Here is a 46,618-nt window from a genome sequence, read left to right on the forward strand (position 1 = left end):
GGCCCCAAAAGATTGAAGCGCATAGCGGGAAAAAGCTCCTGACAAACATTAAAGATGAAATGATAAAATTACAATTACCAAACTTTGAATGCTTCGGCTCCGCTCAGCAAGACAAGCAAGTTTTTTTTCCTTATATATGTACACCAAAAAAACAAACCCGACAGGTTTTGGAAAACTGTCGGGTTGCTATACTATATATATATATGTATAAAATTATTTCTTATTTAATTCTTTAGCTCTTTGCTGCCACTTCTCTGATAAATCTTCATAATTAACAGGATTAGCAGGTTTCTGATTTACCAATCGGCCTGATTCAAAAGCTCTCACTAAGATTGTTTCAATTAGATAGTCTTCGTTTACGTCGTATGGTTTGTATTCTTCTTTCAAACTTATATCAAATAAATTGGCTGTCGTATTAGATACAAAAGCTTTAAATCCGCTTTTGAGCGTTTTTATAAGTTCATAAGTGGTAATTCCTGTTTGACGATGAATTAGTTTTACTAAAATCTGTCCTTGCTTTCTAGATAGCTTTTTTAGTCTTTCTTCAAATTCATTATTCAAATAGTCTTCCACAATTTTAAAATACTTCTTTTTTTCTCGGCTTGTTTTTAAGCGAGCCATTCCGTTATTTAAAGCTGTTAATCTTTCTGAAGCTAATTTTGCATAAGGATATACCTTGTAAACTCTGTTTTGAAGGATTTGAAATTGTTTCATCTCTTCTGCACTCATCTTCTGCCCTTTTGAAATAATTATTTCAGGCAGCTGAATAGTATCACTTAAGATAGAATCTTTTTCGGTTATAATATATCCCATTTGTTCATTCTCTTTTGGAGTAACTTGGGCTTTGGAAGAAAAACAAACTAGTAGTATAAATAAAAAGGTGGTTAGTCTCATTGAATCATAATTTAAATGTAAAATTATATATTTATACACAACTCTAATACCAAATTTATATTTTAGCGAAAAAATATTTTTATGAGCACAAATTCTATCTTAAACAATGCTTCTATAGCTTTTTTAGAAAGCTACCTTAATAATGCTTCCCCTACTGGCTACGAAAGTGAAGGGCAAAAACTTTGGATGAATTATCTAAAACCTTATGTAGATTCATTTATTACAGATACTTATGGAACTGCTGTTGGTGTAATTAATCCCGATGCTCCTTATAAGGTGGTAATTGAAGGGCATGCAGATGAAATTTCATGGTATGTAAACTACATTACAGAAGATGGCTTAATATATGTAATACGAAATGGAGGTTCAGACCATCAGATTGCCCCTTCAAAAAGAGTTAATATTCATACCAAAAACGGAATTGTAAAAGGTGTTTTTGGATGGCCTGCTATTCATACTCGTTTGCGTGACAAAGAAGAGATTCCGAAACTGAGTAACATATTTATTGATTTAGGCTGTGAAAACAAAGAACAAGTCGAAGCGCTAGGTGTTCACGTGGGATGTGTGATTACATATCCTGATGAATTTATGGTTTTGAACGAAAATAAGTTTGTTTGTCGTGCTATTGATAATAGAATGGGCGGTTTTATGATTGCAGAAGTTGCCCGTTTATTACATGAAAATAAAAAGAAACTTCCTTTTGGTTTATATATAGTAAATTCTGTTCAGGAAGAAATTGGTCTGAGAGGTGCTGAAATGATTGCACATCGTATAAAACCAAATGTTGCTATTGTAACTGATGTTTGTCACGACACCACTACTCCAATGATTGATAAAAAGGTAGAAGGTGATCTAAAAATGGGAAAAGGCCCTGTTATTGGCTACTCTCCTGCTATTCAAAATAAATTACGTGATTTGATTGTAGCAACTGCTGAAGAAAATAAAATCCCATTTCAAAGACATGCTACTTCTCGCGCAACGGGTACAGATACCGATGCTTTTGCATATAGCAATGGCGGTGTGCCATCTGCTTTGATTTCTCTTCCGTTACGATACATGCACACGACTGTAGAAATGGTTCATAAAGACGATGTTGAAAATGTAATTCAACTTATTTATGAAGCTTTATTGAAAATTGAGAACAACGAGACTTTTTCTTATTTTAAATAATATACTTTAATGTAAATCCGATTTGAGTTATTGAATCGGATTTGCAAATTATAAACCAAGCATGAAAATATTACTGCTCGAAGACGATTTTACTTTATCAAAAGAAATCTCCGCATTCTTTACTTCAAAAGAATTCGAGTGTGTCCCTTATTATGATGGTTCTTTGCTTTTGAAAAAATACTTTCCGTACGAATATGATTTAATTATTCTAGACATAAACGTTCCGGGAATAAATGGAATTGACGTTTGCAAAGGGATACGGGAAACTGATAAAAAAACGCCTATTATAATGCTTACTGCCTTTAGCGAAATTGAAGATAAATTGTCTTCTTTTGATAATGGTGCCGATGATTATCTTGTAAAACCTTTCCATTTTGAAGAATTATACGCGCGCGTACAATCACTTTTAAGAAGGAAAGAAGTTCCTCAGCAAATAGAAAATAAAATCGTCATTAAAGATTTAGAAATCTTTGAAGAAGATATGAAAGTTTTTAGGGCGGGTGAAGAAATTAAACTTACTCCGAAAGAATTCAAATTAATTCTGATTTTGGCGCATGCCAAAGGAAAAGTACTTTCTAAACAATTTATAGCCGAGAAACTTTGGGATTATCATATTGAAACCAATCAGAATACCATTGAGGTTTATATTAACTTTTTAAGGAAAAAAATTGATAAAGACCACGAAATAAAACTTCTTAGAACCAAAGTAGGCTACGGATATTATCTAAGCGACCAGGAATGACATTAAAAAATCGAATATCACTTTTAGTAAGCTTGCTGTTTACCATTCTTTTTGGATTGGCATCTACGGTGATATTCATTTTATATTCCAATTATCGAAAAGAAGAATTTCGAGATCGATTAGAAATCAAAGCTTTATCTAATATTAAGTTATTAGTTAATGTAAAACAGGTTGATAATCAACTTTTAAAAATAATAGATCAGAATTCAATCAACAAATTGTATGACGAAAAAACTTTGGTATTTGATTCAAATTATAAACTAATTTACAGTAGTATTGACGATGCTAAAATCAACTGGTCTGTTGATGATTTAAAATACCTTAAAAAAAACAAGACCTTTTTTAAGCAGCAGGGTAATTATGAAGTTTATGGTGTTTTCTACGATACGAACGACAAAGATTTTTATGCCTTAATTTCTGCTACTGATGATTACGGAAATCGTAAACTGCTTTTCTTACGTTATACATTAGTCATTTCGTATATCTTTTTTACAACACTTTGCTGGCTGTTAACTTCATTTATGGTAAGAAAAGCTATAAATCCGCTTCATGCTTTTCATCAGAAAATAAAAAATATAAACGAAAATAATCTCGATACCAGAATTGAATCTCAAAGCACTAAAAATGAAATCGATTTAATTGCAGATGAATTTAATTTCATGATGGATCGGATTGAACTTTCGTATCAAAAACAAAAAGAATTTACTGCTCACGCATCGCATGAATTAAGAACACCGCTTTCTAGAATGACTTCTCAGATAGAAAATGCTATGGCCGACCCAGAACTTCAGCCGAAAGACAAGTCATTTTTGAATTTGATTTTAGATGATGTCAATCATTTAAGTGAATTAATCAATTCTCTACTTATCCTTTCTAAAATTGATAACAGAAAAGCAGATTATCGTGAAGTGCAGAGAATAGATGAAATTTTATTTTCTTCTATCGAAAAAATAAATAAAACTTTCCCTGATTTCGTTATTCTTTTTGAAATGGAAGAAAGTGATGATCTTGATACTGCTTTAGAAGTAAAAGGAAATAGAAATCTTTTAGAGATAGCTTTAACCAATATTTTAAAGAATGCTTGTGTTTATTCAGATAATAAGCAGGCAAAAGTAAATATAAGCTCCGATCATCGACATCTTATCATTTCTGTATCCAACACAGGGGAAACCTTAAATGAAGAAGAACAAAAAAATCTTTTTCAGCCTTTTATGCGTGGCCGAAATTCGAAAGGAACTTCTGGTTTTGGACTTGGCTTAAGAATTGTGCAACGCATCCTAATCCTGCACAAAGCAAACATAACTTACTCTGCTTCAAATATTAACACGAATTTATTTCAGTTATTTTTTAATTTGTAAACAATTTTAAGCTATTTTTAAGGTAGATTTTAAGCTCTCTTAAAGCCTGTTGATAGCATATTTGTACAACTTAAAGATGATACAATGAAAAAGTTATTCGCATTGCTGTTATTTGCACTTTTAAATCAAGCTGCAATAGCACAAAAATCACTTACTCTCCAAGACTGTGAAAGTCAATTTTTAAAAAAGAATCTATTTTTACTGGCATCTCAATATAATCTTGATGCCTCAAAAGCACTTACCATTCAGGCTCGTATTTGGGACAATCCCACGCTCTCAGCAGAGTTGAATGCCTACAATCCTGAACGAGACAAATTTTTTGATATTGGCAAAGATGGTCAGAAAGTTTTTGCAATAGAGCAACTAATCTATCTTGGCGGTAAAAAACGCAATGAGGTTAAATTAGCGCAAACTAATGAAAAACTGGCAGAGCTTCAGTTTAACGATTTGCTTAGGACTTTAAAACTGCAATTGCGTAAAAGTTTTTTCACTGTATATTACAACACTAAAAATCTTGACAATACCGATAAGCAACTAGCTCATATCGAAAATTTAATTAATTCTTATTCGATTCAAGCTCAAAAAGGAAATATTCCTCTAAAAGACGTTGTTCGTCTACAATCACTCTATCTTAATTTCAAAAACGAAAGATTGGAGGTAATTAATAACAACATAGAAGAACAGGCTAATTTAAAATTGCTATTAAACGAAACTGAAAATGTAGTTCCAGTTGTAAGCAAAGATGATTCTGATAAATATCTAAAAGTTATAGCTTTTGATCTTAAAAATTTTGAAGAACAAGCCATAGCAAATAGACCTGATTACTTAGCAAAACAAAAAGAAATCGATGCTAATGAGCTGAATGTAAAATTACAAAAATCACTTTCAGTTCCAGATATTACGCTTGGAGCAAATTATGATCAGCGAAGCGGTGCTTTTAATAATGAAGCCAATTTAACTGTTGGAATTCCTTTACCACTTTGGAATCAAAATAAAGGAAATATTAAGTATGCAAAAACAATTTTGGAGCAATCTAAAATTGAAAAACAAAACTTCGAGCTGCAACTCAAAACAGAAATCACGTCAGCATGGACCAAATGGGATGAATCTAGACAAAATTATACCGTTATAAAGCCAACTGTAAATTCAGATTTTGAAGCAGTTTATAACGGAATGCTTACCAACTTTCAAAAACGAAACGTAAGCCTTTTAGAATTTACCGATTTTATGGAAAGTTACAATCAGGCTATAATTCAGTTAAATGAATTAAAGAAAAAAGTAGTGATTGCAGGCGAAGAATTAAACAGCACCATCAACAAAGATTTATTTTAAAAAATTACAGAAATGAAACATATATTATTCATCGGAATCGCACTAGCAGGCTTATCTCTTACGAGCTGCAAAAAAGAAGTTGAAAATCCTGAGACAAATAGCTCTTTTGTTTTGAGTGATGCTATGCTTAAAAGTACTACAACTGCTGAAGCTAAAACTCAGCTATTAAAAAACGAACTTAGTTTTTACGGTAAAATTACTGCTGACAATAATAAAATGATTGATGTTTATCCATTAGTTGGTGGAAACGTAATGAAAGTAAATGTTGAACTTGGTGATTATGTAAAAAAAGGACAAGTATTGGCAACCATAAAAAGTACCGATGTAGCCGATTTTGAAAAACAATCCATTGATGCTAAAAGCGATTTGCTTGTCGCTAAAAATAACTTGAAAGTAGCACAAGAATTATTTGATGGAAAATTGAATTCTGAAAGCGACGTTCTACAGGCAAAATCGGAAGTAAATAAAGCGCAGTCACAATTAAGCAAAATTCAGGAAACCTATAAAATTTATAATATTAAAGCTGGTTCAATTTACGAAGTAACAGCTCCGATAAGCGGTTTTATTATTCAAAAAAGCATCAATCAGGATATGCTTTTGAGAAATGATCGTTCTGAAAATATATTTGACATTGCAGAAATCAGCGAAGTTTGGGCAATGGCGAATATTAATGAAATTGATATCAATAAAGTAAAATTAGGAACCAATGCTGCAGTAACCACTTTGAGTTATCCAGATAAAACGTTTTATGGAAAAGTAGATAAAATTTATAATGTTATTGATCCAGAAACGAAAGCCATGCAGGCTAGAATTAAGCTTAATAATCCAGATTACATGCTTAAACCCGATATGAATGCTAATATCAAACTGTCTTTTAATGAAAATCAATCTATGATAGCCGTGCCTAGTAAAGCGATTGTTTTTGATAGAAGTAAAAACTTCGTTGTGGTATTTAAAGACCGAAATAATATTGAAACCAGACAAGTAGAAGTTTACAGAGTGGTTGGAGATACCACCTATCTTTCAAGTGGTTTAAAGGAAAATGAAAAAGTAATAACAAACAATCAGCTATTTATTTATGGTGCTTTAAATAATTAAGACATGAACAAATTCATAAAAAATATTATTGCTTTTTCGCTAAAGAATAAAGCATTTACCTTCTTTTGGGTTGGATTATTGGCTGTTGCTGGATTTATTTCATTCAAAAATATGCCTATTGATGCATTTCCAGATGTTACCAATACGCAGATTATTATTATTACACAATGGAATGGAAAAAGCGCTGAAGAAGTAGAACGTTTTGTGACGTCTCCAATTGAGATTGCTATGAACTCTGTGCAGAAAAAAACAAGTGTGCGAAGCATTACTATGTTTGGTCTATCTGTTATTAAAATTATTTTTGACGATGGTGTAGACGATACTTTTGCTCGTTTTCAGGTAAATAATTTATTAAAAAATGTTTCTCTTCCTGATGATGTAGAACCAGACGTACAGCCCCCATACGGCCCAACAGGTGAAATTTTCAGATATATTGTAAAAAGCGATAGCAGAGACAGTAGAGAATTATTGACTTACCAAAACTGGGTTATAGACAAACAATTGCGTTCTCTGCCTGGCGTTGCCGATTTAAATGTTTTTGGAGGTCAAACTAAAACTTATGAAGTAGGAGTTGATCCTATCAAATTGGCAAAATACAACATTACCCCTTTACAGGTTTACAATGCCGTAAATGCTGGAAACTTAAACGTTGGTGGTGATGTTATTGAAAAGAACGGGCAAGCATTTGTTGTTCGCGGTGTCGGTTTATTAAAATCAAAAGAAGATATTGGAAATATTATCGTAGATGACGCAGCAGGAAATCCAATCTTGGTTAAAAACTTAGCTGACGTTTACGAAAGTTCAATGCCAAGAGTTGGACAAACAGGTATTGGAAATAATGACGACGCTGTTGAAGGAATTGTAGTAATGCGAAAAGGTGAAAATCCGCAGGAAACACTTGCCTTAATAAAAGCCAAAATCAAAGATCTTAATGATAATGTTTTGCCAAAAGATATTAAAATTGAAACATTTTACGATCGTGATAATTTGATGAATTTTACGACCGAAACAGTAATGCATAACTTGTTCGAAGGTATTATCCTTGTTACTGTTGTAGTATTCCTTTTTATGGCCGATTGGAGAACTACTTTTACCGTTTCTATTGTCATTCCACTTTCTTTATTATTTGCCTTTTTATGTCTTAAAATGATGGGAATGAGCGCCAACTTATTAAGTTTAGGTGCAGTCGATTTCGGAATTATTATTGACGGAGCTGTAGTAATGGTTGAAGGTTTATTTGTTGTTCTAGACCATCGAGCCCATCAGCTGGGAATGGAGAAATTTAATAAAATTGCAAAAGGAAGCTTGATTAAAAAAACGGGAACAGAAATGGGCAAGGCTATTTTTTTCTCAAAACTGATTATTATTACGGCTTTGCTTCCCATTTTCTCTTTCCAGAAAGTAGAAGGAAAAATGTTCTCTCCCCTAGCCTTTACATTAGGTTTTGCTTTGCTGGGAGCACTTATTTTTACCTTGACTTTGGTTCCTGTTCTTTCTCATATTTTACTAAATAAAAATGTGAAGGAAAAACACAATCCGTTTGTGAATTTTTGGGATCGAATAGTAGGCAAAGGTTTTCAATGGACATTCAAGCATAAAGTACAAACTTTAATTGCATCATTAGGATTGTTAGCAGCTGTTTTCTTCTCAGCAGGTTTCTTAGGAACTGAGTTTTTACCGCAATTAAACGAGGGAGCTTTATGGGTAACAGCAGAATTGCCAATGAGTACCTCTCTCCCTGAAAGTGTTAAAACGGCAGCAATGATTAGAAAAGACTTGGAAAGTTTCCCAGAAGTTAAAAAAGTTCTTTCTCAGACTGGAAGAAGTAACGATGGAACCGATCCGAATGGGTTTGGATTTATTCAGCTTCAGGTTGACTTATTGCCAAAAGCAGAATGGAAACGTAAAATTTCGATGGATGATCTGATTAATGAAATGGATAATAAACTCAAAGTTCATCAAGGAATTACCTATAATTATTCGCAACCTGTAATTGATAATGTTGCTGAATCTGTAGCAGGATTCAAGGCTTCTAATGCCGTTAAAATTTATGGGGATGATTTGAACAAACTAGATCAGCTTGCAAATGAAGTTTTAGCACAAATTAAAAATATTCCAGGTATAAAAGATGTTGGTATTCTAAGAAATGTTGGCCAGCCTGAAATCAGCGTAATTCTAGATCGTGAAAAAATGGCTGCTTACGGAGTAACTTTAAGTGACGCTCAAGCAGTTTTAGAATTGGCTTTTGGAGGAAAAACAGCAACTGAAAAATATGAAGATGAAAAGAAATTTGATGTCCGAGTTCGTTTTTCTAAAGAATATAGAAAAGACGAAAAAGATTTGGAAGAAATTAAAGTTCCAACCATCAGCGGAATCAAGATTCCTTTAAAGGAAATTTGTGATATTAAAACTATTACAGGTCCTGCGTTTATTTATAGAGACAATACCAAACGTTTTATTGGAGTAAAATTTTCTGTTCGTGATCGAGATTTAGGAAGCACCATTGCCGAAGCACAACAAAAAGTAAATCAACTTAAGCTTCCTACTGGTTATACAACTGGATGGACAGGAGAATTTGAAAACCAAGTTCGTGCAAGTGCACGTCTGGCGCAAGTTGTACCAATCAGTTTAATTGGAATTTTTGTGCTATTATTTATTCTTTTTGGTAATTTCAAAGATTCCCTACTTGTTTTAGCTAACGTTCCATTTGCGATTATTGGAGGAATTATTGCGTTGCATGTTACAGGAATGAATTTTGGAATTTCTGCTGGAGTTGGATTTATAGCGCTTCTTGGAATTTGTATTCAAAACGGAGTAATTCTAATATCTGAATTTCATCATAATCTGAAAGTCAAATATTCTCTTGAAGAGTCCATTTTTAGGGGAGTAAAAGCTCGAACCAGAGCCGTAGTGATGACAGCATTAATGGCTTCTATTGGATTAATGCCGGCCGCAGTTTCTACAGGAATTGGATCCGAATCGCAAAAACCGCTTGCCATTGTAATTATTGGCGGACTTATGACAGCAACTGTTTTAACACTATTAGTATTTCCAATTTTATTCTGGATATTCAACAGAAAAAAACATGTGCCAATAGAATAAACAATTATAATATTTAGTTTTAAATCAATTTGTTGGGATTTAAAAAAGAAGAAGCATCATTCTCGTAATGATGCTTTTTTGTTTATATTTGAGTTCAATATAAAGCAAAAAAAAGACCTTTTGCTCAGAAAGGTCTTTTAACTAACTCAAAACTCTTAAACTGTTATTTCAAATCTTTCAAAAGCTCAATTGATTCTGAAGCATTTGACGCTTGCGCATATTTTAATGCTGTATAACCTTTTTCATTTTTAATATTAGGTTTTGCTCCATTCGCCAATAAAACCCTAATGATTTCATGTTTATTGTAAAGTGCAGCGATCATTAAAGGTGTAAAATCTTCTGATATTTGGTTTACATCTGAACCGTATTCGATAAATTTTTTAACAGTTTCAAGGTCTCCTTTGCTAATAGCAACATTTAATGGAGTTCCTACATAACTTTTAAGTTCAACTGGATTTTTAGCAGTTGAAATTTCATTTGAAGCCATTGCCACATTTCCAAATGTTACTAAGGCTAGTCCTAAATAAATTACTGATTTTTTCATAATGATTGATGTTTGTTAAATGATTGATGATGATTTTAATTTGATGATGTAAAGGTAAAATATTTTAATGTATTATGCATTACAAAGTACTATGTTTTAACTAATTCTTAACATTCACTTAATAAAGCAATAATTAAAGACCCCAACTGTTATCAAATTATTGATTTTACTATAATAGACTACTAAAAAGAAAAAATGTTACAACAAATCTTATTTTTTTCTGTTTTAAAAATAAAAGTTAGTAGAATACTTGGTTTAATTTTTTTAAATTTATTATAGCCTTTAAAATCAAAAACATAGCGTTATAATTTTATGTGTCAATAAAATCAATACTTCTAAGAGAAAATAATATTTAAAAGAACCATATTAAATCAAGAATCATGATTTTTATCAAAAGAACACTAGTCGTTTTAATTCTATTTATATCTATTGTTTTGATAGTCGCCTATTTTATGCCTAGAGAATACTTAATTGAAAGAGAGGTAATTATAAATAAACCTACTGATAGTATTTTTAAATATATTCGTTCACTAAGAAATCAAAACGAGTTTAGCATATGGGCTAATATAGATCCAAAAATGAAAGTCCATTATAGAGGAATTGATGGAATGGTAGGTTCAGTTTCTTCTTGGGAGAGTAGTGTTAAAGAAGTTGGTGATGGCGAACAGGAAATTACAAAAATAATAGAAAACAGACGTTTAGACTTTGTACTGCGTTTTAACAAACCAGTGCAAGATACTGCTGTCGGTTTTATGTCAACAGAACCTATTTCTGAGAATCAGACAAAAGTAAAATGGGGAATCAGTGGAGCAATTCCGTATCCAACAAATATTATTCTTCCCATTTTGCGAATGGATCAAATGATTGGAAATGATTTGCAGAAAGGTTTAGAAAATTTAAAAGATAAGATGGAATAAATGCTATAGATTAAACAAGGCAATTCAATTGATTGAATTGCCTTGTTTATTATTTACGTCTTTTATTGTTTTTAGCTTTCTTCTCTTTCAAAATAACAATGGACTCAATTGATTTTCCAAATTCTGCAAACTGCAAAGCAGTAAGACCTTTTTCATTTTCAATTGAAAGATCCGCTCCTTTTTCAATCAAAATTTTTATAATTTCAACTTGATTAAATCGCGCCGCCACCATTAAAGGTGTCATATTATTTACAATTTTATTGACATCCGCACCATACATTATAAATTTTTTTACACTTTCAACATCACCTTTACTTATAGCAAGATGAAATGGAGAATTTGAATAAATTAAAAATTCAATTTGATCTTTAATACACAACTGATAGTTTGCCCCTTTTGATTCATTTGTAAAAATGAAAACTGCTCCTAAAATAATTATTGCTTTTTTCATAATGATTGTTCTTTTTTAATGATTGATGATGAAACATTTTATACTTTAGACGACCAAAGAAGAAACTAGGTTTCACATTTTTGAAAAAAAGAAATAAAAAAAGCATCATTCTTCTAAAAGATGACGCTTTCCTTTTTTTTAAAACTATTAAAATTTTACCTAAGCCCTTTCAAAATCTCTGCAGACTCAGTTGATTTTGCGTATCTAGCATAATCCAACGCTCTTAGTCCGTGAGCGTTTTCTATTGACGGTTTAGCCCCATTTGCCAACAAAATTTTTACAATTTCAACATGGTTATAACGAGCAGCGAGCATCAAAGGTGTCATATTACGAACAATTTTATTTACATCTGCGCCGTATTCAATGCTTTTCTTTACGGTTTCAAGATCTCCGTTGCATACCGCCAAATGCAAAGGTGAGGATAAATCAAAAGGAATTTCAATTTGATTTCTATTTTCTAACTTCAAGTTAGAAGCTGTTGCAAAATTTGCAAATAATGCCAAAGCCATTCCTAAAACGATTACTGTTTTTTTCATGATTGATTGCTTGTTTAGTGATTAATGATTGTGATGATTATTTGTTAGACGCACATTAGGTATAAAACGTTGCATCGAAAATGAAAAAAAAATGCATTTTTTTTTAAACAATAAAAAAAGCGTGGTCAAAATAATTGAATCGCGCCTTTTAATAAATTTTAATTTTTGAATTTTTATCAAACAAAAAATGCCTCACTATTACAAGTAAGGCATTTTATATACTTTAAAGCTTAAATGCTCGTTTAAGCGCGAAAATGTTATTTTGAAGAAAGGTATTCTAACACGTTTTTCTCAATACGCTGGTCAATATTATCAATATCCGCTTTTACAAATTTTTCTCCTAAGATATTTTCAAACAATTCGATATATCTTTCAGAAACAGATTCAATATATTCGTCTGTCATATTTGGTATCTGCTGTCCTTCTTGCCCTTGAAAACCATTTTCAATTAACCAACGACGCACAAATTCTTTAGATAATTGTTTTTGCTCCTCTCCTTTTTCTTGTCTTTCAGCATATCCGTCAGCGTAGAAATAACGAGAAGAATCTGGTGTATGAATTTCGTCAATTAAAACAATAACACCATCTTTTGTTTTTCCGAACTCATATTTCGTGTCTACTAAAATCAATCCGCGTTTAGCAGCGATTTCAGTTCCTCTTTGAAATAAAGCTCTAGTATATTTTTCTAAAACTAAATAATCTTCTTCCGAAACAATTCCTTTTGCCAAAATATCCTCGCGAGAAATATCTTCATCATGAGAACCGTTGTCTGCCTTTGTAGTTGGTGTAATAATTGGCTCTGGAAATTTGTCGTTTTCTTTTAAACCTTCAGCCATAGTAACACCACAGATTTGTTTTCTTCCTGCTGCATATTCACGAGCTGCGTGGCCAGACAAATAACCACGTATAACCATTTCTACTTTAAAAGGTTCGCATAAATGTCCAACAGCAACGTTTGGATCTGGAGTAGCAATCAGCCAGTTTGGAACAATATCTTGTGTCAATTCCATAAATTTTGTTGCAATCTGATTCAAGATTTGTCCTTTGTATGGAATTCCTTTTGGCAAAACTACATCAAAAGCCGAAAGCCTATCGGTAGCTACCATTACTAAAAGTTCGTCGTTAATATTATAAACTTCTCTAACTTTTCCGCGGTAAACTGATTTTTGGTTCGGGAAATTAAAATTTGTAGTTGTGATTGTATTACTCATTATCTAGTTGTGTTGTTTTTTATGAAGGCAAATTTAAAACTATTTGGCAGAGCAAACAAAGAAAATATTACTTCAATTTTAGTGAATTATTTAAAACTCAAAATTCCTTTACCAAAAGATTTTATTGATGCATCAAGACTTCCAAGTGTCGTGTCTGAAAGTTTTTTAAAATCGGTCGATTTGACGATTAAAATTTGTCCTTGATCCTTAGCTGGTGCATTTGGAATAAAAATTACAGCTGAACCATTTTCATCTTCTTCAATTAAATGAGCTGGTTGCCAAAAATCTCCATTTTTAAACAAAATAGGCAAATCTGTAACAGGTTTAGGCTCATGATTTCTTTTCAAAAGTTTTTCTTCTGCCTCTTTTTTATTTTTTTCATAACCGGGCAAAAAAATCATCAGCTTCTCGTCTACCCAATTCGTAAATCTTTTTAAAATAGATAAACGCATCAAAAAGCCGCTTAAATAAATTAAAACCACCAAAATCATTCCGCCCACGATATCGGTAGCGTATTTTCCTAATATCAAATCCAAACGCAGGAAGTGCGCAAATTTTTCTCCATAATTCTGAAAAAACTTCCAGACTTTTCCCAATAAAATAAAAAAAACTAAAAGTGGCAATAACACCAATGCTCCCGAAATCAAATTCCGTTCAGCTTGTAGTAAAAAATTTTTCATGGTCAAATAGTTAAATTAAAAAAAAACAAGAGCTAACTCACTGTGAATTAGCTCTTATAAAAATAACTATTATTTAGTATCCAGCAATAGTCTGAATATAAAATACTCGCAATTAAATTGCTGCAAATTCTTTATTCAAAATTTTTCTGGCAATATACCTTGCAACGCCATCTTCGGCATTTGTTTCAATTACTTCTAAATCTGGCAATGTTTCTTTTAAAATTGATGGAGCATTTCCCATAATTAATCCTTTTCCGGATGAAGATAACATTTGCACATCGTTAAATCCATCACCAAAAGAAACCGCTTCTGATAATGTAAATCCTTCCCTTTCTAACACTTGCTCAATTGCAACTGCTTTATCTATAGATTTGTCCATAAATTCTAAACAAGTTGGGAGGCTAAAAGCATGATGCAAATGTTCTGAAGAATTTGCTAAAATGGCATCTTTTAATTTGACTAATTTTTCGTGGTCGCTGCAAGAGAAGAAAATCTTAATTGCTCCAAAATCTTCTAAATTCTTATAATCTACCAGTTCGGGACGATATTTTAATTCTGTTTGAAAAGAATTCAGTTTTTCATTCCATTTATTGGTCTGCCAAACATTTTCTTTAAATAAAACTACCGTGATTTCTGGATCAATTTCAACGTTCAAAGCAGCCTTAACAACATCACTGTCTAAATTAAAAGCAAAAAGCTGTTCTTTGTTTGGTGAATGAATTCTAGCTCCGTTTGAGCTTACCAAATAAACTGGCACTTCTAATTTATCAATAATTGCCATTGCATCTAAGTGATGACGACCTGTAGCTACAACAATAAGATATCCTTGATTATGAAGTTCTTGAAAGATTGATTTAGTGTAATCTGAAATAGTATGTTGTGGGTTAAGTAAAGTTCCGTCAAGGTCACTTACTACAACTTTTATATTTTTAAGTTTTGTCATATTAATTGTAAAATTCGATGATATGCAAAATTACGGTTTTAAGCTCGTTTAGACAAAGAATAGACGCTTTGAAAGCCAAAATTGAGGGAAGTTTATTATTTATTTAACTATTCGGTTAAATATTGCTATATAATCAGTTTAAATCTTAACAATTCCAGTTTTATATAAATTTATAGCCTTTTGAATTATCGCTTCAATCTGTTCCAAGGGCAAATCTTCATGAACATCAAACATCATAATTTTCATTCTTGAGCGATTTTCTTGAATCAAAAAAGCTTCCTCAAAATGTTTTCCTTCTACAATTCCGATATAAGGCTGTTGGAGTTTTTTATGCATCCATAAATAGCAGAACATTTTTCCTTTATAAGAGAAAAACGGCATTCCATATTTAAAACTGTTTGTAATACTTGTGTCTTGCTTAAGAATGATTTCTTTTAATGCCAAAAATATCCCTTTTATGGGTTCTTCTTGGTTTAGGTAGAAATCATCTAGGTGGTTCATTATAATAATAATTTTTTCTAATTTTCTTAGTACGTGCATAAACTCTTTTTAACGTGTCATATCCCGAACAATTAGAACTAGCTTTAAATTCATAAACTAAAGAATCTTTTTTGAGATAGAATCTTTCTTTTGAAAAAATTAAAAAGTCGGCATTTTGTTTAGGATTACAATTTGGAATAGTCAACGTGTCTTTTGTTCTAGTTTCCCCAAATTTTATACATCTTGTATATGGAAACATTCTATAACATGTATCGCTGCTCGTACTGTTTAATTCAATAGAATCCCCTACTATCTTCCATTTTCCTTTGGAAATTACTCTCCAGTCGCACCCTGCTCCTTTATAAGAAAAAGTGCTGTCTTTATTTATTTTTAACAAATGCTTACCTGGGACAATGTATTCTGTATCGTGCCAAATTCCAACAAATTTATTTACAGGTATCTCTGCTTTTTTGCATGAAAAAAAACAAATCAAAATTAAAACGCCTAAAACTCGTACTTTCATTGATTCTTAATTATATAGCAGTCAAAAAAATATTCGTTTTGCATTTTTCTAAAGAAAACATACAAAACGAATATTAATAAATGTTAAAACACAATTCACGTTTTACATTTAACATTTGACTAAATTAAACTTAATCGTGGTTTTCTATTTGCTTGTAGGCATCAATTACCTTTTTAACCAATCTGTGGCGAACAATATCTTTATCATCTAGATAAATAATTCCGATGCCTTCAATGTCTTTTAGAACCAAAAGCGCTTCTTTAAGACCAGAAATTGTTCTTCTCGGCAAATCGACTTGACCTGGATCACCAGTAATCATGAATTTGGCATTTTTCCCCATACGGGTCAAAAACATTTTCATTTGTGAATGTGTGGTATTCTGAGCCTCGTCAAGAATTACAAAAGCATTGTCAAGAGTTCGTCCGCGCATGAAAGCTAGAGGTGCAATCTGGATAATTCCTTTCAGAATATAATCTTCCAACTTTTCGTTTGGAATCATATCTCGCAAGGCATCATAAAGCGGTTGCATGTAAGGATCAAGTTTTTCCTTCATATCTCCAGGCAAGAAACCTAGATTTTCGCCCGCTTCTACTGCTGGACGCGTCAAAATAATTCTTTTTACTTCTTTGTCCTTCAGCATTTTTACCGCCATAGCGACTCCTGTATACGTTTTACCAGTTCCAGCTGGACCAACTGCAAAAACCATATCGTTCTTTTTTACGGTATCAACCAGCAATTGCTGATTTGGTGTCATTGCTTTTACAATTTTACCGCCAACACCGTGAACTAAAATTTTATCATGATCGTAAGCTCTCTTTTCATCCTGACCATCACTCATTATTACGCGCTCAATTACGTTATCGTCAATATTGTTGTAACGTGTAAAGTGAAGCATTAATCTTTGAAATCTTTTTTCGAATTCGTCTAAAACTTCTTTTTCGCCAAATGCTTTTAAAGTTGTCCCTCGCGCTACGATTTTAAGCTTTGGGTAATACTTTTTAATAATTTCTAAATGGCTGTCCTGCGCGCCCCAAAATTCTTTTGGTGCAATATCTACTAGCTCGATTATTCTTTCGTTCAAATGAAGTTGTTTTAAATTAAAATAATTCCTTTTAATATTTAGTGGCTGTCGGGTCTTTTTTATTAGTCGCAGTGTTCAGTCGCAGTCTCAGTTTATCCAAATAATCTTAAAACTTTGTTTCTGAATATTGTAACTTGCAAATACTTTAAAAATCATAATTTGTCTTTTCTTTCTTTCAATTTGTGTTTACTATTATTAGCTTTGCATTTCTCAAATTTAATGAAAATTAGATTTAAATACTATCAATAGTTATAAACAAAAATATGTCAATAATTACCCTTACTACAGACTACGGCTTAAAAGATCACTTTGTGGGGTCGCTGAAGGGTAAAATACTTTCTGAAAATCCAGAGGTTCAAATCATTGACATTTCTCATGACATTGATCCCTTTAATACTGCCGAAGCAAGTTATATTATTGGTGCAGCTTATATGAGTTTCCCAAAAGGAACTGTGCACTTAATTGGTGTCGATATCGAGCGTAATAAAGAAAACCAGCATATCGCCATGCAATGGAACGATCATTACTTTATTTGTGCCGATAATGGAATCTTGAGCATGCTTACACAGAAAATTGTTCCGCAGAAAATTGTGGCAATCAATATTCACGATCGTTTCCCCATTGAAGCGACAGATCTAGATATCTTTATTCAAGTTGCTTCTCACTTATCTAGAGGCGGTTTATTGAATGTTATCGGAAAAGAAATTTCATCTATTAAAGAAGCTACCGAATTGCAGGCTCTTGTTGCTGATGACGGAAATTCTATAAAAGGAAACATCATTTATATTGATCATTTTGGAAACGTTGTAACCAATATTTCTAAAAAACAATTCTTAGAAATTTCACGCGGGCGTCCGTATGAAATTGTGATGAAACCAAAGAGTATCAAAACAATTCTTCCAAATTATTCGGCTATTGCTACTTCTGACAAATATCCGATTAAAACCTATGAAGGAGAAAAACTAGCCATTTTTAATGAAGCGGGATTTCTTGAAATTGCTATTTTTAGAAGTAATCCTTCTAAAGTTGGCTCTGCAAATAGTTTATTGGGATTGAATTATCGTGATGTGATTACGATTAAGTTTTCTTAGTTAAACTACAAATGACTTCGAAAACTAAAAAATACATAATCGAAAATTTAAAATGGCCAATTACAAACTTAGATTACCTTGGCAAATACTTTATTATGTTTTTTCCTTTTATAATGATTTATGCAGGGTTGGGTAAATCTACTGATAATAATGTTGAATTAAATCTAATTGGAGCTGGGATTATTTCATTTATATATATAATCTACAGAATAGAAAGCGAAAGAAAATTCAGAGAATTACTTTTTAAAAAGGACTTATCTACTCTTGAAATAGGAAAACTATTAGAGAAAAATGGTTGGATATTAACAAATTGGAGTGATGGAGTTATTCAACTTAGAACTAATAGTTCTTACAGCTATGAAAGTCAAACCGTGACTATAATAAGAATTACAAAAGAAAAAATACTCGTTAACACTCAGCCAAATGGCAGACCTCCTTTTACTTTTTTTAAAGACAAACTCAATTATAATCAAGTAAAAAGTGTCTTAAATAATTAAAATTTAAATTTTTAGTGGAATTTAGAATTTCAAAATTGGAATTTCATTTTATTACGATCAATTTTGGTACTTTTGCGCACCTGTAAGCAGATTTATAATCTAAAATCTAAAATCAGAAATCTAAAATTACAAACATGTTTGTTCGAATAGTAAAAATGAGTTTTCACGAAGAAAAAATTCCTGATTTTCTAGATAATTTTGAATCGGTGAAAGAAAAAATACGAAATGCAGAAGGAAATCGTTTTTTAGAATTGTATCAGGATAAAAATGACAAATGCATCTTTTTCACTTACAGTTATTGGGAAACTGAAGAAGATTTAGAAAATTACAGAAATTCTGAACTTTTTAATACGGTTTGGGATTTTACAAAAAAACTATTCAATGCAAAACCAGAAGCGTGGAGCGTTGATAAATTGGTGAGCTTAAATTAAAATTTCGTTTCAAGTTTCAGATTTCAAGTTAACCCAACGGACATGAAACTTGAAACTTGAAACTTGAAACCTGAAACAATAAAAACAAAAAACACAAATGAAATCAATTATTTTACGAGAAATAAAATCCTTTTTTGGCTCTCCAATTGGCTATTTGGTCATCGCTGTTTTCTTAATCAGCAACGGACTGTTTTTATGGGTATTCGAAGGAGACTATAATATCCTAAATACAGGTTATGCTGACTTAACTCCGTTTTTCACATTGGCGCCTTGGATTTTAATATTCTTAATTCCAGCCGTAACCATGAGAAGTTTCTCTGACGAAAAAAAACAAGGCACTTTAGAATTGCTTCTAACAAAACCTTTGTCAATCTGGGAAATTGTAAACGGTAAATTTTTCGGCTCATTTTTGCTGATTATTCTAGCGATTATTCCAACGTTAATTTACGTAAAAGTAATTTCAGATTTAGGTTCGCCAGAAGGCAATATCGACATGGGCAACACAATTGGTTCTTATTTCGGGTTGTTGTTTTTAATTGCTTCTTATTCAGCAATCGGAATCTTTACTTCTACCCTTTCAGAAAATCAGATTGTAGCTTTTATTGTGGCCGTTTTTCTTTGCTTTTTCTTTTATTTTGGCTTTGAAGGTCTGAGTTCACTAATTCCAGGTTCAAACAATTTCATTTCGGTTTTAGGAATGCAAAATCATTTTAAAAGTATGAGTCGTGGTGTAATTGATACTCGCGACATTATTTACTTTTTAAGCATTGCCATTGCATTTTTGTCTTTTACTGTTTACCAATTAAAATCTTATAAAGCCTAATGAAACCATCTATAAAGCAAAATTTAAAAACATTAGGTATTACTATTTTTATTTTAGTAGTTTTAAATGTACTTGGAACTCTATTTTTCCATCGTTTTGATTTAACGAAAGACAAACGTTATACATTATCTCCAACTTCGTTGGGCATTATAAAACAAGTTCAAAATCCGCTTTCTATAAAGATTTATATGGCCGGAGATCTTCCAGCCGATTTTAGACGTTTACAGCAGGAAACCAAACAATTATTAGAAGAATTTCAGGCCTATAACAACAATATTGTTTTCGAATTTGTTGATCCGTTAGAAAATGAAGACGAAAGCGAAGAACTGACAAAATCACTTTTCCAGAAAGGATTAACTCCTGTAAATATTACTGTAGATGATAAAGGAAAACAATCTCAAGCAATGGTTTTTCCGTGGGCAGTTGCAGTTTACAATAATAAAGAAGTTAATATTCCATTATTGAAAAATATAATGGGATCTTCTACCACACAAAAAGTAATTGGTTCTATTCAGCATTTGGAATATTCTATTGCTGACGCCATCAATAAAGTAACTAAAAACAAACAGAAAAAAGTTGCCATCATAAAAGGAAATGGTGAATTGAACGAAATTCACATCGCTAAAATGCTGATGCAGATTCGCGAGAGTTATTTTATCGGGCCATTCACTTTAGATTCTGTTGCAAAAGATCCAAACGGAACTTTAAATGCGTTGAAAAAATATGATTTAGCCATTATTTCTAAACCAACAGAAAAATTCTCTGATGAAGAAAAAGAAGTTCTGGATCAGTTTATTATGAATGGCGGAAAAACCATTTGGCTAATTGATCAAGTAGCAGCCGACATGGACAGTTTGTACAATGATGCAGGTGCAACTTTAGCTTATCCGAGAGATTTAAATCTAAACGACATGTTCTTCAAATACGGATTCAGAATTAATCCTGATTTGATAAAAGATGAATATGGAAGCCCAATAAAATTGGCAACTGGCGAACAAGGGAGCGCAACTCAATATCAAGATTTTATTTGGAAATTTGCTCCACAGGTTTACCCAAAAAGCCAGCATCCAATTGTAAAAAATCTAGGTGGAATCAAATTTGATTTTGCGAATCCTATTGACACGTTGAAAAACGGAATCAAGAAAACAGTTTTATTACAGTCTTCTCAATATTCCAAAACTATCGGAACACCAGCAGAAATTAATCTGAATATGGTAACCGAGAAATCTACTCCTCAAGATTATTTGAATAAAGGAAATCAGAATCTTGCCGTTTTATTAGAAGGCTCTTTCCATTCTGCTTTTGAAAATCGAGTTTTGCCATTCAAAGACAATTCCTTTGCAGCAAAAGGAAAGCCGAACAAAATGATTGTTATTGCTGACGGGGATATTGCAAAAAACCAATTGGACAAGAACATGATGCCAGTGGAATTAGGTTACGACCAAAGAACTGGAAATTTATACGACAATAAAGACTTCATCATGAATTGCATCAATTATCTTCTTGATGATACAGGACTTATTAACATTAGAAGCAAAGATGTTGAACTGCCTCTATTGGACAAAGAAAAAGTTTATGAAAGCTATACTCAGACTCAAGTCATAACTATCGGAGTACCAATTCTAATTTTAACAGTTTTTGGACTAGTATTTACTTTTGTAAGAAAAAGAAAATACAACAAATAGATGTTAATAAAAAAATGTAATACTTTGGATAGTTTAAGATATATTTGTAATCCGTATATTTAGCCCTTTATTTGCTAAAGCATCCATCAAAAAATAAAATAAAACAGATGAAATTTATAGTATCGAGTTCGTACTTATTAAAACAATTACAAGTTTTAGGTAGTGTAATCAATAGCAACAATACGTTGCCAATTTTAGACAACTTTTTGTTTGAACTAAACAATAATGAGTTGACCGTTTCGGCTTCTGATCTTGAAACAACAATGTCGGCTACATTATCGATCGATTCTACAAGTAAAGGAAGTGTAGCTGTACCAGCTAAACTTTTACTTGAAATTTTAAAAACTTTCCCAGAACAGCCGTTAACTTTTACTGTTGAAGACAACAATACAGTAGAGATTAGCTCAAATTCAGGTAAGTATGCATTGGCTTACGCAGCAGGAGAAGAATTTCCTAAAGCAGTAAGTCTTGAAGATCCATCTGTAACGCTTGTTCCTGCAGAAGTTTTAGCAACTGCAGTAAGCAAAACTATTTTTGCAGCTGGAAACGATGACTTACGTCCAGTAATGTCTGGAGTTTTCTTCCAGTTCTCGCCAGAAGGATTAATTTTCGTAGCTACAGATGCTCATAAATTGGTAAAATATGCCCGTACAGATGTAAAAGCATCTCAAGTTGCGGATTTTATTATGCCTAAAAAACCTTTAAATATTTTGAAAAGTATTTTAGGAACTTCTGATGCTGAAGTGAAAATTGAATACAACGATTCAAATGCGACTTTCTCATTTGACAACTATATCTTAATGTGTCGTTTAATTGATGGAAAATACCCGAACTACGAAGCGGTAATTCCTAAAGAAAATCCGAACAAATTAATGATTGACCGTTCTTTATTCTTAAGTTCAGTTAAACGTGTTGCGATTTTCTCTAACAAAACTACACACCAAATTCGTTTAAAAATTGCTGGAGCAGAATTGAATGTATCAGCAGAAGACATCGATTACTCAAACAAAGCAGAAGAAAGATTGACTTGTGATTATCAAGGAGATGACTTGCAAATTGGTTTTAACTCACGTTTCCTGACAGAGATGCTGACTAACCTTCAATCTGACATGATTATGCTTGAAATGTCATTACCAAACAGAGCTGGTATTTTAACTCCAGTTGATGGTTTAGAAGAAGGAGAAACAGTTACTATGCTTGTAATGCCTGTAATGTTAAATAGTTAACATTAAAGTTTCTTTCTGTTACAGGGATATTTTTTAGTTTTAAATAAAAGATATATCATTGTAAAAAAAAAGATATCGCTATTAACCAACCATTTTTTATACCTAGAAACCGCAATTCCCATAAAGAGTTGCGGTTTTTTATTTGAGATTAGTTTTTGTTTCAAGTTTCAAGTTGATATACTAGATGTATAGTTTAACCGCACAGGTCGCTAAGATTTGTACTAGGTTCGCTAAGCTTTATGTAAAAACTTTGCGACTCCGCGACTTTGCGAGATTATCTCATTCAGCTTAAAAAAAACTTTGTGACCTTTGCGTAATCTTAGCGCACTTTGCGGTAAAAAAAACACAAATCATCTCAACATGAAACCTAAAACATGAAACAAACAATTTTCCGTATCTTTGCAATATGAAAATAGAAATTTGGTCGGACATCATGTGTCCGTTTTGTTATATCGGAAAAAGACAATTGGAAACTGCACTTGCTGTATTTCCCAATGATAATTTTGAAATTGAATGGAAAAGCTTTCAGCTGGATCCAACAATCACATCTCAGCCTGATGTGGACGTTTATACGTATTTAGCAGAAAGAAAAGGTATGTCGATTGAACAATCTAAAGAAATGCACAATGGCGTTGCAGAACGCGCTAAAAGTGTTGGCTTAGATTATAATTTTGATAAAGCAGTTATTTCAAATTCTTTAAATGCCCACAGAATTATTCAATTGGCAAAAACCAAAAATATAGGCGACAGAATGGAAGAGATTTTCTTTAAAGCTTATTTCACTGACGGAGAGGATTTAAATAACGGTCAAACCCTAATCAAATTAGGAATTGAAGCTGGTTTAGAAGAAAATGAAATTAGGGAAGTTTTAGAGAGTGAAGATTTATTTTTAGAAGAAATTCAATCAGACATTAAAGAAGCAGGTGAAATTGGCGTTCAAGGTGTTCCTTTCTTTGTATTTGATCGAAAATATGCGGTTTCTGGCGCTCAACCTGTAGAAACATTTGTAAAAACAATTCAAGAAGTTTTAAAGTAATTCCCATTCACAATAAAATTTAAAAGCGTGCTGTCTATAAATAAACAGCACGCTTTTATTATTTAGTCATTTAATGAACTAAAAAATTAATGTCCAGCTCTACCTTTTGAATCAGTTGATTTTGTAGTAGTGCTTTTTCCTCTAGAACCAGATGTTGATTTTTGAGTTTTTCCAGAATCTTTCATTCCAGATTTCGAATCTTTTCTTGAAGTTTCCATAATGTATAATTTTTTAAATTATTTATATATACAAAGTTGCAAAACACATAAGCAATTGGTTTACAGAATTATATTTCATTATTACAAAATAAGAATTAAGTTAAATTTATTGCATAATCAAATCATGTAAAAATCAATTTGAATCTTATAATTTTTTCAAGCATCTAATTTTCAAATTTGTATGTACCTTTTAAGAAAAGTATTTACTAATTTAAAATAGCAGCCATGAGAACAGAAACCGACAACAGAAAAACTGCAAGATTAAATGATTTTAAATGCAGTAAACCAGATCATATAGATACAGCACATGAAAACGAAGCAATGGATGAAGAGTTTACTTCGGGACAAAACCACGATACTCATTATCGCAATCAATGTGATCATTCAGAGAATTGCTATGAAATCATAGAAAGCGGACTAAATTTGGCTGAGGACAATACGCCCTATTCTTCTTATGATGATACAAATCCTTATAACAGTTATAATTTAGATAACGAAGATGATAAATATAACTGTCCTCCATACAGAAATTTTGAATACTAAAAAACTCCATAACAACTATGTCGCCAAAGAATGATCAGGAAATTATGAACGAATACTTGTCAAACGAAAGAACTTTGTTGGCATGGCTTCGTACAGGAATTGGAATAATGGTTTTCGGATTTGTCGCAGTAAAATTTTCATTATTTCTAAAACAGCTTCCTGCAAAATATCTTGCCGAAACTATACCGCCAAATAGCAATTTTACTATTTATTTAGGAATCGGTTTATTGATTGCTGGAGCTATGACTATTTTACTGGCCTATCTGCGTTATAGTCACACAGTCAAATTATTAAAAAAGGGAAAGTATCAATATTCAACTGCAATGCTTACCTTTATTACTATGATGCTGTTTGTATTGAGCATATCACTTATTGCCTATCTTATCATTGCAGCAAGTGCATAAAACAATTACATAATTGCCGAATTTTCTAATTATCCAATTAAAAAATGAATCAGCCATTACTTCAATTTAACGATAAAGGAATTTACTGCCAGCAGGCTGATGTCTATTTAGATCCTTGGCGTCCAGTAAAAAATGCCATTATTACACATGGCCATTCTGATCACGCGCGTTGGGGGCATCAAAATTACATCACACATTATTCAAATATTCCGATTATAAAACATCGTTTAGGGGAAATTAATGTTTCAGGAAAAAATTGGAATGAAACTTTTACGATAAATGGAGTGAAATTTTCTTTTCATCCTGCAGGCCATATTATTGGTTCTGCCCAAATAAGGGTTGAATACAAAGGTGAAATTTGGGTTTTCACTGGAGATTACAAAACAGAAGATGACGGAATTTCTGTCCCGTACGAAGTGGTAAAATGCCATTCTTTTATAACAGAATGCACCTTTGGCCTTCCCGCTTTTAAATGGGAACCGCAAGCTGATGTCATGACTGAAATTAATAATTGGTGGGCTGAGAATCATGCAGAAGGAAAAACATCTGTATTATTTGGATATTCTTTAGGAAAAGCACAACGATTACTAAAATATCTTGACCCAAGCATCGGTCAAATTTACACACATGGAGCAATAGAAAACATGACCAACATTGTCCGTTCGATGATTGATCTTCCTCCAACTATAAGAGTAACATCTGAAACTAAAAAAGAAGATTTACTTGGCAATATAGTAATTGCACCTCCAAGCGCGCACGGAAGCACTTGGATTAGAAAAATGACTCCTTTTGTGACCGGAACAGCAAGCGGCTGGATGGCTTTTCGCGGAGCCAGACGCAGACGCGCCGTTGACCGCGGATTTGTTTTAAGCGATCACTGTGATTGGACAGGTTTATTGGAAAGCATAAAAGCCACAGGAGCTGAAAAAGTAATCTGCACTCACGGATATTCAGACATATTTTCGAGATACTTAAGAGAATTAGGTTACGATGCCAGAACCGCAAACACACAATACGAAGGAGAAACGAATGATGTAAATAATGATGAATTGTGAATTGTAAATTATTAATGTCAAACTCATATCTAATAACTCAAAATTCATAATTAAATGAAAAACTTTGCCGAGCTTATAAAAACCTTAGATAGTTCTAATAAAACATCGGTAAAAGTTGATGCGCTGACTAATTATTTTCTAAAAGCAAGCGATGAAGATAAAGTCTGGACAATTGCCATACTTTCGCACCGTCGCCCTCCCCGACCTGTAAATACCACTTTATTACGTTTATGGGCAAACGAATTGGCCAATATTCCGCTTTGGCTTTTTGAAGAAAGTTATCATATTGTGGGCGATTTGGCAGAAACAATTGCGTTGGTTATTCCCACTACAAAAGAACATTCCGATAAAAGCTTGACCGAATTTTTACAGGAAATCATCGCTTTAAAAAAGAAAACTGATTCAGAGAAAAAAGAATACTTACAAACCAATTGGCTGAATTTAAATTATTATGAAAGATTCGTTTTCACTAAATTAATTACAGGCAGTTTTAGAATTGGTTTAAGTCAAAAGTTAATGACTCGAGCACTTTCTAAAGCTGAAAATATTGACGAAGATACGCTCGCTTATAAATTAATGGGCGATTGGAATCCGAATACAATTACATTTCAAGAATTGATTTTGGATGAAAGAAACAGTGATTATTTATCCAAACCTTATCCGTTTTATTTGGCTTATCCAATTGAAGGCGAACCGGAAAGTTTAGGAAATCCAGAAGACTGGAGTGCAGAACATAAATGGGACGGAATTCGGTCGCAGACTATTATTCGTGATAATGAAATCTATGTCTGGAGCCGTGGTGAAGAATTGGTAACCGATAAGTATCCTGAATTTCAATCTTTCATTGGAAATATTCCAGACGGAACTGTTATTGATGGCGAAATTCTTCCTTTCATAGACAATCAAATTGGGGCATTTAATGATTTGCAAACCCGAATTGGCCGTAAAAATGTATCAGCTTCTGTTTTAAAAAATACGCCTGTTATTATTAAAGCTTATGATTTATTGGAATGGCAGGGAAATGACATTCGAAATCTGCCTTACGAAAAACGCCGTACTTTATTAGAAGAATTATTTACGACTTTAATTGGAAAAGAAATTCCATTACAACTTTCAGAAAGATTTACTTTTTCTACTTGGGAAGATGTTATAAATGAAAGAATGAAATCGCGCGAAATGAAAAGTGAAGGTTTAATGCTCAAAAGAAAAGATTCTCCGTATTTGGTGGGAAGAAAGAAAGGCGATTGGTGGAAATGGAAAATCGAACCTTTAACCATAGACGCAGTCCTCACCTACGCCATGCGCGGACACGGAAGAAGATCCAATCTTTTTACCGATTATACTTTTGCACTTTGGCAGGAAAATGAAAATAATGAACGTGAACTAGTAACTTTCGCGAAAGCGTATTCTGGTTTAACCGATGCAGAATTTAGAATGGTAGATGATTTCATCAAAAAAAACACTTTAGAACGTTTTGGTCCAGTGAGAAGCGTGACTCCAAAATTGGTTTTTGAAATTGGTTTTGAAGGCATAGCGCTTTCCAAAAGACACAAAAGCGGAGTTGCAACACGTTTTCCGCGAATTTTAAGATGGCGACACGATAAAAAAATTGAAGACGCCAATTCGATAGAAGATTTAAAAAATATGATTTCATAATGAATAGAGAGCAGTTATTTAATATTGCCAATAATTGGTTTGAAAGTCAGGGATGGAAACCTTTTCCGTTTCAGACACAGACTTGGACTGCTTTTTTGCAGGGAAAAAATGGCTTGCTAAATGCTCCAACTGGAAGCGGAAAAACCTATGCGCTTTGGCTTCCTATCATTTTAAACTACATTAAAGAAAATCCGAATTACAAAACCAAGCACAATTCAGGATTAAAAGCCATTTGGATTACGCCTTTACGTTCTTTATCTGTTGAAATCAAACAAGCAGCCGAAAGAGTTCTAACCGATTTAGATATTCCAATGACAGTCGGGATTCGTTCTGGAGATACTTCATCTGCTGAACGAGCCAAGCAAAAAAACAAAATTCCAGATTTACTGATTACAACTCCTGAAAGTCTGCAATTGCTTTTGGCAACAAAAGGTTATGCAAGTATTTTTAAAAATTGCAGTTCAATAGTAATTGATGAATGGCACGAATTATTGGGAACAAAAAGAGGTGTTCAAGTAGAATTGGCATTATCGCGGCTCAAAACAATTGCTAAAAATATTCGAATTTGGGGAATCTCAGCTACAATTGGCAATTTACAACAAGCACAAGAAGTCTTGCTAGGAGTTGATTCTGAAGCCTTTCATAATTCTGTTTTAATCAAAGCGGTCATTAATAAAAAAATAAAAGTTGTTTCGATAATTCCAGAGAAAATGGATACGTATCCATGGCGCGGACACATGGGATTGCATTTGATTGATGAAGCAGCAAAAATTATAAAAGCCAGCAAAACGACACTTATTTTTACCAATGTTCGTTCTGCTTGCGAAATCTGGTATCAAAGATTATTAGAAAAATATCCTGAATTTGCAGGTGAAATGGCGATGCATCACGGAAGTATTGACAGAGAAACCAGACTTTGGGTAGAAAATGCCATTCGAAATGAAGAATTAAAAGTCGTGGTCTGCACTTCGAGTTTAGATTTGGGAGTTGACTTTGCTCCTGTCGAATCAATTATTCAAGTTGGCGGTCCAAAAGGCGTTGCTCGTTTTATGCAGCGTGCCGGACGAAGCGGACATCAGCCTGGAAAGGAAAGCGTTATTTATTTTCTTGCTACTCACGCTATTGAATTAATAGAAGCTTCTGCTTTGAAAAAAGCAGTTGAAAACAGTGTGATCGAAGATCGTGTTCCGTATTTGAATAGTTGGGATGTTTTGGTTCAATATTTAAACACTCTGGCAGTTTCTGACGGATTTTATCCAAATGAAATTTTAAAAGAAATTCAGGGAACTTTCAGTTATCAAACTATTAGCGACGAAAACTGGAATTGGGTTTTAAATTTTATTACTCAAGGAAGTCAGAGCTTACATGCCTATGATGAATTTAAAAAAGTTGAAATTGATGAAAACGGCTGTTACAAAATAAACAGCAGAATGATTGCCATGCACCACAGAATGCAGATTGGAACTATTGTTGGCGATGCTGTAATGAATGTAAAATATATGAGTGGCGGTTATATCGGAACGATTGAAGAATGGTTCATATCGAAACTAAAACCTGGAGATACTTTTATTTTTGCTGGAAAAAAACTGGAATTATTCAAAATCAGGAATATGCAGGTTCTGGTTAAAAAAGCGAGTCCAAAAAAAGAATCTAAAATCGCGAGCTGGATGGGTGGACGTTTGGCTTTATCTTCCCAAATGGGCGAATTGCTTCGAAAAGAATTGTATCGTGCCAATACAGATAATCTTTCGCCAGAATTAAAAGCTTTACAGCCTTTATTCAAAAGACAGCGAAAAGAATCTATTGTACCAAGTTCAGATGAATTTTTAATCGAAACTTTTAAGACCAGAGAAGGATTTCATTCTATTTTTTATCCGTTTGAAGGACGTTTTGTGCACGAGGCTTTAGCTAGTTTATTGGCATTTAGAATTAGTTTATTACAATCAATCACTTTTTCTTTGGCATATAATGATTACGGATTTGAATTGCTTTCGGATCAGGAAATAGATATCGAAGCCGTTTTAGACAATAATTTATTCTCAACCGAATATGTGCATCATGATTTGCAGAAAAGTCTAAATTCAACCGAAATGGCGCGAAGAAAGTTTAGAGATATTGCGGTAATTTCGGGATTAGTCTTTACCGGTTTTCCAGGAAAAATGGTTAAAACAAAACATTTGCAAAGTGGCTCTCAATTGTTATTTGAAGTCTTTAGAGATTTTGAGCCTGATAATTTATTATTGCATCAGGCGTATCGCGAAACCTTTGAACATCAATTAGAAGAAGGACGTTTGATTTTAGCATTAGAAAGAATTGCCAATCAGAAAATCATCTGGAAACAATGTTTGAAACCAACTCCATTTAGTTTTCCTATCATTACAGATCGATTGCGGGAAAAACTTTCTAGTGAAACTCTAGCAGAAAGAATTCAAAAAATGACAGCTTCTTACATGAAATAACAGCTTATGAAAATTGAAATCAAAAACGAAAATTTTATACTTCATCCAAGCGGAGCTGTTTATTGGGAATCCAAAAAAATGATTATCATTTCTGATGTGCATTTAGGAAAAGTAACGCATTTTAGAAAACACGGAATCGCAGTTCCGCAAAGTGCTGTTTCAGAAAATTTTAGGAAAATCACCGAGATTCTGGAATATTTCAAACCCGAAAAAATCATTTTTTTAGGAGATTTATTTCACAGCGTCAAAAACGCCGAATGGAATTTATTTGAAGAATGGATTTCCAATCATAATCAGGAAACTTATTTAGTGGAAGGAAATCACGATATAATCGACCAAAAACATTATTATGAAATTGGAATTCTTGTTGTTGACTCTCTAGAAATTGACCATTTTTTGTTTACGCATCATCCGACAGAAAAAGAAGATTTTTTTAATTTTTCTGGGCATATTCATCCTGGAATAATCTTGCGCGGATTAGGGCTTCAAAGTTTAAAACTGAAATGTTTTTTCCAAAAAAGCAACCAAATGATATTGCCTGCTTTTGGAGAATTTACAGGGAAATTTATTATGAAACCTGAATCAGATCATACTATTTTTGCTATTGCTGGAGATGAAATTATTTTGATAAATAATTAATTTCTATCATCAATAATCTCGTCGGTAGAAAAAAAACGTATTCGTTTGTGAGTGTCCTGTAGGGACACTTGATTATACATAAAAAGCAAATCATTAATTAATCAAACGTTCCTACGGAACGTAGAATCACAATTCATTTTTTTTCTACCGACGAAACATTCCGACGGAATGAATTATTTATTTAAATTAAAAAACCCAGTATAACTAAATTTACTGGGTTCTCATGTTTACTCTAAATTGCAATCAGAAATTAAACATTATTGTTCATCGTTATTCATGGCAGACATCAATAAAGTGTAAGCGTTTTTTATTACCACTTTAGAAGAACTAGAAATAACATCAGAGATAATCTGATTATATCCTTCGTTTTTAACTCCAGATTTCACTTCTACCATTTGAAACTGGTTATTGCCAAGTTCTGTAAATACATAAAATTTGCCTTCCCAACGCACAACAGCATCTTCTGGAACTGTCAGCGCTTTTTGATTTTCAACTTCAACTTCCGCATTTATAAATAAACCTGGCAGAAGAGCCGGATTGTATGCATTTACTTTACAGATAATTTCAGCCGCACGATCTCCGTTCAAACTTTGATTGATAAACGCAATTTTAGCTCCGTATTTCTTAGTGTCAGAAGCATTTGCATAAACCGTAACGTTCTGCCCAATCGAAAGAGAAGTAACATCTTTTTCGAATGCGTTTAAAGTTAAAACAATGTCTTTTTTATCGATTAGTTCAAAAAGCATATCAGTCGGATTTACATATTTTCCGATATTGACATTTACTTTGGAAACCAAACCATTAATAGGTGAAACTACTTTTATGGTTTTGCTAATATTGTTGGGATTTAATGTTTTAGCATTAATTCCTAATAAATTTAATTTTTGTTCTAACGAAGACATTGTAATTCGTTGAGTTCTCATTTCAGTAGTAATCTGCTCTAAAACCTTATCGCTTGCCGCTTTGTTTACATTCAATTCTTTCTGTCTTCTATGTTCATTTTGAGCCAATTCAAACTTTTCTTTTGCCATAAGATAATCCTGCTGCAATTCGATAAACTGCATATCTTCTAAAATGGCCAAAACCTGACCTTTCTGAACATTCATTCCCGCAATAAGATTTGTACTTTTTACATAACCTCCCAGCGGAATACTAATACTGATAACACTTTTTGGAGGAACCGTTACAGTTCCTTGAAGCTGTAAAATCTCTTTGACATTTTTCATAGTCGGATTACCGCTTTCTAGTCCAGCGTTTTTTACTTGCTCAGGACTTAATTTGATAATATCAATGCTTTTATTTTCAGCACTTTTAGTTTCCTCATTTTTCTTATTTCCGCAAGAAATTAGAAATATAGCGCCTATAAACGCTGCAATATATTTTTTCATTTTAGATGTTATTTAGATTTTGAAGTGTCACGACTGCTTTATTATAAGCGTTCAAAGCATCCAGATATTCACTTTTAATTGTAATGGCCTGATTTACTACCAAAACCCATTGCAAATAGTCAATATCACCGTTTTGCAATTGGCTGCTTGAAGCTTCGATAATCGTTTGAGCATTTTTCAATCCGTCCGTTTCATAATACGCCAAGCTTTCTTCGTATTTTTTCAGCTCGCGATCTGCATTTTCAATATTAGTTTTTACTTCTATTTTTAAAGCTTCAGACAACTCTGCATAACTTTCATATTCTGCCTTTGCTGCTCTTTTTCGTTCAGACTGACTTGTAAAAAAAACAGGGATTGAAAGTCCTGCATTTACATAATTAAATCTTTGTAAACTATCATAATAAACTTCCTGACCTGAAGTGTTAGTTTGAGTTCCGATAATACTTAAATTATTATAACCTAAAGTAATTTCTGGAAGCATTTTAGCATTTTCTGTTTTCCATCTCCATTTGGCAGATTCCGATTCAAATTGCGAACGCTGAACAGCAGGAAGATTTTCTGTCTTTAAATTTTCGATTGATGCTCGATTTAAAACTGCTTTTAGTTTTTGCTTTTTAGGAGTATGTTCAATTTTATCTTGAAGTATAGCATTAAACGAATTTAAAGCAATTTCGATATCTCTGTTTACCATTACCAATTGATTGCTGTAAAACTGTCTGGCAGATTGCGAAGCGCTTTTTTCTAAAACATTAGCCTCACCCGCTTTAAATCTCAAATCCGATTTCTTTTCCATGATTCTATAAATGGAATCAGCGTAAACCAAAAGTTCTTTTTTACTTTGAAGCCATAAATAATCATAATAAACATTTCTGACTCTGGTTTTAATTTCCTGAGAAGTCAGCTGAACTTCAGCTTTTGCTTTATTAAAATCGGCTTGAAATGCTTTTTTCTGATTGCTGTAAACGGTAGGAAAAGCAAAAGTTTGGCTAATTCCAAATCTCGTGTCTTTCTGTGCACTGTTAAACTGTCCGTAATCGGCATCGATTTGTGTCTGCGGAAGATTATATCCCGTTTTTTGCAAATGGCTTTTAGACTGTTCGTTTAATTTGGCCGATTTAATGGTTCTGTTGTTTTGAATCGCAATTGAAATCGATTCGTCTAGCGAAATTGGCAATTGCTGTGCATTTGCCATGCTACCAATAAAAAGAATGCTCAATAAAATGGTTAGATTGTTCATGTGTTTTTTTCTTTTTTTAGAAAATCCTTTTGCGTGATAAGTCATCAAATAAATAGCTGGAAGTACAAAAAGAGTTAAAAGTGTTGCTGTCACCAATCCACCGATTACGACTGTTGCCAGCGGACGCTGTACCTCTGCTCCTGCTCCGTTACTCAACGCCATCGGGAGAAATCCTAATGAAGCCACAGCAGCTGTCATTAAAACTGGACGTAATCTATTTTTGGTTCCTAATAAAATAATGTCAAAAGGATCTGTGATTTCTCCATGTTTTTGAATTCGGTTAAATTCGGATATTAATACAATTCCGTTTAAAACCGCTACACCAAAGAGTGCAATAAACCCAACTCCAGCCGAAATACTAAAAGGCATATCTCGTAAGAATAAGGCAAAAACACCTCCAATTGCAGAAAGCGGAATGGCTGTAAAAATGATAATTCCTTCTTTAAATGATCTGAAAGCAAAATATAATAAAGCGAAAATCATCAATAAAGCGGCTGGAACTGCAACTCCTAATCTCGCTTTTGCCTGTTGAAGGTTCTCAAAAGCTCCGCCATAAGTGATATAATATCCTGGATCAAATTTGATTTGTTTGTTTACCTTTTGCTGTAATTCTTCGACAATAGACTGCACGTCTCGTCCTCGAACGTTGAATCCTACGATGATTCTTCGTTTTGCATTCTCTCTCTGAATTTGGTTTGGACCTTCCACTTCATCTACTTTAGCAACTTGATAAAGCGGAATCTGCATTCCAGATGGCGTTGCAATCAAAAGATTTCGAACATCTTCAATTCCTTTTCTTCCATTGTCTTCAACACGAATTACCATATCAAAACGCTTTTCACCTTCGTAAATACTTCCAGCAACAGCACCTGCAAAAGCGGCGTTAATCGTTGCATTCACATCAGCAACACGCAAACCGTATTTCGCCATTTCTGCCCAATTGTAATCAATTACGATTTGAGGCATTCCCGTAACTTTTTCAACATAAAGATCGGCTGCGCCTTCAACGGTTTTACTAATTGCTCCTAATTTTTCAGCATATTCAGAAAGTTTCTCAAGATCTTCTCCGTAAATTTTACAAACCAAATCTTGTTTTGCTCCTGTCATTAATTCGTTAAAACGCATTTGAACAGGAAATTGAAATCCAGTTGTAACTCCTGGCGCAATTCGTTTAACTGTTTTAGTCATTTTATCAGCTAATTCAGAAAACGAAGAAGCGCTTGTCCATTCCGATTTGTCTTTTAGAACAATAATCATATCTCCACCTTCAATTGGCATTGGATCAGTTGGAATTTCTGCACTACCAATTCTCGAAACTACTTGTTGCACTTCTGGGTATTCTTTCTTTAATTCTTTAGAAATTTTCGTGATGGTTTCGGTAGTTGTAGAGAGATTCGTTCCCAAAAGCAAACGAGTTTCTACAGCAAAATCTCCTTCTTCTAATTGCGGAATAAATTCTCCTCCCATTCTTCCGAATAATAAAAGTGCTATTCCAAAAAGTACAAAGGCAGCAATTACAATTGCCTTTCTAATATCTAAAGCTTTAGTAAGCCAACCTTCATAAGCATTTTCTAATCTTTCCATGATACGATCCGAAAGATTCTTTTTATGGCTGATTTTTTTGCTTAAAAATAGAGCGCTGACCATTGGTACGTAAGTCAATGACAAAATGAAAGCTCCTAAAATGGCAAAAGCAACAGTCTGCGCCATTGGCTTGAACATTTTACCTTCAATTCCCTGCAACGAAAGAATTGGCAGATAAACAATCAATATGATGATTTGTCCAAAAACTGCAGCGTTCATCATTCGTGCGGCAGATCCTGTCACTTCTTTATCCATTTCTTCTTGCGAAATAGAATCTATTGCTTTGTATTTTTTTGAACTATGAAGATGGTGCAGAATGGCTTCCACAATAATAACGGCTCCGTCGACAATTAATCCGAAATCTAAGGCGCCAAGGCTCATTAGATTTCCGCTTACGCCAAAAGTATTCATCATAATGATAGCAAAAAGCATCGCCAGCGGGATAACTGAAGCCACGATAAAACCTGCTCTTAGATTTCCGAGGAATAAAACCAAAATAAGAACTACGATTAACGCCCCTTCAATTAAGTTTTTTTCGACAGTTCCAATGGCGTTGTCTACCATTTTTGTTCTGTCTAAAAATGGCTCAATTTTTAAACCTTCTGGAAGAATTTTTTCAATTTCGGCAATTTTGTCCTTTACGTTGACAATAACATTATTAGCATTTTCTCCTTTCAGCATCATAACAATTCCGCCGACAGATTCACCATATTCGTCTGTCGTCAATGCACCGTAACGAATTGCCGAAGAAATCTTAACATCAGCAACATCTTTTACTAAAATTGGAAGTCCGCCTTGTGTACTTTTAACCACAATGTTTTCAATATCTTCAATACTTTTAGCTAAACCAGTACTTCTAATATAAGATACTGTTGGTCCTTTCTCAATATAAGCTCCACCAGTGTTTTCGTTACTGCTGTTTAGAGCTGTAAAAACTTCGCTGATGGTTAGATTTTGAGCTTTCAATCTGGCAGGATTTACAGCAATCTCATACTGTTTCAATTTTCCGCCAAAAGTAGAAACATCAGCAATTCCTGCTGTTCCTAAAAGCTGTCTCCTGATTGTCCAATCTTGGATTGTTCTTAAATCTTCTAAAGAATATTTTTCTTCAAACCCTGGTTTTGGCTTTAAAACATATTGGTAAATTTCTCCTAAACCAGTGGTTACTGGAGCCATTTCTGGCCTGTTAGCATTTCGGTCTATTTCTACTTGCTGCAGTCTTTCGGTAATCTGCTGTCTTGCCCAATAGACGTCGGCATCGTCTTCAAAAACAACACTTACTAATGAAAGTCCGAATCTCGAAATACTTCTGCTCTCTTTAAGATGCGGAATATTGCTAATAGCTTGTTCAATTGGAAAAGTGATCAGTCTTTCTACATCTTCAGCTCCTAAAGATGGCGCTGTTGTGATAATTTGTACCTGATTATTAGTGATGTCTGGCACGGCATCAATTGGTAATTGAGTAACCTCATACACGCCGTAGACAATCCACAACAGTGTAAAGATTCCAATTGCCAGTTTGTTCTTAACTGAGAACTGAATTACTTTATTAAGCATAATGTATTAATTAAAAAATAATAGATAAGCGGCTGGAAAACGAAATTTTTCAGCTGCTTCAATAAAAATTTTAAAAAATAATTATGCGATTGGCGGTCTAAATAAGGATAGTAGATTTGGATCTGAAAAAAGATCTGATCTATAAGTAGGAATTTTTGATTGAGGCAATTCCAGATTAAAAGGAACTGGAAGCAAATCTTTGTCGTCTAAAATAAAAACAAAATGAAAAGCGCTGCTGCTGATTGTTTTAAAAGGAAGCTGCATATCGCGATCAGCATCATTGTCTTTCAAATCTTCTCCCCAATAGTGCATAGACAAGAAATCGATGAAAGTTAAGTCCATCAGTTTTTTATGTTCTTGATAATGCTCAATCAGTATTGGCAATTTGTAAAATTGCTGTACAAAACTACTGTTTGAAGCTATTAGAAAAATGAATATGTAGACAATTTGTTTTCGCACAATGCAAACTTAACCCAAATAATATAATTTTTCACTATGAAAAATAGTTTGAATATATCTTTTAACAATTTAGAATTATTGGGACAATCCTTCCAAATGCTGAAAAACAGGAATTAAAGCTTTTCCTTTTTCAGTCAAATTATATTCAATATGCAGTGGTTTTAGTTTAATTGTAATTTTTTCCAAAAGACCTTCTTCTTCCAGCTCTTTTAAAGCTGTAGCTAAAGATTGTTTGTTTGAACCTTGAATTTGACGTAGTAAGTTGTTAAATCGCAAAGGAGCTTCTACAGCGAGACGGAAAATTTCTGCTTTCCATTTTCCAGATAACATCTTCAATAGTCTTTGTGCTGGACAAGTTTCTTTTTCTTCCATAATTTTATCGGGTAGTCAAAAAAACTGACTTATTGTTTTGCAAAGTTTTCTAAATAAAATTTGTTGTAATTCTAAAGTAAAAATAGAAAATGAAAACCAAGAAACCTAGCTAAATGAGCTTTGAAGATCTTTAAAAATATAGAAAACGATTAAGACAACAATTAATTTTTTGATATTAATTGCCATCTTATCGCTAATTATTATTGTATTAATATTCCTCGCAAAAGGACTGTTAAGTTTAATGATATTTACTTTACCAATGGCTTTCTTATTGCCAAATCTACTTTCCTTAAAAAAATCCAGCAGGAAATTGCTTCACGAGATCCAGAATAGAAATACTAATAAATATTCAGTTATGGTTTTTAAATTTAATTTTTCTTAGCTAAAAGTCTATTAAAAAAATTAATTTTGAACTCACAATATAAGCCCCTTACATTATGATTATTAAAAAAAGTTTTTTTTATTTTCTTTCTTCATTTTTACTTCTTTTTTTCTCGCAAGTTAATTATGCTCAAGAGCAAAAACCTGTCAAACAAGAAAGTCGCGGAAGATTATTCAACGACACGACGGCTACAGATAGCGATTATTTAATGGCAATAGAGAAAGCTGGTGAAGTATTAGAATCTGCTTACAATGATATTGATTTTGCTGGTGATACCCGTCATCTTTTTGGCGACATGAAGCGCACAGAAAGCAAACTAGATTTAATTTTAGCCAGCTTAAAAGGAGCCAATCCAAATGTGCGAAATCAGCAAATGTACCGCATTGTTCTTCAGGAAATTCAGCAGGAATTGGAAGAACAAAATAAGGCCATCAATGACCGAAATCAAAATCTTGAAAACATAAAGAAACGTGTAATTGATCTGCGCAAAGACAAAACTTTAATTACTTTATTAAAAGACACTATTCGCCGCAAGCAATTCAAGAAAGAATTCGGAAATCTTAGAAAAAGATATGTTGCAACTGATAGCCTGATGACTCAAAATCAGACTACTTTAAACAATAAAAAAAGACTTACCGTACAGCGAAAAATCGCAGTTTCTAATGCTTTGGCAACTGTTGAAAGCAAACTGGAAAAATCTGGAATCAGCATTTTTAAGAAAGAATATCCGTCATTATGGCAAATTAACGACTCTGCCGCTAAAAAAAGGGTAACTCACAACATTAAAGCAAAGATTATAATTGAAGAAAATGTTGCGGCTTATTACTTAAGCTATAAAGCTGGCGGACTTATTACTTTGTGCTTCTTTATGGGACTTTTGTTTTGGTATATTTCCCGTAACATCAAATACCTTAAAACAAATGGTTATGCTGATAATCTTTTACTTTTAAATTTCAAATATTTAAATCGCGGTGCTTTACTTCCTGTTTTGGTTATTGCATTAAATATTGCTGTAGTTACCAATTTGTATGCTCCTGCTCTATTTTTAGAATTGATTCAGCTTTTCTTGCTTGGGGTTTTAATATTCCTTTTTAAAAATCAATGGTCAGGCGTTGCTATGAGAAACTGGCTTTTCCTTTTAGGATTATTTTTTGCGCTTTGCTTTTTGGATTTGTTTATCACCATCGGATTATTGCAACGTTTTGCGTTTGTAGCGATCAATATTTTAGGAATCCGTTACGGTTTAGTTCAAATCAAAACACTTAAAGAAGAACTTTATATAAAAGGCTTTTTTAAATGGGCAAGTATCATTTTTATTGGGCTAAATGTTTTGTCAATTCTTTATAATTTATTCGGAAGAGTTTCTCTTTCTAATATGTTAAGTCTTACAGCTTTTATATCGCTTACTCAAATTGTTGCTTTAAGCGTTCTTTTGAAGATTATTTTGGAAATTATTTTACTTCAAATTTATACCACTAGAGTAAAAAGAGGAATTGAAAAAATGTTTGATTACGAAAGTTTATCAGATACTTTGAAAAGACCTTTTATCATTGTGATTAGCTATATGTGGCTAATTGTAATTGCTTCTAATTTGAATATTTGGGAGTCGCTTCGTGCTGCTTTGACAAAACTATTAAGCCATCCAAATACAATCGGAAGTATTACCTTTACGCTGGGTAATATCGTTTTATTCTTTATTATTATCTGGGCTGCGCACTTATTGCAGAAATATGTTGCTTATTTCTTTGGTGAAATAGATGATGAAAATGAAGAAAACATCAATAAAAGGCAACATTCAAAATTACTTATTACACGATTGGTTGTCCTGATCAGCGGTTATCTAATTGCTGTTGCTGCGTCTGGTATGCCTTTAGATAAACTGAGTATTCTTTTAGGTGCTTTAGGTGTCGGTGTCGGACTTGGTCTTCAAAATATTGTCAACAATTTTGTATCGGGAATTATTTTGATTTTTGACAAACCAATTCAAGTTGGTGATGTGGTTGAAATTAGTTCAGAATCTGGCCGCATCAAATCAATGGGATTGCGAACAACTAAAATCAATGCTCCAAACGGTGCCGAAATCATTATTCCGAATGGTAACTTATTATCTCAAAATATTACCAATTGGACGTATACTGACAATTTCAAATTGGTTGAAATTACTTTTGAAATTAATGGAGAAACCATTCCAGAGGAAATTAATACGATAGTAAATGACACACTTTCCAACCTTCCGTTGGTAAACAATTCAAAACCATCACAAATATATTATAGCTCAATTTCTGATGGAAAATATAAACTCTTAATCAAGTTCTGGTGTAGTATTTACAGAACCGAAGAAACCATAAGTTCCGCAAGACAAGAGCTTTATCTAAGCTTCAAAAATAAAGGCTTGACATTCTCAAGTTAAAACACAGAAAAAGGCAGTAAAGAATTACTGCCTTTTTTATTGCCCAAAACATTTTTCTTTGAGTCAAAATATTGAACTTATTTTCTTACTTTTAAGGTATTGTGTTAAATAATAGCACTTTAGTAAAAAACACGTATAAACCCGTGTACCCATAATTTAGTTATAAAGTAATTTAGCATTGTAGTAAAAACACGATCAAAACTAATACTAACTTATTAAATCTAAAAAAATTATGATGGAAGTATACATGGGAACTATTTTATCTTTCGCATTTAACTACCCTCCTGCTGGGTGGGCTGCTTGCAATGGACAAATTATGTCAATTTCTCAAAATTCAGCTCTTTTTGCACTACTTGGAACAACTTATGGAGGCAACGGCGTTTCTACGTTCGGCCTTCCTGATCTAAGAGGAAGAAGCCCTATCCATTTCGGACAAGGGCTTGGCCTAAGTCCTGTCGTAATAGGAGAAAGAGCAGGTACTGAAAATACAACCTTAACAACGGCAAACATACCAGCTCACGTACATGCTCTAACAGGTGGTACTGCAACGGTAGCGATAACTGCAACCACTATAACTGGTGGTACAATTACCAATGAAACTGATAATGGAAGTAACTCTTTCGCTTCAGGCGGTTCGACACCAAGCATCTACAGCGAACCAGGAGGAAGTGGAACTGATAAAATTGGAGGCCTTACTGGAACAGCTACACTTGGCGGTACAACAGCAATAACAGGAAGTACTATTCCTTTTAGCATACGGGATCCATACCTTGCTGTAAACATGTGTATTGCCCTAAATGGAATTTTTCCTTCCAGAAATTAAATCAATTTAATAATAGAGGCAATTTTTGCCTCTATTTTTTAATCTCATTTTATGGATAAGCAAATTAAAATCGGAATTTTAATTCCAAAGTCTCAACAGTATCCTTCATTAGACAGAGATTTTATAAGAGGTTTAAAACTTAACAATATCAATGTAAAACTTTTTGTAGAAAGTATTGGTATTGGTGCAGATGACAAGTTAATAATCGATAAAATACAAAAACTTAATTTTCAGGAAGATGTTTCAATTATAATTGGTTTTCTTGGACATCATAATATGTCTGAGGTTTATAAATATGCTTCTAATAACGATATTTTATTGCTTGTTGCAGATTTGGGAGCTACAGCTCCTTATCAGTCTGCATACAAGGGCATATATATAAACTCTTTGGGACTAACTGAATCTTGCTATCATTTAGGCAGATATTTTTCAGACAAAAAATATAAAATAGCCACTTCTACATCATTTTATGATTCGGGATATGGGATTCTTCATGCTTTAGAATATGCTTTTAAAGAACAAAATCATTTTACAGGGCATTACATCACTCCTTTTAATCCAAGAGAAAATGAAGCCTCTTATATGGATGAAATTATAAATGCACAACAGCCTGATGCTGTTTTTGCTTTTTATAGTGGTCTATATGCAGAAGAAAATGCCGATTTTATGAAACAAAATAAAATCACTCAAAAATATCCCTTTTATGTAACGCCTTTTTTTATCAATGATAAAATTTTAGATGCATATAAAAATAATCCTCATGAGCTTTATGTAGTGAGTACGTGGATGCAGGACGATACTGATGCAACAGATTTCAGTTCAAATTATAAAGAAGTTTATTCTGAAAGTCCTTCTCTATTTTCAATCTTAGGTTATGAAAACGGACTGATATTAAAGCATATGCTTTTAAATGCTGCTAATTTAAAAACGAGCTCTTTAATTGAAGCAATTCATAAATTGAATATTGACGGCCCGAGAGGCACTATCCGATTTGATGAGGATACCAACAGGACATTATTCGATCATTATATATACCAATTAAACTTGGATTCTTTTAATACTATTAGCTTTAAAAAAATTGGAACATTGATAAACGATGGGGATTTTGTTAAGGCTTTTGCCTCATTATCAAAACCTGAGCATCTAGGAGGCTGGGACAATGCTTATCTATGTCATTAACTAAATTGTATGTTATGAAAAAAAAATTACTCTTATTTTTAATGCTCTTTTGTATCTTCTTTGTACACGAAAATATAAAAGCGCAATCTTTAGAACGAGGCGATATAGCCTTTATTGGTTATCAAACCGGAACTTCTACTGATGGATTCACCTTTATAACTTTAAAAGAAATACCTTCTGGTACATTAATTTATTTTACAGATAAAGGATGGGGCAATGGAACTTGGATTGTCAATACTGAATCTCATTTATTATGGACTGTCCCAATTAATACACCTGCTGGAACTATTATAAGTGTACTTGAAACTAGTGCAACAAGTAATACTTTTGCTGTGACAGGTACCCAACAAAGTTCTATAACTATGCCAATACCTGGAGGAGGATTTAATCTTTCTGGTGGAGATCAAATATTGGCTTATCAATCTTCTACTGGTGCAGAACCAGCAGCGCCATTTTTTATTGCTGGAGTACACGGAGATTACAATTCTATGAAATATGACACTTCAACTTGGAATACAGTATCAGGAGCTACAGGAGGTCCTGAGAGCGTGATACCTCCAGGTTTAACTAATGGTTTAAATTGTATTTCTTTATTTCCTGCGCCTGGTCCTGAATATCCAAATGCAAAATATACTGGCACTTTAACAGGAACTAAAACTAGCTTGCTATCAAGCATTAACAATCCTACAAACTGGGTTAATGATAATAATGATGTTCCAGATTTATCCGTTCTCAATATACTGCCAACCGATTATACAACACCAAATATTTCAACCGTGGTTGTACCCTCAGTAACCACCACAGCTCCCGTAACAAACTATGGAGCTTTAACCGCTACATTAGCAGGTTCAAATACTGACGGTGGTGACACAGTACTAAGCAGAGGTATTGTCTGGTCTCTTATGCCAAATCCTGTTATCGGCGATTCGAATGTAACAAATTTGTCAGCAAGTATAGGTACTGGCTCCTTTACTGTAAATGCGACTTTTCTTCCATCGGGTACTACTATACATTATAGAGCTTATGCCTCGAATTCGGCTGGAACCGCTTATGGCACTCCTGCATCATTTATGACTAATGCACCCTTATCTGCTACACAGTCACAAAAAAATGCTTGCAATGGCGTTAATAACGGAACCGCGACAGTAACTCCTTCAGGAGGAAAAGCTCCTTACACTTATGCATGGTCTACTGGTTCGACTGCAGCAACAATAACAGGTTTAATGCCTTCTAATTATTCGGTTAATATAACAGATAGCGAAGGAACTATGACATCCAAAACTTTTACTATAGGACAAGACTCGGCTATACAAGGGCCATATACTGTTACTAATGTATCTTGCTTTGGAGGAAATAACGGAACTATAGATCTTACTCCTACAGGAGGCAGCGGATCTTATACCTATAACTGGGGAGGCGGAATAACAACACAGGATAGAACAAATCTTGCTGCTGGCTCTTATTCTGTTACTATTACCGATTCTAACAATTGTAGCGTGGTCGTAAGTAATATTGCGGTTGTCCAGCCTGCAGCGGCGGTAAGCGGAACAACAGTTATAACTAATGTATTGTGTAATGGAGCAAATACTGGAGCTATAAATCTTACTCCAACTGGAGGTACTGGACCTTATACTTTCTTATGGAATGACGGAGTAACAAGTGAGGACAGAACAGGAATTACAGCTGGCACATATTCAGTTACAATTACAGATTCTAAAAGTTGTTCAGCAACTATAAACAGCATTGAGGTAACTCAACCTTCTCCAATTTCTGGTTCTATAGTTCCTACTCATATTGCTTGTTTTGGAGGAAATACAGGAGCTATAAACCTTACTCCTAGCGGAGGTGTGGGTCCATATACTATTGCATGGAGCGATGGACCAACTACAGAAGACAGAACAGGACTTACAGCAGGTACTTATACCGTGACCATAACTGATTCTAATTCATGCTCAAAAACATTACCTAGTTTTACAATCAATCAGCCATCTGCTCTTGGAGGCACTACAGTCGTAACTGATGCTTCATGTTTTGGAGGATCTAATGGTACCATTAACCTAACTCCTACGGGGGGTGTTAGCCCTTATACTTTCAACTGGGTAGGTGGCGCATCTACCGAAGATAGAACTGGACTTATTGCAGGCACTTATGCCGTTACTATTACGGATGCCAATGGCTGTACGGCAACAATAAGCAATATTGCAGTAGGTCAACCTGCTGCACCCCTTGATGGCACAGTAACTGTAACTCCTATACTTTGTAATGGCAGCAATACAGGAGCCATAAACCTTACGCCAACTGGCGGTACGGCACCTTATACATTTGACTGGGGTGGCGGAGTAACTACTGAAGACAGAACAGGACTTGCAGCAGGCACTTATTCAGTTACTATTACTGACAATCATGGTTGCACTAAAACAATATCTGGCATACAAGTATCACAACCTGCAACTATTGCCACCACAACTGCCATAACACACATAGCTTGTAATGGTGCAGCAACAGGAGCAATAAACATTACGCCATCTGGAGGTGTTGGACCTTATACTTTCTTATGGAATGACGGAGTAACAAGTGAGGACAGAACAGGACTTACAGCTGGCACTTATTCAGTTACAATTACTGATAATAGCTCGTGCAGTAAAACTTTCAACAATATTGCAGTTACGCAACCTTCAGCACTTTCAGGAAATGTATCAGTCAATGATGTTTCTTGTTATGGAGGGGCAAACGGTTCTATTGGTCTTACCGTTACAGGAGGTGTTTCTCCCTACACCTATAGCTGGACTGGTGGAGTAACATCACAAAACAGATCTGGACTTACGGCAGGTACATACTCTGTTACCATTACCGATAGCAATTCTTGTACTAAAACTATTAGTGATATTCTTGTAAGTCAGCCTCCCGCACTTACCATAACCCCTAGCCATAACGATGTTTCTTGCAATGGAGGATCGAATGGCTCAGCTTCTGTAACTGTTACAGGTGGCACTGGTGCTTACACTTATAACTGGAGTACTGGAGCCCATGGCACATCAATAAGTGGTCTTATGGCTGGTAATTATACTATAACCGTAATTGATGAGAATAATTGCCAAAATTCGCATACTTTTGAAATTACACAACCTACAGTTTTAAACGCAACACAATCTCAAACAGAAGTTTTATGTAATGGCGGAGCAACAGGAACTGCTACAGTTACAGCATCAGGTGGGGCTGGAAATTATACCTACTTATGGTCGCCATCTGGAGGAACTGCAGCCACAGCTACTGGGCTTACTGCCGACACATACACATGCGTAATTACGGATGCAAATGGCTGTTCCATTACCAAAACATTTGTTATAGGTCAACCTTCAGTTTTAGGCGCTACTACCTCGCAGACAAATGCAACTTGTTCTGCGGGTGGAGATGCTTCTGTAATACCATTTGGCGGTGTTGGTAATTATAGTTATTTATGGACACCAGGAGGTGCTACCACGCAAAATATTACCAACTTGGCAGCAGGCAATTACAGCTGCCTCATTACAGATGGAAATGGATGTACAGTCACTAAAAACTTTATCATCAATACAACTAATACACTAGTAGCTGCTACTTATCAAGTTAATGTGCTATGCAATGGATCCAACACTGGTTCTGCTTCAGTTATTCCTTCAGGAGCCGCTGGACCGTTTACTTATAGTTGGTCTCCTTCTGGAGGTTCTTCTGACACTGCAAACAACCTTATTGCAGGAAACTATTCTGTAACAATCACTGCTAGCAATGGATGCTCTATTATAAAAAACTTTACAATCACTGAGCCATCAGCTATTGTAATAACACCAGGCGCTAAAACAAATGTTAGCTGCAATGGCGGAAACAATGGTTCTGCAAGTGTTTCTGTAATTGGAGGAACTGGCGGCTATACCTATTCATGGGATACAACACCTGCTCAAACAACAGCTACTGCAACTGGTCTTAAAGCAGGAACGTACACCGTAACAGTAAAAGATGCTAACTCTTGCACTAAAACACAAAGTGTTACCATAACAGAACCTGATGCACTTATTGCTACACCATCTCAAACTGATGTTTCTTGTAATGGCGGTTCAAACGGATCTGCAACAGTAAATGTAACTGGAGGAACAGGAACTTATACATACTCTTGGTCTCCTTCTGGGGGAACTGCCGCAACTGCTTCTGGTTTACCGGCAGGAACATATACAGTTACTGTCAAAGATGCCAACCTATGTCAAACTACGGCAAGCGTAACTATTACTGAACCTTCTGTTCTTACAGCAACAATAGCCAAAACAGACGTTTTATGCAATCAGGCAAATAACGGAACAGCAACTGTAACTGCTTCTGGAGGAACTGGAACTTATACCTATTCTTGGTCACCATCTGGAGGAACTGCCGC

40 protein-coding genes are annotated in these 46,618 nt (G+C 33.8%); 25 read left to right on the forward strand and 15 right to left on the reverse strand.

Annotation, left to right across the window (positions count from 1 at the left end):
- Positions 1-236: hypothetical protein (locus NU08_RS22460; protein WP_207214086.1), on the forward strand; the 236-nt coding region annotated here is incomplete at its 5' end.
- On the opposite strand, the gene NU08_RS20720 is transcribed toward NU08_RS22460, so the two are convergent.
- A complete protein-coding gene (locus NU08_RS20720; protein ID WP_129748954.1) occupies positions 214-894 on the reverse strand; it encodes a DUF4294 domain-containing protein in 681 nt (226 codons plus the stop codon). The two genes, NU08_RS22460 and NU08_RS20720, sit on opposite strands and share 23 nt — an antisense overlap.
- Positions 895-975: 81 nt before the next feature.
- On the opposite strand from NU08_RS20720, the gene NU08_RS20725 reads away from it, so the two are divergent.
- From NU08_RS20725 to NU08_RS20750, 6 genes are all read left to right on the forward strand, one after another.
- Entirely contained in the window at positions 976-2,064 is a 1,089-nt protein-coding gene (locus NU08_RS20725) for a M42 family metallopeptidase (RefSeq protein ID WP_129748955.1), read from the forward strand.
- Between the two features lie 61 nt (positions 2,065-2,125).
- Positions 2,126-2,806 (forward strand): response regulator transcription factor, encoded by a 681-nt coding sequence (locus NU08_RS20730; RefSeq protein WP_129748956.1) that lies wholly within the window; start codon positions 2,126-2,128, stop codon positions 2,804-2,806.
- Entirely contained in the window at positions 2,803-4,164 is a 1,362-nt protein-coding gene (locus tag NU08_RS20735; protein ID WP_129748957.1) for an ATP-binding protein, read from the forward strand. The genes NU08_RS20730 and NU08_RS20735 overlap by 4 nt, the downstream gene beginning before the upstream one ends.
- Positions 4,165-4,248: 84 nt before the next feature.
- Positions 4,249-5,496 carry a TolC family protein gene (locus tag NU08_RS20740; protein WP_129748958.1) on the forward strand — a complete coding sequence of 416 codons (1,248 nt, stop codon included), beginning with the start codon at positions 4,249-4,251 and terminating at the stop codon, positions 5,494-5,496.
- Positions 5,497-5,508: 12 nt separating this feature from the next.
- Positions 5,509-6,594 (forward strand): efflux RND transporter periplasmic adaptor subunit, encoded by a 1,086-nt coding sequence (locus NU08_RS20745; protein WP_129748959.1) that lies wholly within the window; start codon positions 5,509-5,511, stop codon positions 6,592-6,594.
- A gap of 3 nt (positions 6,595-6,597) precedes the next feature.
- Positions 6,598-9,696 (forward strand): efflux RND transporter permease subunit, encoded by a 3,099-nt coding sequence (locus tag NU08_RS20750; RefSeq protein WP_129748960.1) that lies wholly within the window; start codon positions 6,598-6,600, stop codon positions 9,694-9,696.
- A gap of 163 nt (positions 9,697-9,859) precedes the next feature.
- Here NU08_RS20750 and NU08_RS20755 read toward each other — a convergent pair whose 3' ends face one another.
- Positions 9,860-10,240, reverse strand: a complete 381-nt coding sequence (locus NU08_RS20755) for an ankyrin repeat domain-containing protein (RefSeq protein ID WP_129748961.1) — start codon at positions 10,238-10,240, stop codon at positions 9,860-9,862.
- A 452-nt stretch (positions 10,241-10,692) separates the two neighbouring features.
- Between NU08_RS20755 and NU08_RS20760 the strand changes: the two genes are divergently transcribed.
- Positions 10,693-11,157, forward strand: a complete 465-nt coding sequence (locus NU08_RS20760; RefSeq protein WP_242502617.1) for an SRPBCC family protein — start codon at positions 10,693-10,695, stop codon at positions 11,155-11,157.
- A gap of 49 nt (positions 11,158-11,206) precedes the next feature.
- Here NU08_RS20760 and NU08_RS20765 read toward each other — a convergent pair whose 3' ends face one another.
- The 8 genes from NU08_RS20765 to NU08_RS20800 all read right to left on the reverse strand — a co-directional run bounded on the left by NU08_RS20765 (position 11,207) and on the right by NU08_RS20800 (position 17,062).
- A complete protein-coding gene (locus tag NU08_RS20765; RefSeq protein ID WP_129748963.1) occupies positions 11,207-11,608 on the reverse strand; it encodes an ankyrin repeat domain-containing protein in 402 nt (133 codons plus the stop codon).
- 155 nt (positions 11,609-11,763) lie between these two features.
- Positions 11,764-12,144 (reverse strand): ankyrin repeat domain-containing protein, encoded by a 381-nt coding sequence (locus NU08_RS20770; protein ID WP_129748964.1) that lies wholly within the window; start codon positions 12,142-12,144, stop codon positions 11,764-11,766.
- Positions 12,145-12,401: 257 nt separating this feature from the next.
- Complete coding sequence (locus NU08_RS20775; protein ID WP_129748965.1) at positions 12,402-13,355, reverse strand: phosphoribosylaminoimidazolesuccinocarboxamide synthase; 954 nt, start codon at positions 13,353-13,355, stop codon at positions 12,402-12,404.
- Between the two features lie 86 nt (positions 13,356-13,441).
- On the reverse strand, positions 13,442-14,035 hold the full coding sequence (locus NU08_RS20780) for a hypothetical protein (RefSeq protein WP_129748966.1): 594 nt from the start codon (positions 14,033-14,035) through the stop codon (positions 13,442-13,444).
- A gap of 112 nt (positions 14,036-14,147) precedes the next feature.
- Positions 14,148-14,978 carry a Cof-type HAD-IIB family hydrolase gene (locus tag NU08_RS20785; RefSeq protein WP_129748967.1) on the reverse strand — a complete coding sequence of 277 codons (831 nt, stop codon included), beginning with the start codon at positions 14,976-14,978 and terminating at the stop codon, positions 14,148-14,150.
- A gap of 138 nt (positions 14,979-15,116) precedes the next feature.
- Positions 15,117-15,479, reverse strand: coding sequence for a DUF1801 domain-containing protein (locus tag NU08_RS20790; RefSeq protein WP_129748968.1), 363 nt, complete (start codon positions 15,477-15,479; stop codon positions 15,117-15,119).
- Entirely contained in the window at positions 15,463-15,981 is a 519-nt protein-coding gene (locus tag NU08_RS20795; protein WP_129748969.1) for a hypothetical protein, read from the reverse strand. The genes NU08_RS20790 and NU08_RS20795 overlap by 17 nt, the downstream gene beginning before the upstream one ends.
- Before the next feature lie 130 nt (positions 15,982-16,111).
- Positions 16,112-17,062 (reverse strand): PhoH family protein, encoded by a 951-nt coding sequence (locus tag NU08_RS20800; RefSeq protein ID WP_008469028.1) that lies wholly within the window; start codon positions 17,060-17,062, stop codon positions 16,112-16,114.
- Positions 17,063-17,325: 263 nt separating this feature from the next.
- Here NU08_RS20800 and NU08_RS20805 point away from each other — a divergent pair, with 263 nt between their 5' ends.
- The 7 genes from NU08_RS20805 (at position 17,326) to NU08_RS20835 (ending at position 23,851) form a co-directional block, all read left to right on the forward strand.
- Complete coding sequence (locus tag NU08_RS20805; RefSeq protein ID WP_091498752.1) at positions 17,326-18,153, forward strand: S-adenosyl-l-methionine hydroxide adenosyltransferase family protein; 828 nt, start codon at positions 17,326-17,328, stop codon at positions 18,151-18,153.
- Between the two features lie 11 nt (positions 18,154-18,164).
- Positions 18,165-18,650 (forward strand): hypothetical protein, encoded by a 486-nt coding sequence (locus tag NU08_RS20810; protein ID WP_129748970.1) that lies wholly within the window; start codon positions 18,165-18,167, stop codon positions 18,648-18,650.
- Between the two features lie 134 nt (positions 18,651-18,784).
- Positions 18,785-19,081, forward strand: a complete 297-nt coding sequence (locus tag NU08_RS20815; protein ID WP_129748971.1) for a putative quinol monooxygenase — start codon at positions 18,785-18,787, stop codon at positions 19,079-19,081.
- A 97-nt stretch (positions 19,082-19,178) separates the two neighbouring features.
- A complete protein-coding gene (gene gldF / locus NU08_RS20820) occupies positions 19,179-19,904 on the forward strand; it encodes a gliding motility-associated ABC transporter permease subunit GldF (RefSeq protein WP_129748972.1) in 726 nt (241 codons plus the stop codon).
- On the forward strand, positions 19,904-21,589 hold the full coding sequence (gene gldG, locus NU08_RS20825; RefSeq protein ID WP_129748973.1) for a gliding motility-associated ABC transporter substrate-binding protein GldG: 1,686 nt from the start codon (positions 19,904-19,906) through the stop codon (positions 21,587-21,589). The genes gldF and gldG overlap by 1 nt, the downstream gene beginning before the upstream one ends.
- 107 nt (positions 21,590-21,696) lie before the next feature.
- The gene (dnaN, locus tag NU08_RS20830) at positions 21,697-22,815 is read left to right on the forward strand and encodes a DNA polymerase III subunit beta (RefSeq protein ID WP_008469033.1); all 1,119 of its coding nucleotides are present in this window, start codon (positions 21,697-21,699) and stop codon (positions 22,813-22,815) included.
- 406 nt (positions 22,816-23,221) lie between these two features.
- The gene (locus NU08_RS20835; protein WP_129748974.1) at positions 23,222-23,851 is read left to right on the forward strand and encodes a DsbA family protein; all 630 of its coding nucleotides are present in this window, start codon (positions 23,222-23,224) and stop codon (positions 23,849-23,851) included.
- Positions 23,852-23,937: 86 nt separating this feature from the next.
- Here the strand turns inward: NU08_RS20835 and NU08_RS22560 are convergent, their stop codons facing one another.
- Positions 23,938-24,069, reverse strand: a complete 132-nt coding sequence (locus NU08_RS22560) for a hypothetical protein (RefSeq protein WP_255596598.1) — start codon at positions 24,067-24,069, stop codon at positions 23,938-23,940.
- A 225-nt stretch (positions 24,070-24,294) separates the two neighbouring features.
- Between NU08_RS22560 and NU08_RS20840 the strand changes: the two genes are divergently transcribed.
- Genes NU08_RS20840 through pdeM form a run of 6 tightly spaced genes read left to right on the forward strand, consistent with a single transcriptional unit; the run spans position 24,295 to position 30,825 of the window.
- Complete coding sequence (locus tag NU08_RS20840) at positions 24,295-24,612, forward strand: hypothetical protein (RefSeq protein ID WP_129748975.1); 318 nt, start codon at positions 24,295-24,297, stop codon at positions 24,610-24,612.
- 17 nt (positions 24,613-24,629) lie between these two features.
- Positions 24,630-25,016 carry a YidH family protein gene (locus NU08_RS20845; protein WP_129748976.1) on the forward strand — a complete coding sequence of 129 codons (387 nt, stop codon included), beginning with the start codon at positions 24,630-24,632 and terminating at the stop codon, positions 25,014-25,016.
- Between the two features lie 44 nt (positions 25,017-25,060).
- Positions 25,061-26,071 (forward strand): ligase-associated DNA damage response exonuclease, encoded by a 1,011-nt coding sequence (locus NU08_RS20850; RefSeq protein WP_129748977.1) that lies wholly within the window; start codon positions 25,061-25,063, stop codon positions 26,069-26,071.
- A gap of 54 nt (positions 26,072-26,125) precedes the next feature.
- Positions 26,126-27,727 (forward strand): ATP-dependent DNA ligase, encoded by a 1,602-nt coding sequence (locus tag NU08_RS20855; protein ID WP_129748978.1) that lies wholly within the window; start codon positions 26,126-26,128, stop codon positions 27,725-27,727.
- Positions 27,727-30,186 (forward strand): ligase-associated DNA damage response DEXH box helicase, encoded by a 2,460-nt coding sequence (locus NU08_RS20860; RefSeq protein ID WP_129748979.1) that lies wholly within the window; start codon positions 27,727-27,729, stop codon positions 30,184-30,186. Before NU08_RS20855 ends, NU08_RS20860 begins: the two co-directional genes overlap by 1 nt.
- A gap of 6 nt (positions 30,187-30,192) precedes the next feature.
- Positions 30,193-30,825, forward strand: a complete 633-nt coding sequence (gene pdeM / locus NU08_RS20865; RefSeq protein WP_129748980.1) for a ligase-associated DNA damage response endonuclease PdeM — start codon at positions 30,193-30,195, stop codon at positions 30,823-30,825.
- 257 nt (positions 30,826-31,082) lie between these two features.
- On the opposite strand, the gene NU08_RS20870 is transcribed toward pdeM, so the two are convergent.
- From NU08_RS20870 to NU08_RS20885, 4 genes are all read right to left on the reverse strand, one after another.
- Positions 31,083-32,213 (reverse strand): efflux RND transporter periplasmic adaptor subunit, encoded by a 1,131-nt coding sequence (locus tag NU08_RS20870; RefSeq protein ID WP_129748981.1) that lies wholly within the window; start codon positions 32,211-32,213, stop codon positions 31,083-31,085.
- Position 32,214: 1 nt separating this feature from the next.
- A complete protein-coding gene (locus tag NU08_RS20875; RefSeq protein WP_129748982.1) occupies positions 32,215-36,591 on the reverse strand; it encodes a CusA/CzcA family heavy metal efflux RND transporter in 4,377 nt (1,458 codons plus the stop codon).
- Between the two features lie 81 nt (positions 36,592-36,672).
- Positions 36,673-36,933 (reverse strand): hypothetical protein, encoded by a 261-nt coding sequence (locus tag NU08_RS20880; RefSeq protein WP_242502618.1) that lies wholly within the window; start codon positions 36,931-36,933, stop codon positions 36,673-36,675.
- A gap of 192 nt (positions 36,934-37,125) precedes the next feature.
- Complete coding sequence (locus tag NU08_RS20885) at positions 37,126-37,422, reverse strand: winged helix-turn-helix transcriptional regulator (RefSeq protein ID WP_129748984.1); 297 nt, start codon at positions 37,420-37,422, stop codon at positions 37,126-37,128.
- 437 nt (positions 37,423-37,859) lie between these two features.
- Between NU08_RS20885 and NU08_RS20890 the strand changes: the two genes are divergently transcribed.
- From NU08_RS20890 to NU08_RS20905, 4 genes are all read left to right on the forward strand, one after another.
- Entirely contained in the window at positions 37,860-40,214 is a 2,355-nt protein-coding gene (locus tag NU08_RS20890) for a mechanosensitive ion channel family protein (protein ID WP_129748985.1), read from the forward strand.
- Between the two features lie 232 nt (positions 40,215-40,446).
- The gene (locus NU08_RS20895) at positions 40,447-41,037 is read left to right on the forward strand and encodes a phage tail protein (RefSeq protein ID WP_242502619.1); all 591 of its coding nucleotides are present in this window, start codon (positions 40,447-40,449) and stop codon (positions 41,035-41,037) included.
- Positions 41,038-41,088: 51 nt separating this feature from the next.
- Positions 41,089-42,216 (forward strand): ABC transporter substrate-binding protein, encoded by a 1,128-nt coding sequence (locus NU08_RS20900; RefSeq protein WP_129748986.1) that lies wholly within the window; start codon positions 41,089-41,091, stop codon positions 42,214-42,216.
- A gap of 14 nt (positions 42,217-42,230) precedes the next feature.
- Positions 42,231-46,618, forward strand: a 4,388-nt coding sequence (locus NU08_RS20905) for a beta strand repeat-containing protein (RefSeq protein WP_207214087.1), incomplete at its 3' end; no start/stop codon positions are given.

This window comes from Flavobacterium anhuiense (genome assembly GCF_004151235.1).
Classification (GTDB): domain Bacteria; phylum Bacteroidota; class Bacteroidia; order Flavobacteriales; family Flavobacteriaceae; genus Flavobacterium; species Flavobacterium anhuiense_A.

Bases quoted from the DNA above. Each gene is read 5' to 3' on its own strand.
- NU08_RS20720 (WP_129748954.1), bottom strand. From the start codon at position 894: ATGAGACTAACCACCTTTTTATTTATACTACTAGTTTGTTTTTCTTCC.
- NU08_RS20725 (WP_129748955.1), top strand. From the start codon at position 976: ATGAGCACAAATTCTATCTTAAACAATGCTTCTATAGCTTTTTTAGAA.
- NU08_RS20730 (WP_129748956.1), top strand. From the start codon at position 2,126: ATGAAAATATTACTGCTCGAAGACGATTTTACTTTATCAAAAGAAATC.
- NU08_RS20735 (WP_129748957.1), top strand. From the start codon at position 2,803: ATGACATTAAAAAATCGAATATCACTTTTAGTAAGCTTGCTGTTTACC.
- NU08_RS20740 (WP_129748958.1), top strand. From the start codon at position 4,249: ATGAAAAAGTTATTCGCATTGCTGTTATTTGCACTTTTAAATCAAGCT.
- NU08_RS20745 (WP_129748959.1), top strand. From the start codon at position 5,509: ATGAAACATATATTATTCATCGGAATCGCACTAGCAGGCTTATCTCTT.
- NU08_RS20750 (WP_129748960.1), top strand. From the start codon at position 6,598: ATGAACAAATTCATAAAAAATATTATTGCTTTTTCGCTAAAGAATAAA.
- NU08_RS20755 (WP_129748961.1), bottom strand. From the start codon at position 10,240: ATGAAAAAATCAGTAATTTATTTAGGACTAGCCTTAGTAACATTTGGA.
- NU08_RS20760 (WP_242502617.1), top strand. From the start codon at position 10,693: ATGCCTAGAGAATACTTAATTGAAAGAGAGGTAATTATAAATAAACCT.
- NU08_RS20765 (WP_129748963.1), bottom strand. From the start codon at position 11,608: ATGAAAAAAGCAATAATTATTTTAGGAGCAGTTTTCATTTTTACAAAT.
- NU08_RS20770 (WP_129748964.1), bottom strand. From the start codon at position 12,144: ATGAAAAAAACAGTAATCGTTTTAGGAATGGCTTTGGCATTATTTGCA.
- NU08_RS20775 (WP_129748965.1), bottom strand. From the start codon at position 13,355: ATGAGTAATACAATCACAACTACAAATTTTAATTTCCCGAACCAAAAA.
- NU08_RS20780 (WP_129748966.1), bottom strand. From the start codon at position 14,035: ATGAAAAATTTTTTACTACAAGCTGAACGGAATTTGATTTCGGGAGCA.
- NU08_RS20785 (WP_129748967.1), bottom strand. From the start codon at position 14,978: ATGACAAAACTTAAAAATATAAAAGTTGTAGTAAGTGACCTTGACGGA.
- NU08_RS20790 (WP_129748968.1), bottom strand. From the start codon at position 15,479: ATGAACCACCTAGATGATTTCTACCTAAACCAAGAAGAACCCATAAAA.
- NU08_RS20795 (WP_129748969.1), bottom strand. From the start codon at position 15,981: ATGAAAGTACGAGTTTTAGGCGTTTTAATTTTGATTTGTTTTTTTTCA.
- NU08_RS20805 (WP_091498752.1), top strand. From the start codon at position 17,326: ATGTCAATAATTACCCTTACTACAGACTACGGCTTAAAAGATCACTTT.
- NU08_RS20810 (WP_129748970.1), top strand. From the start codon at position 18,165: ATGACTTCGAAAACTAAAAAATACATAATCGAAAATTTAAAATGGCCA.
- NU08_RS20815 (WP_129748971.1), top strand. From the start codon at position 18,785: ATGTTTGTTCGAATAGTAAAAATGAGTTTTCACGAAGAAAAAATTCCT.
- gldF (WP_129748972.1), top strand. From the start codon at position 19,179: ATGAAATCAATTATTTTACGAGAAATAAAATCCTTTTTTGGCTCTCCA.
- gldG (WP_129748973.1), top strand. From the start codon at position 19,904: ATGAAACCATCTATAAAGCAAAATTTAAAAACATTAGGTATTACTATT.
- dnaN (WP_008469033.1), top strand. From the start codon at position 21,697: ATGAAATTTATAGTATCGAGTTCGTACTTATTAAAACAATTACAAGTT.
- NU08_RS20835 (WP_129748974.1), top strand. From the start codon at position 23,222: ATGAAAATAGAAATTTGGTCGGACATCATGTGTCCGTTTTGTTATATC.
- NU08_RS22560 (WP_255596598.1), bottom strand. From the start codon at position 24,069: ATGGAAACTTCAAGAAAAGATTCGAAATCTGGAATGAAAGATTCTGGA.
- NU08_RS20840 (WP_129748975.1), top strand. From the start codon at position 24,295: ATGAGAACAGAAACCGACAACAGAAAAACTGCAAGATTAAATGATTTT.
- NU08_RS20845 (WP_129748976.1), top strand. From the start codon at position 24,630: ATGTCGCCAAAGAATGATCAGGAAATTATGAACGAATACTTGTCAAAC.
- NU08_RS20850 (WP_129748977.1), top strand. From the start codon at position 25,061: ATGAATCAGCCATTACTTCAATTTAACGATAAAGGAATTTACTGCCAG.
- NU08_RS20855 (WP_129748978.1), top strand. From the start codon at position 26,126: ATGAAAAACTTTGCCGAGCTTATAAAAACCTTAGATAGTTCTAATAAA.
- NU08_RS20860 (WP_129748979.1), top strand. From the start codon at position 27,727: ATGAATAGAGAGCAGTTATTTAATATTGCCAATAATTGGTTTGAAAGT.
- pdeM (WP_129748980.1), top strand. From the start codon at position 30,193: ATGAAAATTGAAATCAAAAACGAAAATTTTATACTTCATCCAAGCGGA.
- NU08_RS20870 (WP_129748981.1), bottom strand. From the start codon at position 32,213: ATGAAAAAATATATTGCAGCGTTTATAGGCGCTATATTTCTAATTTCT.
- NU08_RS20875 (WP_129748982.1), bottom strand. From the start codon at position 36,591: ATGCTTAATAAAGTAATTCAGTTCTCAGTTAAGAACAAACTGGCAATT.
- NU08_RS20880 (WP_242502618.1), bottom strand. From the start codon at position 36,933: ATGGACTTAACTTTCATCGATTTCTTGTCTATGCACTATTGGGGAGAA.
- NU08_RS20885 (WP_129748984.1), bottom strand. From the start codon at position 37,422: ATGGAAGAAAAAGAAACTTGTCCAGCACAAAGACTATTGAAGATGTTA.
- NU08_RS20890 (WP_129748985.1), top strand. From the start codon at position 37,860: ATGATTATTAAAAAAAGTTTTTTTTATTTTCTTTCTTCATTTTTACTT.
- NU08_RS20895 (WP_242502619.1), top strand. From the start codon at position 40,447: ATGATGGAAGTATACATGGGAACTATTTTATCTTTCGCATTTAACTAC.
- NU08_RS20900 (WP_129748986.1), top strand. From the start codon at position 41,089: ATGGATAAGCAAATTAAAATCGGAATTTTAATTCCAAAGTCTCAACAG.